Origin of the sequence: Paenibacillus sp. FSL P2-0136 (assembly GCF_037975325.1) — a bacterium.
In the GTDB taxonomy this organism is placed as follows: Bacteria; Bacillota; Bacilli; order Paenibacillales; family Paenibacillaceae; genus Paenibacillus_AQ; species Paenibacillus_AQ silagei.
On sequence record NZ_CP150244.1, the window covers coordinates 1267295 to 1324965 of the forward strand.

The window sequence follows — 57671 nt, forward strand, 5'->3', positions numbered from 1 at the left end:
TGGAGTTACCCGGCTGCTGTATACGCCGGAGTGGCAAGGGGTTCAGCATTTTTTGCAGGAGAGAATGGCCGGGCTCGGGCTTGAGGTCAGGATGGATCAGGTAGGGAATGTCTATGGCACACTGGCCGGTTCTCAGGTAAGCGACAAGGTTATCCTGACCGGCTCGCATATTGACACGGTGGTGAACGGCGGGCGGTATGACGGTGCTTATGGTGTAGCGGCAGCTGTAACTGCGCTGCACTATCTTCTGGAGACCTTCGGTCCGCCGCTGCGGACGCTTGCAGTGGTATCCTTCTGCGAGGAAGAGGGCAGCCGCTTTCCGCTGACGTTCTGGGGCTCGGGGAATGTGACCGGGCTGTATAGCGGGAAGGAATGTATAGACTGCACAGATGCGGATGGTATCACGCTGGGGGCAGCGATGGCGGCCTGTGGCCTGGCAGGGGATGAAGGGTTGGCTGCTGAAGCTGCGGCGGGTCTGGAGCAGAGTGGCGGAAGTAGGAGTGGCGGATGTGGGAGTGAGGGGTCAGAAGTTGAATCTATGGCAGGTCTGGAGGGAAGCTTCTGGCGTAATAATAGTCCTGTGCGCAGTGATATTGCCGCATATGTCGAGCTGCATATTGAACAGGGGATCATTCTGGAACGGACGTCCCGGAGAATCGGGGTCGTGCAGGCTATCGCCGGACAGCGGCGGTATCTTGTCAAGGTCGGCGGGACGGCCAATCATGCAGGGACTACGCCGATGGGGTTAAGACAGGATGCACTCGCCGGGAGTGCGGAGATGCTGCTGGCGCTGGAGCGCTCCGCTCTGGTGGAGGGTGATCCGCTGGTAGCCACAACGGGGCGGCTAGAGGTCTATCCGGGTACATCCAATGTGATTCCCGGCGAAGTGCAGTTCACGCTGGATATCCGGCATAGCGAAGCTGGGGTGCTGGAGCGCTTCTGCGCAGCGGTCCTGGCGGAGTTCGCAGAGCTTGGCCGCAGGCGCGGCCTTACGCTTGAGGTACAGATGCTGCTGGAGACAGCCCCTGCTCCTATGGACCAGGAGCTGCGAGCGGCTCTTGAAGAGATCTGTCTCCAGCAGGAGAAGCCTTATCTGAGCATGGTCAGCGGTGCGGGGCATGACGCCCAGCTGTTCGCCCCGCGCTGCCCGGCTGCGATGATCTTCGTGCCGAGCCGGGGCGGGATCAGCCATTCCCCTGGGGAGTATACCTCCCCGGAGGAACTCGCTGCTGGACTGGAAGTGCTGACAGCCATATTATATAGATTAGCTTACGAATAAGAGACACTGTTCACCGCAGCGACGACCAAGCTTCGAGTTGTAATTTTAATTTCGCTATAAATCGCGAGATCTGATCATTGGAAGTCTGGAGGGGAGAGAATCATGAAGCGGTACGAAGATTTGTCGCCGTCCTTGCGGTGCATTATGACCCCCGGCCCCGTGGAGGTTGATCCGCGTGTGCTGCGGGCGATGTCTTATCCGGTGCTGGGACAATTCGATCCTGAATTCACGGAGATCATGAACGAGACGATGGAGATGCTGCGTGAGCTGTTCGCCACCAAGAATCAGTGGGCGTATCCGGTAGACGGGACTTCGCGTTCCGGTATTGAAGCGGTGATGGTGAGCCTGATTGTGCCGGGGGACCGGGTGCTGGTTCCGGTCTTTGGCCGTTTCGGCCATTTGCTCCATGAGATTGCTGAACGCTGCGGGGCTGAGGTCCTCACGATAGAACAGACCTGGGGCCGCGTCTTTCCGCCGGAGGAGGTAATTGAGGCTATACGGCGCTTCAAGCCGGATGTGGTGGCGATGGTTCACGGTGAGACCTCTACAGGCCGTGTGCAGCCGCTGGACGGGATCGGGCAGGCCTGCCGGGAGCAGGATGCGCTGCTGATTGTGGACGCGGTGGCGACGATCGGCGGGGTGCCGGTAGAGACAGATGCCTGGATGCTGGATGCCGTAGTCGGCGGAACGCAGAAATGCCTGTCCATCCCTTCGGGCATGGCCCCGGTGACGTATAATGACCGGGCCGAGGCCAAGCTGCTCAGGCGCAAGCAGGTTGAGCGTGGGCTTAGAACTGACACTGCTGCTGTCAGCGAGCTGCCCGTAGTGCGCAGTAATTACCTCGACCTGAGTATGCTGCAGGATTACTGGAGTCCCCGGCGGCTCAATCACCATACGGAGATGACCTCTATGCTCTATGCTCTGCGTGAAGGCCTGCGGCTGGTCCTGGAGGAAGGGCTGGAAGCGCGGCATGCCCGGCACAGATTCAATGAGCAAGCCCTTACTGCCGGACTGTCAGCTATGGGGCTTGCGCTGTACGGGGAGGCGGAGAGCAAGCTGACGGTAGTCACCTGTGTGCTCATTCCGGCGGGGATAGACGGGGAAGCCGTCCGTTCCATGCTGCTGCAGCGTTTCGGTATTGAGATCGCCAGCTCCTTTGGACCGTTACAAGGCCAGATCTGGCGGATCGGTACCATGGGCTTCAGCTGCCGGGAGAATAATGTGCTGCGTCTGCTTGGTGCGCTGGAGGCGGTGCTTATCCGCCACGGGTATGCGGTACCTGCCGGACAGGGCGTTCAGGCGGCACTTGACGTATATGATTCAAAAGTAAGATAATCATACAATGCGATTTGTTTAAGTGACGGCTTGCGCCCCTTGAGGGGCGTCAGGGCCGTTTTTTCTAAAAGAAAAGAAAAAATATAGATTGAACTTGAAAAAAACAGACAGGGAAAAGTGGCGGAAGAGAATTTTGGAACTGTAGGAGCGATAGCGTCCGCCTTTGTCCCCGGATTTCTACCGCGATTAGCGGTTTGAATTAAAGAAATCTGGGGACAACAGCGGCCGGAGGGCCAAACATTCTCTGGAGTCACGGCCATCCCAGAACGGAAAACAATCAAGTACAATTTATATAATAACCGGAAGGGAGTACACATGATGACTTATACACGACAACCATTGGCCGACTGCGTGCCTGAGCTGGTAGCTACAGCCCGGGGAGATCAGAAGGCTACACTGGTAATTACAGGCGGCAAGCTGGTCAATGTATGCTCCGGGGAGATTCTGGACGGCATGTCCGTCGCTGTACAGGGCGGGCGCATTGCTTATGTCGGCAAGGATGTCTCTCATACGATTGGGGAGGGAACGCAGGTTATTGATGCGGCCGGCAGATACATTGCTCCCGGCTTGATTGACGGACACTGCCATATCGAGAGCACTCAATTGACGGTGACTGAATTCGCCCGCGCAGTGCTGCCGCTAGGGACGACCGGAGGCTTCTTCGACGCCCATGAGATTGCCAACGTATTCGGGCTTAAGGGAATTAAGCTGATGCTGGACGAGATGCGGGGAACACCGCTGGCTGCCTATATGCAGGTGGCTTCCTGTGTCCCTTCTGCGGGCGCAGAATTTGAGACAACCGGCGCGTCCATCGGACCGGAGGAAGTAGCGGAAGCCTACACCTGGGGCGAGGATGTGATCGCGCTCGGCGAAGTCATGAACTTCCCGGGTGTAGTCTACGGCGATGAGAAGATGATCGGAGAGATCCAGGCCACGCTGCGTGCGGGACGGTATGTTGACGGGCATTTCACCTGGCCGGCGAGTGACTGGAGACTTCCGGTCTATGCCGCAGCAGGGGTGACTGGGGATCATGAGTGTGTGACAGCGGAGGATGTGATCGAACGCGTACGTCTGGGGATGTATGCCAAAATGCGCCGCGGCTCTGCCTGGCATGATGTCGCCAAAACCATCACGGCGCATACCGAGCACGGGCTGGACCCGCGCCGGATGATGCTGGTGACAGATGACCGCAGCTCCGAATCGCTGCGCGATGAGGGGCATATGGATTTTGTCGTGCGCCATGCGATCTCCCAGGGGGTGAAGCCGGTCACGGCTTTTCAGATGGCAACGATCAACACAGCCGAGCGCTTCGGCGTAGCCCGCGATATCGGCTCCATCACGCCGGGCTCCTGCGCAGATATCATTCTGCTGGACGGTAATCTGGCCGATGTTCATGTGGTCATGACGATCGCTGCTGGCGTTGTTGTGGCTGAGAACGGCAGCATGACGGCTGAGCTGAGTCCTTACACCTACCCGGATGAAGTACTGGCCTCTGTGCATCTGCAGCAGCCTCCGGTTCCGGCAGACTTCGTGATCCACGCGCCCATTGAGGAAGGTGTTCTAGCTACGCGGGTCATCCAGGCCACCCAGAACCATGTGGAGACCGGCGAGCTGATCATGAGCCTGCCAGTGGCTGGATCGGAGCTAGTTGTGCAGGGCGGTCTGTGCAAAATCGCTGTTCTGGAGCGGCACAAGGGAACCGGCAACAAATCCGTAGGGGTTGTACAGGGCATTGGCTTCCGCGAGCCTGCGGCTATAGCGATGACTGTAGCTCACGACAGCCATAATGTGCTGGTCATCGGCAATGATGATGGACTGATGGCGCAGGCAGCAGCCGCCGTTGCGGAAGCGCAGGGCGGTGTTGCGGTGATTACCGCTGCCGGGACCACCTTGTTCCCGCTGGCGATTGCCGGACTGATGTCCGCAGAGCCATTTGAGATTGCCGCCGCGCAATCCGCTGCCATCAGCAAAGCGTTATATGATGCGGGATGTACGCTGAACTATGCTTTTATGACCCTGTCTCTGCTGGCCCTGGCGGTTATTCCCGCACTGCGGATCTCCGATAAAGGCCTGGTGCGGATCTCCCCCGAGGAGGGAATTCAGCTGGTACCGTTGTTCGTCAGCTAAGGCAGCGGGACATCCTGCCGGGGAAGATATACTAGTATTCTAATCTTGAGCCATTCAGTCTTTCACAGACTGGGTGGCTTTTTGTTGTTTAGGAAATTATGCGAAAAACAGGCATGACAAGACAGAGGCCTTGTCACCCCCAGGAATGAAAATAAGTCGGGTGCATCAGTCGCATCCAGACTTTTATTTTCGTATTAAACCGAATACAATCGGTGCTGCTGCGATGGCGTATGGCTCCATGCTCCACAGCCAATAACATTTATAGAGAAATCCTGCAAGAAGTGCAACAATACTGCCCCATAGAAGCGGCTGATGCTGAAATCCTGCAACAAATGCAACAAAGCCAGCGATAACTTGCTCTAAACACCGGAATTTGTGCAAATAATGCAACATTGCTACCGCAGCCAGTAACATCTGTAGAGAAATCCTGCAAAAAATGCAACAATGCTATCCATACAATCGGTCGGTGAGAGAAAACACTTAGAATTGGCAAGAGATAGGCGGAGCACCGCCAGGAAAGGAAGAGACAACATTGGATCCACGTATAGTTCACCTAAACTCGCCGGAGGTGGGCGAACGTAAGTAAAGAGCAGAAGTGCACTTGTATTAGGGTTTGATACTCCCACTCTTAAACAGCGGAGCGTGCTCCTAAGCGCCGCCGTAATTCATACTCCATATCCTGCACCGCTTTGTCCTTACTCTGTGGGCATAAAAAAGATAATAATTAACCGATTTTTTGCAGTGTGAAACAGAAAATTTTAAGTTTTTAATGAAAAAGCATTAACAATAGGGGCGGAAAAGACGATAATACTTTTAAATTAGTTAAAATTATTGTCGAATCATGAAAATTCAGCATATACAGATCGTCCAAACCTGAGGAACGGGGTGCATGAGAATGTTGAGATTAGAAACACAGGACATCTTGAATATCACCAGGAAGCAAATTGCCGGTATTTTTAAAATGGAGCCGGTTGAACTGAAATTTGTCAATGATTATCAGGGTGAGCAGTATCTGCTGACCAATGATAAGCTGCATCTCAGCAACCAGCATTATTGGGCTAAGGTTATGGATTGTGTGTTCGAGAACCATGTCAGACCTGTTCTGATGTGTGAGGTGCTCTACTTCCTGCGTAATGAGTTTCTGGAAAGTGACATCAAGCTTATGTTCTCTTATGATTTTGCGGTGGGCTCGGAGGGGGAAACGGCGGCTTCGGCTGAGATCAGTTTCAAGGATTCCCCGGATCTGCAGCCTGATGAAATTGCCGAATTGATTGATTTTGCCCTGACTTTGCAGGATAAGCAGTGGTTCGAGGAACTGACTGCCAAATATAAACAGCTCACGGTTCAATAGCCGTACTATTAAAATAAAACGCGCCCGGCTCACAGGATGATGGCATCCGTGAGACCGGGCGTTCTTGTTATCTTCATTTGGCGGAAGACAGCCAGCCCTGGGCCGAGCAGTCTACCCGTTCCGCAAGGAAGCTGATCCATTCTTCCGTATCGTTCAGGCAAGGGGCCACCTCCAGCATCTCAGCATTCCCGCCGCCCATGGCGAAAAGCTCCCGGCCTTCTACGGCCAGTTCATGCAGTGTTTCGAGGCAGTCTGTGACAAGTCCGGGTGAGAAAATCAGCGGCCGCCGGATTCCGCGTCCGTGAAGCTCCTTCAGCGTGTCCGCAGTCGACGGCCCTACCCAGGTCTCCGGCCCGAAACGGGACTGGAAGGAGAGCTGCCACCGTTCCGGGGTCCATCCCATCGCTTCTGCGAGCAGACGGCCTGTCTCCTGGCACTGCTGCGGGTAGGGGTCTCCGGTCTCGGCATAACGGCGGGGAATGCCATGGAAGGACAGGACATAATAATCCGGCTCTTCACTCATCGCGCGGATCTGCCGCTGCAATAAGGATTGCATTGCTGCTATGTAGCCGGGGGCATCATGGTAGGCTTCTACGAACCGCAGCGCCGGTACGAAACGCTTGGATACCTGCCCGTAGCGGCTATGCCGTCCCAGAGCGGCGAAGCTTGCAGCTTCATAGACGGAAGCTGTTGTTGTTGAGGAATACTGGGGAAATAACGGAAGAACTATGATACGGGTCACTCCCGAAGCTTCCAGCTTGCGGAAGGCTTCGGCCATGCCGGGTGTGCTGTAAGCAAGCCCCAGCTCGACTTGATAACTGCTGCCCAGCAGTGTCTGGAGCGCTGCCTGCTGAGCTCTGGAATGGACGAGCAGCGGTGATCCCTCTTCCATCCAGATCTCCTGATAGAGCTTCGCGGACCGGCGCGGACGGGTACGCAGAATAATGCCGCGCAGCAGCGGCTGCCAGAGCAGCGGATGATAATCAATGATTCTGCGGTCAGACAGAAACCGCTTCAGATAAGGACGGACCGCCTTGGCGCTCGGGGCGTCAGGGGTTCCGATCTGAGCAAGAATAACGCCTATACACGACTGATTCATCAGCAGCTGTTACTCCCTTCCATGAACATGACATCGTTTTAAAATATCATATTCAAGCCCAATCACACAATATAATATATCTCACCGTTATCATATGAAGGAGGATATGGGAGATTATGAGAGTTCGGAGGAGTATATATTTTGTGCTATTGCAAAAAAGTGATGTTTCTTATAGGGTATGTGATTTTCTACACAGAGAAAAGAGTTTCAATTTTGTTACCATCAAGCCAGAAATATTCACCAGCAGCTTGAAGTCCACTTATGTGAATTAATTCACTCCATTATGTGAATTGTTTCACCTTTTGAAAGATTGTATATATAGATGAATCTTTTCTTACACGGGCTGGGCCGAGCAGGAATGAAGGAAGGAGTGGGTGACGTTCAGGAAGAGTTGGCTGCTCTTCGTAATCAGAAGGAAATGATACGGAACAAGACGGTTTGAAAACGCTACATACTACTGGGGAATAATAAAGGAGAATACGCATTTGAAAAAATTAATTTCTTTGACTGTAAGCGCAGCCTTGCTGCTCGCGCCATTAGCCTACACGATTAACCTACCTGCCTTGAACCTGAAGGTGGATGCGGTTTCAGCAGCCTCGGAAGAAGCGCCGGCAGCGACTGCTAAACCAGCTCCGAAGGCAACAGCCAAACCGGCAGCCACTCCGAAGGCAACAGCCAAACCGGCGGCAACTCCGAAGGCAACAGCCAAACCGGCGGCAACCCCGAAGGCAACAGCCAAACCGGCGGCAACCCCGAAGGCAACAGCCAAACCGGCAGCCACTCCTAAGGCGACAGCTGCACCGGCAGCAACGGCTAAAGCAACCGCTAAGCCGGCAGCAACCACTGCACCGGAAGCATCTGCCAAGGCTTCAGCGAAGCCAGCGGCAACTGCTAAGCCGGCAGCAACAGCAGCTCCAGTTACTGTGCACAAGGCTGTATATCAGGACGGAGTATATGTTGCCTATGGCGATGCGTATTCCAAAGGCACAGAGGGTGCAAAGGTAACGATCAAAGACGGCAAGATCGCCGATATCGAGCTGCTCAGAACCAGCCCGAAGATCATCGACCGCAATGCCCGTGAGAATTACAGCGGCGTGTGGGCAGCCTATGGCCTGATGAAAGACAGACTGATGGGTAAAACCAGAGACGGCGCGGCTGCGGTTGACGCTGTATCCGGTGCAACCCGTACCAGTAACGGCTGGAAGCTGTCTGTAGACAGAGCTTTTGAGCGATCGCTTGCGCACCAAGCGGCTGATGCCACTTATTTTAACGGAGTCCATATGGGCGTAGACCCTGAGGCCAAATATGCAGTGTTTGCTACCTATGAAGCAAACAAGCTGACTGCGGTGAAATTGTATCCGCTGAGCGCTACCGGAGATTTCGTGGATGAGAAGACATATACGGCTGAACAGACCGCAGCGATTGCAGCAATCACTCCTGCACTGCTTGCCAAAGGTACTAGTGCGCAGCCGGTAGCCGGCTTCGAGGCAGAGACCAAAGCCGCAGTGAACGCCTTCTGGGATGCCGAACAGAATGCCAGCATCAACAACAAGGCTGCTTATGTTGACGGATTCTACTCTTCCTACGGTACAGCAAGAAGTGTGGGCGTGGAGAGAGCGGATGTTGTGATTCGTAACGGCAAGCTGGTAGATGTGAAGTTGTTCAGACTGGGCAGCAACCTGATCGACAGAGGGGCAACCGCTTATGCGGAAGTTGTGAAGGCGAATGCTCCGATGACCGCCAAACTGCTGGCTAACGGATCTTATATCGCTAACTATAATGAGAAGGTAGATGGAATCTCCGGCGCTACGGAGAGCAGCCATGGCTGGAACCAGGCCGTAGAGCGCGCTTTTGAGAAAGCCTTGAAGACTCCGGGTGAAGGTCAAACCTTCGATGGTAAATTTGCCGGTGTGGATAATCAGTCCAAGGTTATGCTGCTGGTTGATATCGATGCGGATCAGGTAACGGGCATCAAGCTGAGCCTGTTCGGCGCAGACGGTAAGCTGATTGCAGACGACAAGCGGACCGAAGAACAGAAGTCACTGGTCGACAAGCTGACCGCAGGACTGCTCGCAAGCGGCGTGCAGGCTCCAGATATCGCCGGACAGGAAGCTCTGTCGGCTGCAGCGAAGGCAGCACTGACGGATGCTTTGACCAATGCGTCCAAGGTACAAGGCACTTATAAAGACGGCACTTTCACCGCTTATGGTGATGCTTATGACAAAGGCACGAACAAAGCAGATGTTACACTGCGCAACGGCAAGATCGTAAATGTGGCCCTTTCCCGTGTAGGCATGAACATGGTGGATCTGGGTAAATCCGCTTATGCTGAGGTGCAAAAAGCTATTCCGGTGCTGACCGCCAGCTTCCTGGCTGCAGGCACAAGAGAAGGCGCTCAGGATGTGGATGCCGTATCCGGCGCTACCAGCAGCAGCAATGCGCTGAAGGCAGCCGTTGACAGAGCTTATGGTAAAGCGGAAATTACGGAAACGGATAAGGCCGCGTACTTCGACGGGATTTTCATCGGTGCCAGTGTGGATAAGACTGTAAATGTCATGGTTACTACTAAGTATAATGTGCCTGTAACTATGGCTGTGTACTACCTGGATGATAAAGGTAAAGTAAGATATAATCTGACGGATGATGAACTGCTGGTGAAATACGAGATCGAGAATACCTCGAACGGCAAAGGACTGCATAAGTACGGGTACCGTGCAGCAGCCTTCGGAGCGAATGATGCCCAGAAAGCCATCTCCGCCAAAGCGGTAGAAGCGATCAAAGCAGCGCTCGAATCTGCCGGAAAATAACAAAATCCATTCACTAAGGGTTGTCCTGGGTCATGCAAATGGCCGGGACAGCCCTTTTTGTAGGTGTGGACATAAATAGGAATGCCAATCGTATAGTAATTTAAAGGGATTTGGGAAGGGAGTGTCAAACCTCTAATATACACACTAATATACCCAGCAGGCCCAGGCCTGTAAGTCATAGGAGGCTTCACAATGACATTAATCAAACAGCTAGCCCCGCAGGATGAATTCACCGGCTTCTATCTGCTTAGAGAACTGGTGCTGAAACAGACGAACGGGACTCCTCCCAAGGATTACTTCGATATTGTACTAGGTGATGCCAGCGGCCAGATTTCGGCGAAATACTGGGACGTCAGCGTGACGGATAAGGAGACTTTTTTCCCGATGGCGCTGGTGAAGGTCCGGGGGATGGCTCATACGTATCGCGAGAAGCTTCAGGTCAAAATCACCAAGCTAAGACTGGTCAATGAATCCGACGGCGTATCGCTGACCGACTTCATCCGCTCGGCCCCGGTGCGTCCTGTGGACCTGGTCCATACGATTAAGAACGAGATGGCGAGTATTGCCGATCCGGAGATTGCAGCGATTGTGAACTTCTGTGTAGGGAAGGTTGAGGAGAAGCTGATGCATTATCCGGCGGCCAAGACCCATCATCATGCCTATTTCGCCGGGCTTGCTTATCACATGGTCCGTATGCTGGAAATTGGGGATTTCCTGTGTAAGCAGCGTCCGTTCCTGAATCCTGATCTGATGAGAGCGGGCATTATCCTCCATGATATCGCCAAGCCGGAAGAGATGATCTCGCAGTACGGCATTGTGTCGGATTACAGTGTGCACGGAAAGCTGATTGGACATATCTCGATGGCTTCAAGCTGGATTACAGAAGCGGCCATCCGCACCGGCATTGATCTGGAATCCGAGAAGGTCATGGCGCTTCAGCATCTCGTCTTATCCCATCATAATCTGGGCGAGTGGGGAAGCCCGGTCCAGCCGCAGACGGCTGAAGCGGTTGCCCTGCATCATATCGATGCGATGGATGCGAAGCTGCAGATGGTGGAGGACGCCCTTGATACCACTCCGGAGACGGAGGAATGGACGCCGTTCATCCGTGGACTGGAGAATAAGGCCGTCTACCGGCTGAAGATATAACGATTGAGACACTGGTATCGCTGAAAATAAAGCAATCCCCCCCTCCCGTAGTTGCGGTTTGGGGGGATTGCTTTATTTGGGATCTTCAGTCCGCCGCTGCGGCGGACTCCGCCTGTGCCTTCGTGACGCTGTCAGCTTCCAGGCCGTAGTGGCTGCACAGGGCCGGAAGGCCGCCCGGCAGCAACTCTCCGATAGCAGCGAATCTCCATTTGTCCTTGTAGCGGTAGAACTCGCCGATAACAACGGACATGCCTGGCATAATGTTCTGGACGAAGGGGAATACGGCCAGTCTGACTCCCGTCCGGGAATCAATCAGGGATACGGAAGCGTTCCAGATCGGGCCCGGATTCCGGTCACCGCTGAACTCCGCAACCGTAAAGGCCAGCGCAATCCGCGTGATGGCTGCAGGCAGGCTGGTCAGCTGAAGATACAGATGCCCCATGTGCGCAGCGGGCTTAGAGCAGAAGACGGAGCCGCTAGGGTCTTCCATATTCCCAGAGAAGATAAGCTCCCGCTCTTGCTCACAGCGTCCGCTCTCCCGGAGCAGGAAGGCAGCGGTCTCCGGCTGGCTGACTTCCAGGTGCGAAGCCGGAGCGTCCCACTCCACAGCGGCAAGGAGTCTGGAGGCGCTGAGCTTGTCGCCGATATCGACTCGCTGGCCGCGAACCAGCTCAGGGACCAGCAGAGCTGCAGGAGTAGGCTCCTTGACTGTAGCCGGGTGAGTCACAGAAGCTGTGACATCCTGAGCAGCTACAACGGGAGCCTCGCTATCCAGCAGGCCGGATGCTGCGGGCATCGGTGTTGTGCTGGCCTCCTTGCTGGTTGTCTTGGCAGCAGCCTTCTTCCCGGCGGCCGGCTTCTTCGCGGCCTTCTTGGGCGCTGCCTTGAACGGCGTATACCCGCCGTCATACATCGTCCCGGCCTTGTAGCCCTGGCTACTGGCTAACAGCAGCGGATCGAACTGCTGCCACTGCTCCATCAATTTCAGGAGAATCAGTGCAGAAGCTCTGGCATCCTCCAGGGCATCATGGTGCTTCAGCCGGATGCCGAAATGTGCCGAGATGACATTGAGCTTATGGGAGGGGAGGTCCTGGAGCATTTTTTTGCCGAGTAGGTAGGTACATAAATATTGAAAGCCTGGATAGCAGAGAGAGTAGTCGTCCAGGCAGTACCGCAGCACACTCATATCGAAGGCGGCATTATGCGCGATCACAATCTCCCCCTGCAGCAGCGGTTCCACCGTGGGCCACAGCTCAGCGAAAGTAGGCTGGCCTCTAACCATAGAGGGTGTAATTCCATGAATGGCAATATTCATCCCGTCGAACGGTTGCTGCGGGTCAATCAGCCAGTTGTGCTCTGCTGTAACGATACCATCACGGACCTGAACAAGCCCCAGGGCACAGGCGCTGGAGCGGCCGGAATTGGCAGTCTCAAAATCTATCGCAGTGAAATTCATCAGGTAAAGCCCCTATCTATCATCTATTACCTTTCATATTAAAGGAGCAAAGCTGGAAATACAATCTGTTCAGGTTGTGCAAGGCTGCCTCAATGGGGTATACCTTATCTATGAACTTCTGGAATAGACTGCTATGAAGAGGAGATGAAAGACTTGCAGCTGTCAAAAGGTCAAAAGGTCGATATCACCAAAGGAAGAGAAGCTCAAGAGATATCCATCCAGCTCCGCTGGAACACGCAGCATAGCGGAGTGGGCGTCGATGCGGCAGCCTTTCTATTATCAGATCAGAACCGGTGTGAACGGGATGAGGATTTTATATTTTACGGAAATCCGGTGTCGAGGGAGGGGGGAGTAGCTCATTCTGCGGAGGGGGAGAACGGGGCAGACCTGTCCATTTCGTTATCGAGAATACCTCAGCATTATGCCCGCATTGCGGTAACCTTGACGATCTATGAGGGAGAGCAGCGCAACCAGCGGATGAAGGATCTGTCCGGCTTACAGCTAACGCTGGCAGACCACAGGACTGGGCAAGAGCTGTACCGCTTCGAGTATGGGGTGGATCTGTCAGAGGAGACAGCTGTCGTAGCCGGGGAGCTGTACCGCCATCAGGGAGAGTGGAAGTTCAGTGCAATTGGCAGCGGGTATAATGGAGGACTTGCAGCCTTGTGCCGAAGCTACGGGCTTGAGGTGGAACAGGAGTCCGGGAACGAAGCCGCAGCGGCGGCTGAGGTATTGGAGCGAACACCTGAAGTGGTGGAGCAAACATCTGAGCTAGTGGAGCAGACACCTGAGGTGGTGAATAAGACCCCGAAGGTAATCCGTCAGCCCGAGGCGGAGCCTCCGGTGAATGTGTTGTCTTCGATTAATCTGCGCAAAAAGATCGTGGAGCTCACCCTGGTCAAAAAACAGCTCACCGGTGTAACCGCAAGAGTGGGTATCGTGCTGGACATCACCGGCTCCATGCGCAGCCTCTATGCCAGAGGGGTGGTGCAGGAGGTGGTAGAACGTATCCTTGCGGTTGCCAGCAAGTTCGATGATAACGGCTCCCTGGATGTGTGGGTCTATGATACGGAATTCAGCAGACTTCCGCCGGTTACCGAGCAGGAGCTTGGCAGCTATGTCTTTACTCATATTATGAACAACGATTCAATTCATAAGTTCGGGCGCAATAACGAACCGCCGGTAATGCAGGATGTCATCGGAAAATACATCAAGGAGGAGCCGGACACGACACCAGTGTTCATTATCTTCATCAATGACGGCGGCGTAGTGAAGCCGACCCGCAAGGTGATTATGGCCGCATCCGCCCTTCCGATCTTCTGGCAGTTTGTCGGCATCGGCGACTCTGACTTCGAGGTGCTGAAGCAGCTCGACACGATGAGCGGCAGACTGGTGGATAACGCCAGCTTCATCCATCTGGACCGGATTGAAGACGTATCCGATGAGGTGCTGTATGACCAGCTGTTGAATGAATTCCCGCAGTGGCTGAAGGCCGCGAAGGAGAAGAGTATTCTGTAGCAGCATTCGCAGGGAAGCGCAAAGTCTAGGCTCAGTAGCATTATTCGCAGGGAACTGTACTGTCCCTGCTCTATAGTAGCATTCGCAGAAAAACGTGCTGTCTCCGCTCTTTAGCGGCCCTCACATCGAGCTGTGTCTGCCTCCTTACTGTGGACGGATTGCACAGTGATGCCGGGAATGTTGTACTAATTGCAACTTGGATTCCTAGATACTTGTGTGTTAGGGGGGATTGTTGCACGAAATGCAGGATTTGTGCCGCCAAACCGTCCGGAGGTGGAGAAATCCTGCTTTTTATGCAACAATGTTGGACTTTGGCCGGAATGAGGAGGGGAATGTTGTACTTTGGGCAGGATTGTGCAAAATTTCCCGGCCAGGCGGAGCTTTAGGGCGTCACGCCGGAACGGTCCCCACCGCCCCGTCGGAACAGTCCCCATCGCCCGCAGTAACGGACCTCACGGCCCGCGGAAGGTGCTGAACGCCCGCCGTAACGGACCTCATAGCCCCGCCGCCCAACCGCCCCGCAGTAACGGACCTCACGGCCCACGGAAGGTGTTCAACGCCCGCCGGGAACGGACCTCATGGCCCCGTCGAAACGGAGTCCCACCGCCCCGCCGAAACGGAGCCCAACCTCCCCGCTCAGGCTGTGGAGGTTTTTTTGCTCTGCAGACCGGGCGGGGCTTGCAGCTCCAGGCGGTAGCCTTTGACCAGAGTATCCCCGTTCTTCAGATCTGTCTCATAAGCCCGCTTGAAGCCCAGTCTCTCATAGAGCTTGATCGCCGAGGCCATCATATCTGAAGTATGCAGGTTCAGGCTGGCTGCCCCCAGTGCAATGGACCTTCCTGCGGCTTCACGGATCAGAAGTCTGGCCACCCCGCGTCCCCGGACCGCCGGAGATACAGCCAGCAGACGGATGATCGGTGTATGGATACCCAGCTCCGGCCTGCCATAAGCAGCCTCTGAGGAGGTGAACAGCAGCACGCTCCCTACAATTTGTCCGTCCAGCTCCGCTACAATCCGGGAGACGGGTGCATCGCCATGAACCGAGCCGAGAATGGAATCCCGGTACTCCGCCCAGAACGGCCCGGGCAGCACGGCTGCATATTCGCTGTAAGCTTCGAGCAAGACCCTGGCAATGGCTTCACGATCGGAAGCTGCAGCTTCACGGATTACAATTTCTGCTGAGTGATTCATCTGGTGCCTCCTGTCCGGTAATGGTTTTTTGTTATTATAATCTATAAATCCGATGAGTATAAGAGGGATTTAATGATTTTGATTAATGGATAGAAAAGTTCTATCTGTAATTGTGATCAATGTAATGGTTATGGCCGTATGTTACACAATAAGTCTGTTGACAAAAAAAGGGCCGGTGACTAAGATATAAACAAATTCTATAGGAAAGTGCGGATCTAATTCATTGTTAAACGATTGGAATAGTAAAAATTATAAAATGCGGAGGGGGACTACGCTTGAACATCGAGAATATTGAAGCTTTTGTCTACATCAACCACTACGGCAGCTTCAACAAAGCGGCAGATGTGCTCTATATCTCGCAGCCGACAGTGACTGCCCGTATCCAGTCGCTGGAACGGGAGCTGGACTGCAAGGTATTCGACCGGCTGGGCAAGCAGATTAACCTGACGGATAAAGGCCGCCAGTTCCTCCCCTATGCGCAGCAAATTCTGCAGGTCTATCAGAACGGCAGGCATCAGATTCAATCCAAAGGCCAAATCCCAGGCGAGCTGAGAATCGGCAGCACAGTATCGGTCTCCAATTATCTGATGCCCCGTCTGCTGCTGCATTTGAAGCAGCGGTATCCCCACATCCGTATGAAGCTGACGACTGCTCCTACGGAAGTATTAATTGAGAAGCTGAAGGCGAAGGAGATCGATCTCGCTTTTATCCGCAAGGTAGTGAATCCGGCCATCCAGTCGTTCCCCTTCTGTGAAGACCCGATCTCGCTGTATGTGTATGCCGGTCATCCGCTGGCCCGCAAGGGCCGCGCTTCGATCCGGGAGATCTCTGACGAGACCCTCGTATTCTTCGAATGCGGCTCGCTGGACTGGATGCGTCTGCACCGGGTATTCGAGAGCATGGAGCGTCCGCCGGGCATTGTCTATCAGGTGGATAACCTGGAGACCGCCAAGAAGCTGGTGCTGAAGCAAGCGGGAATCTGCTTCCTTCCAGCCTTGAGTGTGCAGGAGGAGGTAGAGGCGGGAACGCTGGTAAGGGTGGATATCACGGAGACCGAAGGCATCTCCCTGCGGACCCACCTGATCTCGCTGAACGGGGAGAATGCGGAGTTCCTGGACACCCTGCTGGAGCTGGGGACGGGGACGTTGATTAAGCTGAATTGACTTCTTGAATAACCATATTAAGAAACTCTATTAGCGCATGGCAGCATGCAGTGATAAAGTTAATTGCATATAATCACCACTAAACAGATAGGGATTATCTAAATTGAAAAGGGGTTTGAGAGATGAACAAGACGATTTCGTTCGCATCCACACTTGTACTAACACTGCTGATCGCTGGCTGCGGCAATAATAACAGCGCTAATAGCGGCAAGGTAGCGGAGGCAGCATCTCCGAATAGTTCGGAGTCCACGGCTGCTGCCGCCGATCCGGCTAAGGTGACCAAGATCGTGATCGGCACAGGCACCGCTTTTCCCAACGTCTGCTTCATCGATGAGAACGGCAAGCTTACCGGGTTCGATGTAGAGCTGCTGAAGGAGATTGACAAGCGCCTGCCGGAGTATGAGTTTGAATTCCAGACGATGGATTTCAGCAATCTGCTGCTTAGCCTTGAGACGAAGAAGATTGACCTGGTAGCCCATGTTATGGAGAAGAACCCGGAACGGGAGCAAAAGTACGCTTTTAACAAGGAAGCTTATGCCCACTGGAGAAACCGCATCGTTGTAGCCAAAGGCAATACCTCGATCCAGACATTGGACGATCTGAAGGGGAAAAAGGTGCTGACCGGCGCCACCAGCGCGCAAGCGCAAATTCTTGAGAACTACAACAAGGAGCACAGTGCAGATCCGATCAAAATTGTCTATCAGAACGGTGCCGCCAACGATACGGTCAACCAGATTGATTCGGGCCGGGTGGATGCTACCCTTGCTGCGGATTTCGTATTGCCGATCATTGACCCGCAGAGCAAGCTGCAGGCGGTGGGTCCCGAGCTGTCCTCTGCTGATATTCTGTATGTGCTGCGCAAGGATGATGCCCCGTCGCAGAAGCTGTCGGAGGCCATTGACGGAGTGGTCAAGGAGCTGAAGACAGACGGCACACTTGGCAAAATAAGCACACAGTGGCTGGGGGCGGACGTTACCACCTCATCGGTTCAATAATGCGCAGGCCCGTACAGCGGAAAGGAGGTGCAGGATGGGTGCACCGTTTGATCTAGGTTTTGTCTTCTCGTTCCTGCCCAAGCTGCTGACTACGCTAAGTACCACGCTGCTGATCGTAGCCTGCTCGCTGCTGGCAGGAATGATTGTCGGATTTATCATTGCGCTTCCCCGCCTGTATAAGGTGCCGGTCCTGAAGACCTGCGCTGAGGTGTACATTTCTTTTTTTCGGGGGACGCCGATTCTCATTCAGTTATTCCTGTTCTATTACGGTCTGCCTGAGGTGCTGAAGCTGGTGAATCTGGATATGACGCGGACGCCGGTGCTGGTGTTCGTGATCCTGACCTACGGCCTGCATACCGGGGCCTTCATGTCGGAGATGATCCGCGCTTCAGTGACAGCAGTCGATAAGGGCCAGGTGGAAGCGGCTTATGCTACGGGGATGACCTCTTACCAGGCTTTTACCCGTATTGTGCTGCCGCAGGCGCTGGGAATTGCGGTTCCTGTCTTTTCGAACCTGCTCATAGCGCTGCTGAAGGATACTTCGCTGGCGTTCACGCTGGGAGTGATGGAGATGACGGGCAAGGCTCAGACCCTGGGCAGTGCGACCCAGCATTTCATTGAGACGTATATTGCACTTGCCCTTATCTATCTTGTGATCAGTTTTACGATTGAAAAGCTGCTGCTGGTTGCGGAGAAGCGTCTGCTCAGGCATGAAGCCCAGGACAGTCCGGCCAAGAAGCGGTTCACTCTTCAGCGAAAAGCGTCCTACCGCACAATTGTCGCGGATATGGGAGCGGGTAAAGGAGGCGGTGCGTAATGAAGCTGGATCCATCTTTTATCTGGACGGCGTTTCTGCAAATTCTGGGAGCCATTCCTACGACGCTGTATATTACGGTTGTGTCGGTGTTGGCAGGCTTCGTGATCGGTACGGTTGTGGCTCTGATCCGGATTTATAGAGTCCCCGGGCTGTATCCGCTGGCCGTAGGGTATGTCACGTTCATACGCGGCACCCCGATGCTGACGCATCTGCTGCTGATCTATTTCGGGCTGCCGATGATTATCGACGGCCTTGCTGCACAATTTGGCTGGAGCTTCCGCTCTGTATCGATACCGATGATCGGCTTCGCCTATATTTCCTTCTCCATTACGGCGGGTGCCTATATGTCCGAGGTGGTGCGCTCCGGTCTGCTCGCGGTGGATCGAGGTCAGCTCGAAGCGGCCCATTCCATCGGAATGAGCACGCCTCAGGCGCTGCGGCGGATTGTGTTCCCCCAGGCGCTGGCGGCGAGCCTGCCGAATCTGTCGAATTCTGTGATCGGGATGCTGCACGGGTCTACGCTGGCTTTTACCGTATCGGTGGTGGATATCAATGCCCAGGCGCAGATTGTCGCTTCGACCAACTGGAAGTTCTTCGAGGCTTACCTGGCGGCGGCGCTGATCTTCTGGGGACTGACGTTCCTCATTGAGCGGGCAACTGCCGTCATTGAGAGACGGATCAATCTGTATAACCGGGGGGGAGTCGCATGATTAAGCTGACACAGCTATCGAAGTCGTTCGGGCGCCATCAGGTGCTGAACCAGATTGATCTGGAGGTGTCCAAGGGCGAGGTGGTGGTCATTCTCGGTCCCAGCGGCTCCGGCAAAACCACGCTGCTGCGCTGTGTGAATGTTCTGGAGAAGCCCAGCGGAGGCGAAATTTCCATCGGGGACTTCAAGCTGGGCTTCCGGCACGCCCGCAAGAAGGATATCCACCAGCTCCGGCAAAAGACGGCGATGGTCTTCCAGCAGTACAATCTGTTCCGGCACAAAACCGCGCTAGAGAATGTGATGGAAGGCCTCCTAATCGTCAAGAAGCTGCCAAAGGAGGCGGCGAGAGAGAAGAGCATCGCGCTGCTGGAAAAGGTCGGGCTTGGCAGCAAGCTGGATGCCTATCCGAGCCAGCTCTCCGGCGGGCAGCAGCAGCGGGTCGGCATTGCCCGGGCGCTGGCGCTGGAGCCGGAAGTGATTCTGTTCGATGAACCGACCTCGGCACTGGACCCGGAGCTGGTGGGCGAAGTGCTTGCGGTGATCCGCAAGATCGCCAAGGAAGGCATCACGATGATTGTGGTGACGCATGAAATGGGGTTTGCCCGCGATGTGGCAAATCATGTGGTTTTCATGGACGGCGGTGTGATTGTCGAGGAGGGCACGCCCACGGAAGTATTCAACCACCCGCGTGAAGAACGAACGAAGCAGTTCCTGAAGCGGATTACGCCGGAGCTGAACTATTCCATCTAGGAGGCATATCTATGGCAATTACAATCAGCGTACTCGACCAAAGCCCAATCTATCCGGGGGAGACACCGGAAGAGGCTTTTGCACATACGATCAGGCTGGCGCAGCTATCGGAACGCCTCGGCTTCCGCCGCTTCTGGGTATCCGAGCATCATGATTCTGAGCAGGTAGCCGGATCTTCTCCTGAAGTGCTCATCTCGCACCTGCTGGCTAGGACGGAGCGTATCCGCATCGGCTCTGGCGGAATTATGCTTCAGCACTACAGCCCCTACAAGGTGGCTGAGAATTTCAACGTGCTGGCTTCGCTGGCTCCGGGACGGGTGGACTTAGGGGTAGGACGCGCTCCCGGCGGCCTGCCGCGCAGCACACAGGCATTGCAGCAGGGAGGCGGGGAAGCCGCTTCATTAACGGACAAGATTGTGGAGCTGGACAAATATGTCCATAACCGGCTGGAGGCGGAGCATCCGCTGCACGGGCTGAAGGCAGGCCCGCTCCCCGGCATCCCGCCGGAGCTGTATGTGCTTGGCGCCAGTGTCGCCAGCGCCGAGATCGCGGCCAGATTGGGACTGCCGTATGTGTTCTCCCTGTTCATCGGCGGCGATCAGGCTGTTGCTCTAGAGGCGGTGCGGGCATACCGCAGCGGCTTCAATCGAAGCGGCGGGCAGGAGCCGCAGGTGATTATTGCGCTGGCTGTTATCGTGGCTGATACGGAAGAGGAGGCCAAGGAATTGGCTGGAGCGCATAAGCTGATCCGCATCCGCTTCGCCAGCGGCAAGACCCTGACTCTGGCCAGCCGGGAGCAGGCCGAGGAGTTCACCCGCCAGAGTGAGGAAGCGTACACGCTGGAGGAGCGGGAGCCTGAGATTACCAAGGGGACGAAGGAGACCGTACGTGAGCAGCTGCTGGCGTTAGCTGAAGCTTCCGGCGTAGAGGAGTTCATCGTCACTACTAACGTGCAGCCCTTCGAGAAGCGGCAGCGTTCCTTCGAGTTGCTGAGTGAGGTGCTCTCCGGGGCTATTGCAGGGGCTTCATTATGACCAGTACAGCGGCAGAATCCGCTGCCCGTGAAGTGCATTCACTGGCGTTCAAGGAGCGGCTGGTTGAAATCAGGCGTCATCTGCACCAGCACCCGGAGCTGTCAGGGGAAGAGGTTGAGACTACCGCATACATCACATCGCTGCTGAAGCAGGCGGGGGTGAAGATTACAGATTCCGGGCTGAAGACCGGGGTCATTGCCGAAATCGGCGGTCAGCAGGGCGGTCCGGTGATTGCGCTGCGGGCTGACATAGATGCCTTGCCGATTCAGGAAGAGACCGGGCTGCCGTATGCCTCGCTGTATCCGGGCAGAATGCATGCCTGCGGACATGACTTCCATACGGCGGCGCTGCTTGGAGCTGTGTATCAGCTCAAGGAGCAGGAGAGCGCCTTGAGCGGAACGGTTCGCTTCCTGTTCCAGCCTGCCGAGGAGAAAGCGAAGGGGGCACAGCAGATTATCGCAGCCGGAGGGCTGGATCGGGTCCGTGCCGTGATCGGTATGCACAATAAGCCGGATCTGCCGGTAGGGACCCTTGGCATTAAGGCCGGTCCGCTGATGGCGGCCGCAGACGGCTTCGCGGTCAGTATCCGGGGCTTCGGTACCCATGCAGCCGTGCCGGAGGCCGGGATTGATCCTATTGTCGCCGCCTCGCATATTGTAACGGCGCTGCAATCCATCGTCAGCCGGAATGTGGGCAGTCTGGATAGCGCAGTAATCAGCGTCACGCAGATCCACAGCGGCAATTCGTGGAACATCATCCCGGACACGGCGGTGCTGGAAGGGACGATCCGTTCCTTCGATGAAGCGGTGCGCGGCAGGGTGCTGAAGCGCTTCGAAGAGGTGGTCACGGGTGTGGCCGCTGCGCTTGGTGCCGAAGCCAGTGTGCGCTGGATCGGCGGTCCGCCGCCGGTCATCAACGATGCGCTGCTGGCCCGGCTTGGAGAAGAGACGGCGGCGAAGCTGGGCTATACCTCTGTGCAGCCGGTGCCGTCACCGGCCGGGGAGGATTTCGCCTTCTATCAGCAGGCGGTTCCTGGATTGTTCGTCTTCACCGGCACCGCCGGAAGCCGGGAATGGCATCATCCCGCGTTCGATCTGGACGAAGCAGCGCTGCCTGTAGGTGCAGAATTCTTCAGCGATCTGGCGGTACGTGTACTTGAGCATCTGGCTGCGGAGAGGGGTGCAGATCATAGCGGAGCGTTCTGATTATGATGTCATTATTGTCGGCGCAGGCTCCATGGGCATGAGCGCAGGCTATCATCTGGCCCGGCGCGGGGTGAAGACACTGCTGATCGATGCCTTCGATCCGCCGCATACGGAAGGGAGCCATCACGGGGAGACCCGGCTGATCCGGCATGCCTATAGCGGCGATCCGGCCTATATTGACCTGGCGCTCCGTGCCCAGGTGCTATGGGAAGAGGCGGAGGCAGAGAGCGGCCTCAAGCTGCTGGCTCCGTCAGGTGTGCTCAATCTGGCAGACAGCAAGGTGTATTCCTTCGCCGGACGTCTGGAAGAGGCGCGGAAGCGGAAGGTCCGGGCTGAGCAGCTGGATGCCGAGGAAATCTGCCGCCGCTGGCCAGCCCTGAACCTCCCCGAATCCTTCGAGGCGATGTATGAGCCGGATGCCGGTTATCTCTACAGTGAGAGGTGCATTACCGCTTACCGGCAGCTTGCACTGGATCACGGTGCGGAGCTGCTGACGAATACTCCTGTGCTGAAGGTGACGGCCCGCGAAGGAAGTGTCACAGTCCAAACGAAGCAGGGGGATTACCACGGAGCCGCTGCTATACTTAGCGCCGGGGCCTGGTTCAGTTCATTGTCGCCCTTCGTCAACTTGCCGATTAAGGCGGTACGAAAGGTAGTAGGCTGGTTTGGGAGTACGCCGGACTTCGAGGCCGGGAGGTTCCCCGGCTTCACGCTGGGTGCTGAGGAAGGCGGGTTCTACGGTTTTCCCAGTATCGGCGGGGCGGGACTGAAGATCGGCCGCCATGACACAGGCGAAGAGTGGAAGCCCGGCGAACCGCTGCAGCCGTTCGGCAGCCTGGAGAGTGATGAAGGCGACCTCCGCCGGGTTCTCGAAGCATATATGCCTGGCGCAGCCGGGCGTCTGCTTAAGGGCTCCGTCTGTAAATATGAGCATACACCGGATGAGGATTTCATCATCGACCGCCATCCCGCTCACAACCATGTGCTGCTGGCCGGAGGCTTCTCGGGACATGGCTTCAAATTCTCCAGTGTGGTTGGAGAGATTCTCGCGGACATGGCTGTTCAGGGACATACCAGGCAGAATATAGCACCGTTTGCGTTGTCGCGATTTATATAGTAGTGTATCCGATTTGAAATCGTAGAGGGCGAGCGATGATACCTGGAGGACCAAGGAAGTGGAGCGATTCCCCTTCGGATGAGTCCTTCCCAGGCCGGAGTTGTTGTTCTTATGCGTTTCATGGGTGTTTGGCTAGGCTTAACACACCTCCATTCAGGGATAGTTGTAGAATGTACACGTAAAAACAGCGAAAAGACGTACGTGCATCGTATAAGTGTAGCCTGTACAACTAAATCTGCCCGAATGGGTGAATATCTGAAGCAAATGGATTCTTAATTGTACGAACTACAATTAAACAGATAATGGGTTGAAAATCAGACGTTTTAGATGTACAAAGTGCAATTAAGCATATCCCATCAGCGGGAAACAACGATAATCCAAACCTATATTGGAGGGAATCGCAATGAGTAGTGTGAGTGTGGAGCTAGCCAGCTACTTGAACACGCACGAGCAATTAGTGCAGGCAATCAGAGGCTTATCGGATGAGCAGCTGAGGTGGAAGGCGGAGCCGTCAAGCTGGAGCGTGACCGAGGTGCTGGCCCATTTGGCGGATCACAGCATTGTGGTCTCCTTCCGTATCCGTGATATTCTGGCGGATACGAAGGTACAGCTCCCGGCGTTCCATCAGGACGCATGGGTCAGTGGTCAGCATAGTAATCAGGGGCAAGCCGCTGACAGCCTGGAGCTGTTCCGCAGCCTGCTGCATTACAACAGTCTGCTGCTGGGAAGGCTGAGTCCCGCAGAATGGGAGAAAAGCGGAATTAACTTTAAGGGCGAAACGGTGCGTATCACCGATATTGTCCGCGGATTCACTGCACATGTAGAGCGGCATTTGGCCCAGATTGAACGAGTGAAGCGGGGAGCGCAGGCAAGTCAAGCTGCATCAGCCGCTCAAGCTTCGCAGCAAGCGGCTCTGTAAGAATATTTTCATAAGGAACCAAGCGGACTGAATACCAATTCGAGGAGGAATGAACATGACTACACCAAGACAATTGAAGCTGGGAGCACTGCTGCACGGGGTTGGAGGGAGCACCTCCATGTGGCGTCATCCCGATGCGCAGCCTGATGCCAGTGTGAACTTCGAGCTATACAAGGAATGGGTACGCAAAGCGGAGGAAGGCAAGCTGGACTTGATTTTCATTGCAGACGGTCTGTTCATCAATGAGAAGTCGATCCCTCATTTCCTGAACCGCTTCGAGCCGCTGACGATTCTCAGTGCGCTGGCGGCAGTCAGCAGCCGCATCGGTCTGGTAGGTACCTTATCTACCTCCTACAGTGAACCGTTCACGGTGGCCCGGCAATTCGGCTCACTGGATGTCATCAGCGGCGGACGGGCCGGATGGAATGTGGTGACCTCGCCGCTCGAAGGCTCTGCGCTCAATTACAGCAAGCAGGAGCATCCGGACCATGGCAAACGCTACCGTATTGCCGCCGAATATCTGGAGGTGGCACGCGGGCTGTGGGATTCCTGGGAGGACGACGCGTTTGTCCGCAATAAGGACACGGGCGTCTTCTTTGATCCGCAGAAAATGCATACGCTCGATCACCAGGGTGAATTCTTCTCGGTGAAGGGACCGCTCAATATCGCCCGCTCGAAGCAGGGGCAGCCGGTTATTTTCCAGGCAGGTTCCTCTGAAGTCGGCAAAGATTATGCCTCCAGCGTGGCGGATGCCATCTTCACGGGTCATGACTCGCTGGAGTCCGCGCAGGAATTCTATAAGGATGTGAAAAGCCGTGTTGCCTCCTTCGGGCGCAATCCCGATGAAGTGCTGATCTTCCCGGGAATAGCACCTATTCTTGGGGCTACCCCGGAGGAAGCGGAGCGCAAATACCAGGAGGTTGCCGGGCTGGTGACGATTGAAAATGCGCTGAACTATCTGGGCCGCTTCTTCGAGCATCATGATTTCTCGCAGTATCCGCTGGATGAGCCGTTCCCGGATGTCGGTGATCTGGGCCGAAACAGCTTCCAGAGCGGCACGGACAAAATCAAAAAGGATGCCAAGGAGCAGGGCCTGACTCTGCGGGAGGTTGCCCTGCAATCGGCAACGCCGCGCAGCAGCTTCATCGGTACGCCGGAGCAGGTGGCCGATCAGCTTCAGGCCTGGTTCGAGGCCGGAGCCGCTGACGGCTTCATGCTGGCAGCCGCCGTACCGAACGGGCTGGAAGAATTTGTGGATCAGGTGGTTCCGATTCTGCAGGAGCGCGGACTGTTCCGTACCGAATACGAAAGCGATACCCTGCGGGGCAATCTCGGACTTCCGGTTCCGGAGAACCGTTATACAAAGGTTTCTGAACCGGCTGGGCAAGTGTGACAGAAGCACAGTCAGGTGCAGAGAGTCAGACACCGGATCTTGAAGCCATGATGAAGTATGCCGGCGGGCTGGAGGCAGAGCTGATTGCGATCTGCGGTGAACTGCACAGGATTATTATTAAAGCAGCAATAGTACAGAAAAAGGTTGTTCCTTCTGCCATTATGGCGTTAGGAACAACCTTTTATTGTTCAGGAAGAACGGTTATGCGCCCCTGTTCAGGTAATTGCCCGAACGGTTTGTCTTTCCACAATGGAGTGGGCACAGATTAGACTCTCTGCAGGCTCCCCCGTTTCAATCATGCCGATCAGCTTCTCGGAAGCGAGCATTCCAATGTCATACAGCGGCTGGCGCACTGTAGTTAAGGGCGGATTGACCATCCGGGCTAACCTGAGATCATCGTATCCCATGATGGAGATATCTTCAGGGACATTCATTCCATGCTTCGTGGCGACCGAGAGGGCACCAATCGCCATTTCGTCACTGGCTGCGAAGACAGCAGTAATCTCAGGCGTTCTCCGTAATAGGGCTTCCATGGCTCTGCAGCCGCTTTCGAATGAAAAATCCCCATACACGAGATAACGGCTATCAAAGGCGATGCCCTGGGCTTCCAGCGCTTTGCGGTATCCTTCGACCCGTGGAGTTCCGGCGATGGGATCGCTCTTGGTGCCGCTGATCATGCCGATGCTGCGGTGGCCTTTGGTAATCAGATAATCGACAGCGTCATAGGCCGCCTGGTAATCATCGACCTTCACATAAGGTACATTGGCATAATCCGTCTGGGAAGAGACCAGCACCACTGGAACGTTCATGCTCTCCAGCATGTCATAATACTCTTGCTTGAGCACTTCACTGGAAAAAATAATTCCGTCCACCTGCTTCTCGCGCAGAAGCTGCAGATATTTCAGCGTACGTTTGCCGTCCTGATCGGTATTACAGACTATTACACTGTAATTGCGGTCATGGACGAATTCGCTGATTCCGTGGAGCAGATCGGAGGAGAAGGTGCTCGACACATCAGGAAATAATACGCCGATGGTCTGGGTGCGCTTGTTAATCAGTCCGCGGGCGATAGCGTTAGGCTGATATTTAAGCTCCTTGATGGTCTGGTCTACCTTTTGCTTCGTTTTATCTGAATATCCGCCTAAGTTATGCAGAACCCGAGAGACGGTGGCAATGGATACGTTCGCCTTTTGGGCAACATCTTTAATTGTGGGATTCATGGACTCTCCTGCCTGTCTTTTTACAGTAAACGCTTACTGAAAATATAAGTCCTGGCTTTTTTGTTGTCAACAGAAATCAAACACTCCGTAAAATAAACATTGACAAGGAAAAATAAACGGGATAACTTTTAGGGTAAGCGTTTACGTTAACGTATGAAATCACACTTAAAGAGTCGAAGTTTACACGTTTGAGTAAACGTTTACGTAAGGGTGGAAGCACTCACTAAGGTGACTCTTTCTTATGTTAAGTTATGTTAAGTTACAGAAAGGATCCATGATGACAAACAGAAAAAACTCGCTGGGTGTAAGACTGATTCAACTGTCTGCTGCGATAACGATTCCGCTCCTCTCCGTTCTTTTTGCAGGGGGATATTATGCCAAGGGAATTGTGCTCGAACAGGTATCCAGATCCTATCAGAATCTGGTCAACTCCAATCTTCAAATGATGGAGAGCAGTCTGGAGGACATTACGATTAATCTGGTCGATATTGTCGATCATGATGTGAATTTTCTTCAATTGAATCAGCCGGGGCTGACAGAGTCCGACTATTATTTTGCCCGTATGGGGATTATGCAGAGAAATCAGGCCTACCAGGCCTACTACCATAGCGTGGACATGTTCTATCTGTACTCCGGCGTTAATGATACTTTGACACTATCCAATGTACTGGGAACGACAGAGGAATATATGGACCAGATAAGGGATTGGATTACGACAAAGGTTCAAAATGAAGATAATCTGGAAACATTTCAGTACAAATGGACAATCGTTAACATTGCCGGAGATTACTATTTAAACCGGACCGTCAGCAATAATCTGGACAATACCGCTTGTATTGGCGCTCTGATCCGAATCGACTCCATGCGCTCACCGCTGGGCAATCTCAACCTGCAATCGGGCGGTGATGTGCTGATTGTGGATAATGAAGGGAATATCTTAACCCGTCCTTCGGCATCCATGGGCTACGACTTCAAGCTGCCGGGTGAGAAGATGAATCTGAATTCTTCCTTTTCGTTTACCCATGATGGGCTGAAGTGGTTTGTGGTGTCCAGCCAGTCCTCCGCACTGGGAATCAATCTGTCCGTGGTCATCCCTGCTTCCGAGCTGCTCCAGGGACTCAATACCTTCCAAACGATTATTAATGTGCTGCCCTTTATTATTTTGCTCATTTTACTGGTTTACTTATATTATTTCCGCCGTATGGTCATCCGCCCGATTCTGGATTTGCTCAGCGGCATCCACCGGATCCGCAACGGCGCCATGGAAACCAAGCTTCCCGATTCGAACCTGGTGGAGTTTCAGGCGCTGAATCAGGCATTTAATAACATGGTTGTGGAAATTCAAGATCTGAAAATTGATATCTACGAGGAACGGATTCATGCGCAAAAGGCAGAAATGAAGCATTTGCAAATGCAAATTAATCCGCACTTCTTTTTGAATACGCTCAATATTATTTTTCAGCTTGCCGATCTGAAGCGTTTCGAATTGGTCAAAAAGACAGTACGGCATCTGGTGCAGTATTTCCGCTTTATGCTTCAGGTCAAGGATAACCGCATTACTTTGGGCCAAGAGCTTGAACATCTCCGCAATTACCTGGAAATTCAAAAGATGCGCTACCAGCAGTCGTTTGAGTTCCAGATCACCGTAGCCGAAGCGCTTAGCCGCGCCTCCATACCGTCCTTGCTGGTACAGCCCTTTGTAGAAAATGCCATGCTTCATGGCATGAGCCTGAAGGCAGAAATCTTCCGGCTGGAGATTTCGGCGGGCCTCTCAGAAGAAGCGGCAGGTACCATGATCATTGAAATCTCTGATAACGGAAAGGGCAGCAGTGCAGAGAAGCTGCAGGAGCTGAATGCACCGGATTATACCCCGGACACAGATGAGGGACAAATCGGGATCTGGAATGTGAAGCAACGGCTGGCTATGATCTATCAGGGGCGAGCTGAAATTCACTTCAGCGGCAATCAGCCGTCCGGATTCCGTGTGCGGCTTAGCCTGCCTATTGAATATACAGAAGGAGAACGATGAGCAATGCGATTATTGATTGTAGATGATGAACAATTCGCTGTGGAGGGGCTACTCTACTGCTGCAACTGGAAGGCGTATGGGATTGAAGAGGTTTTGACGGCGGACAGGGCCGACAAGGCCAGGGAACTGCTGAAGGATCACAGAATAGAATTGCTGATTTGCGATATTGAGATGCCGGATGAAGACGGACTTTCACTGGTTGGCTGGGTGCGGGAGCACTCTCCCTGGACGGAATCGATATTTCTGACCTGCCATTCCGAATTCTCCTATGCCAAGAAAGCCGTTAACCTCGGGAGCTTTGATTACTTGCTGAAGCCTGTTGACACAGAGGAGCTGTTGTCAGCCGTATCGGGTATGATGGCGGCCATCCGCGAGAAGGAAGAGTATGAGTCCTACAACCAGATGTATCATAAGTATCTGAATCTGTGGCAACAGGAAAAGCCGAAGCGTGTAGAACGCTTCTGGCAGGATTTGTTGTCCCGCAGCATCCTGTCGTTCGGGGATTTCTTTGACCGGGAGCTGGCGGGTGCAGGGGTAGGGTTAAATCCTGACGATCAGGTGCTCCCGATTCTGATCAGTATTGAGGAGTGGTCCAAACCGCTCAGCCCGCGTGATCAGGAAATCATGGAGTATGCTGTGAAGAAAGCGGCGGAGGAATGTTTCACAGAAGAGCATCCGGGGGAGGCCATCACCGATAAGAGCGGGGTTTTGTTCATTCTGCTGTATGCCGGAGGTGTGGAGGGAGGACCTGCGGCTAAGAAGGTTAGCCTTCAGCAGCTCACGGCCACAGGTAAACGTTTTATCCAAGCTTGCCAGGAGTTGTTCTACAGCATCGTAACCTGCTATGTCGGTTCGTTCAAACCCCTCCAGGAGCTGCCGGGAATGTGTGAAAGTCTAAAGACCATGGAGCGTGATAATATCTCCCGGACCCAATCCGTGCTCTTATACTTACCGCAGGATCAGATGCTGTCCGCCAATTCTAATTCGGAGGATATCCTGCTGGGTGATCTGATCTCTTATATGCTGAACGGCAAACGTGAGTCCGCTGTGCAGTTCATTCATCATCTGACAGCGAAGCTGGAAGCCAATCCTTCTTTTCAGGGAAGACATCTGGACGCCCTGCATCAGGATACCCTGCAGATTATATATCACTTCCTGCAGGTCAGAGGAATCAATGCGGGAAGCATAGCTCTGTTTCCAGACTGGACAACCGCCCGGATACGGGGACTGTTTCAATACAGGCATTGGGCGGAAGGAATTGTATCGGCGGTCATGGAAGCGGAATTTGAGCGGCAGGAGAAGGGCGGTGTGATTGAGCGGTCCATCCGCTACATCCAGCAGAAGGTGGAGGAAGAGATTTCCAGGGCCAGTGTCGCTGATTATGTGGGCTTGAACCCGGCTTACCTCTCCAGGCTGTTCAAGAAAGAGACCGGCCAGAACCTGATTGATTTCCTGATTTCGGTGAAGATGGACCGCACACGCGAGCTTCTGGACACCACGGATATGCCGGTCAGCGCGATCGCGCAGCAGGTGGGCTACAGCAATTTTTCCCATTTCACCAAAATGTTCCGCAAGCAGTTCGACGTCAATCCCCAGGAATACCGCAATGTCACAAAACGAATAGATTAAGGTTATAAAAACGGCAGAGCAGCTGCAGGCAACTCCTTATAATGAAGCCATAACCCAATAAGAAGGTGTGGAACTATGGCTTCGGAAAAAGCACTAACGGCACAATCAGGCAGCTCGCGGCCTGGCTCAAAATGGAAAAGCATATGGAAGTACAGGGCCTTGGTCGTGCTGGCATTGCCCGGTGTGCTGCTGATGCTGATCAATAACTACCTGCCCATGTTCGGTATTTTCCTGGCCTTCAAGGACCTGAATTATACGGCAGGAATCTGGGGCAGCAAATGGATCGGACTGGACAACTTTAAGTTTCTGTTTGCTTCGAACGACGCTTGGCTGATCATCAGGAATACCTTGCTGTACAACCTTAGCTTCCTGATCATCAATACGATACTCGCAGTGATGCTGGCACTTCTCCTTAACGAGGTCAAAAATAAGCTTGCCTCCAAGTTCTTTCAGAGCACAGTGATCCTGCCCAATTTCATTTCCATGGTCATTGTCGGCTATATCGTGTATGGATTTCTGAATCCGGAGCTGGGATTCATCAATAAATTCATTCTGGAGCCCTTCGGAATCGATCCTAGAAACTGGTATGCGGAAGCAGAGCATTGGCCTTATATCCTGACCATTGTTAACACCTGGAAGGGTGTGGGTTACTCGGCCGTCGTCTATCTGGCAGCCATTGTCGGGATAGACTCTGAATATTATGAAGCGGCCGTCATTGACGGGGCCACACGCTGGAAGCAAATGACGAAAATTACGATTCCGCTGATCGCTCCGATCATCATCATCATGACCCTGCTGGCGATCGGCCGGATCTTCAACGCGGACTTCGGTCTGTTCTATCAGGCAACCATGGCCTCCGGTATGATCAAGGAGACAACGGATGTTATCGATACCTATGTATACAGGGCGTTAATGGTTACCGGGGATACGGGACTCGCCTCCTCGGCAGGGCTGCTGCAATCTGTAGTTGGCTTTACACTTGTCATTACCGTCAACCTGGCTGTCCGTAAATTCAGCAAAGAAAATGCTTTGTTCTAGAAGGAGAACACCATGCAGAAAAAACGAACCAATCCCTTTATCCTTATTGTCCTGTCATTGTTCAGTCTTGCCTGCCTGATCCCGTTCTGGCTTATCTTTATGATCTCGGTTGCTGATGAGGACTGGGTAACTGCGAATGGATACAGCTTCTGGCCCGGCAAATTTAGTCTTGTCGCTTATCAGTATTTATTTGAAGATGCCGGAAAAATATTGCGGGCTTACGGTGTCTCTGCTTCGGTAACACTGATTGGAGTTGTCGTCAGTCTGTTTGTGACTTCGGCCATGGCCTATGCATTGTCGCGAAAAGAGTTCCCTCTCAGAGGTGCCCTGAGCTTCTACATTCTGATCACGATGCTGTTCTCCGGCGGCTTGCTGCCCTGGTATCTGGTCTACACCCGGTTCCTGCATGTTCAGGATACGCTGATGGCGCTTATCATTCCGGGTCTGATCGGCGGCTTCAATGTGATCATCATGCGAACCTTCTTCACGAACAGCATCCCGCCTTCCCTGATTGATTCCTCTCAGATCGACGGGGCAGGTGAATTCCGGACATACTTCAGCATTATTCTGCCGCTGTCCCTGCCTGTAATGGCCACAATCGGGTTATTCACCACCGTATCCTACTGGAACGATTGGTTTACAAGCCTGGTCTTCATCCAGAATGAGAAGCTGTTCTCTCTGCAATATCTTTTGACCAAAACCCTAATGAACGCTTCGTTCCTGCAGACGATTGCCAATAAGGCTTACAGCTCAACCGCACAGGTCACAACGCCGCTTGAATCCATCCGGATGGCGATGGCGATGATTGCAATCGGACCGCTGGTGCTGGTATTCCCGTTCCTGCAGAAGTATTTCGTCAAAGGCCTTACCGTAGGCGCTGTGAAAGGCTGATCCCGGTATATGACCGGATTAGTATAAGCAAGTTCAGAATGATGAGGCAATAATAATACAGAAGTATTCCAGGGAGGTCTATTATTTATGAAGTGGTTGAAAAAGAGTTCTGTTGTATTGACATCGCTTGTGCTGACTTCAGCCCTAGTAACCGGCTGCGGCGGGAATAATGCTGCGAATTCACCGGGGGGCACAGTCCAGCCGGGAGGCACTGCCAGCTCCGAATTGAAGCCTTACGAAGTGGTCATGGTATTCCCCGATGCGCCGCAAAACGATAATCAGCGGGTACAGGATGCGATGAATGATTATCTGGCAAAGACCTATCCGGAAATGAACATGACGGTCAAGCTGAATCCCATCGACTGGGGCGCCTGGAGCGATAAAACGAACCTGATGATGGCCTCCGGTGACAAAATGGACCTGCTGTTCACAGCGGATTGGCTCGGATTCCAGCAACAGGTGACCAAAGGGGGCTTGCTGCCGCTGGATGATTTGCTCGCTAAATACGGCCCGGACATCGAAGCTGTGGAGAAGGATTATCACGGGCCGGCTAAGCGCGGCGGCAAGCTATACGGTATTCATACCCACCAGGAGCTGGGTGGTGCGCAAGGGGTCTACTTGAACAAAGAGCTTGTGGACAAATATAACTTTGATCTGACTGCACTGAAGTCCGGTAAAGTCGAGGAGCTGGAGCCGATGCTCCAGACCATCAAGGAGAACGAACCGGGGATTACACCTCTGGTAGCACCAAGCTTTCCTCTCGAAGCGTACTATTCCTCCACGAATTTGGATTCTATTGTGAGTATTGCAGCGATTAACACCGTGGGAACAACGGCAGATGATTATACCGTCATCAATTCCTACACGACTCCGCGGTATATGGAGCTTGCCAAGCTTACCAACAAGTGGTACAAGGCAGGATACATTAACAAGGATGCATTGACACCTGGTCTGGACGCCTGGAAGAAGATTCAAGCGGGTAAAGGCTTCGCCTTTGTCTCTGATATGGATATTATCGCGGATATGGAGATCGGCACAGCAGCCGTATCCCCGAATGGTTCGATTAAAGCAGGCCGTGAGATGCTGCAGGTTCCGCTTAATATTGACCGTTTGCAGACAGGCAAGATGACAGCAACCATGTATGCGATTGCAAAAAGCTCCGGTGATCCGGAACGTGCCATGATGCTACTTAACCTGTTCTATAAGGACAAGGAATTGCTGACTCTCTTCAACTTCGGGATTGAAGGCACCCACTATGTGCTCAAAGACGGACAAGTTGCGCTGCCGGAAGGCAAAACTACAGATAATGTCGGCTACTACCACGATATTATGTGGCAGCTCGGCAATCAAATGCTCAACTATACCCGTGTAGGCGAAGATCCGAATAAATACCAGAACTATGAGAAGTTCAACGAACAGGTGTCTTCTAATCCTTCACGGATCTTTGGATTTGTCTTCGATGCGGAGCCTGTAAAAAATGAATTGATCTCGATTGACAACGCCAACAAAGCCTTTGTTGACGGTCTGAAGTCCGGCCAGCTCGATCCGGAAGAGTCTCTTCCAAAAATGCTGGAAAAACAAAAAGCGGCTGGAGCAGACAAAGTCATCGCGGAGGCGCAAAAGCAGCTGGATGCCTGGTTGGCGGAAAACGGCAAGAAATAAGCGGAAGTGATCAAGCTCAATCTACAAGGATTGGAGAATTCATATGGACCATAGATTAGTGACACATATAGATATATATCCGGATCAGGCCCAGTACAAGACCGGCCAATCAGGCAGTATTATTATTGAAGTAGAGACCGGGGAGAAAGCGGTTCTGCAGCTGGTGGTCAGCTTCTACAAGCTGGAGCAGCAGGTTGCTGAAGCAAGACTTAGCATCCGTACGGAACCAGGCTTGAGACAAAGAGTACCCGTTCCCTTGTTCACTGAAACTACAGAGTGGGCGGGTTACGGGGTCAAGGCTACAGTTCTGTGCAATGAAGCTGTAGTGTCAACCGCCTATACCTCCTACGATATTGCCGATCATTGGGGCCGGGCGCCACGGTATGGATTTCTAAGCGATTTCCGGAGTGAAGAATCCGGAGACACCCGTGACGTTGACAGCATGAACAAATTCCACTTGAATGTCATACAGTTCTATGACTGGATGTACAGGCATGATGATCTGGTTCCGACAGAGGATGAATTTATTGATCCGATGGGCCGGACGATATCCTATAAGGTGGTTCGTGAAAAGATCGCAGCCGTACACGATAAAGGGATGGCTGCCATGGCCTATGGAGCGGTATATGCAAGTCTTAAGGACTTCTTGCAGGCACGTCCGGAATGGGGACTGTATAACCGCCAGGGAGATCCGTTTCAATTAATTGATCTGTTCTATATTATGGATATTACACCGGGCTCTCCTTGGACCGATCATATTGTTGAACAGTTCCGTCAGGCTGTACAGGCCGGATTCGACGGAATTCATATGGACCAATACGGCTTCCCCAAGAAAGCGGTGCGCTTGATCGCAGGAAAAGAAGAGCTGGTCGATTTGGCGGAATGTTATCCGGCTCTGATTAACCGGACGCAGGCGGCCGTGAAGGAAATCAAGGCAGAGGCCGGGGTTATTTTCAATAATGTGGGTAATTATCCTATACACAAGACGGCCCCGGCGGATCAGGAGGCGCTATATATTGAAGTGTGGCCGCCGGTAGTCCGGTTGCGTGAGCTTAAAGGACTGATCGATCATGCGCGCTCCCTGGACCCGCACAAGCCGGTGATTCTCTCCGCCTATCTGCCCTCCTTCTACCCGGAAGCCGGACATGACAAGGAATGGGCTGAGAATGGGGCGCTGCTGACGATGGCCTCCATATTCGCCAGCGGGGGATATCACCTCTTGCTGGGTGAGGATCATGGAATGCTGACGATGCCCTACTATCCCGATTATGCAGTGATGCGGCCTGAATTTGCCGTCGAGGTCAGACGCTACTATGATTTCATCGTGCGTTTTGGGGTGCTGATCCAGGATGCAGAGCTGGAAGATGTGTCTTATACCTATACCGCCGGGGTGAACACCGAGATTACCTTCGAAGGCAAGGTGCCATTTGCCCCGAACGGAGATATTGACTCGGTCTGGACGATCATTAAGCGCAAGCCGGGCTATCAGATTCTGCAGCTGATTAATCTTGCCGGGCTTGAAGATGATTATTGGGAGCATGGCAAGCAACAGCGGCCTGAAGCTCAAAATGATGTGGTGTGCACACTGCTGATCGAACAGCCGATTGAATGCATTTACACGGCCAGCCCGGATGATGAGGCCCAGGAAGTGATTGTCCTGGATTATGAGGTGGTTCCTCACGGGCAAGGACTTGCGGCCAGATTCACTTTGCCGTCCCTGCGCATCTGGTCCATGGTTGTAGTTAAATTTAGCTTACAGGAGTGATTGGCTTGAACAATACGAAATGGTGGCAGACCGCTGTAATATATCAGATATATCCCCGGAGCTTTCAAGACAGCGACGGGGATGGAATCGGCGACCTCCGGGGGATTATCAGCAGGCTGGACTATCTGGAGCAGCTTGGCATTACCGCCATCTGGCTTAGTCCGGTATACAAATCACCCAATGACGATAACGGCTATGATATCAGCGATTACCAGGATATTATGACCGAATTCGGAACGATGGATGACATGGATGAGTTAATAGAGCAGGCCAGGCAGCGCAATATCCGGATGATTATGGATCTGGTCGTCAACCATACCTCGGACGAGCACCCATGGTTCATTGAGGCCCGCAAAGGAAGGGATAATCCGTACCGTGACTATTATATCTGGCGTGATCCGGTCAACGGCCGGGTTCCCAACTCCCTGCGTTCAACCTTCAGCGGATCGGCCTGGGAGCTTGACGAAGCAAGCGGCCAGTACTTTCTGCACTTGTTCAGCCGCAGGCAGCCGGATCTGAACTGGGAGAACCCCAAGGTCCGTCAAGAGGTATGGGACATGATGAATTTCTGGCTGGATAAGGGCGTCGGCGGATTCCGTATGGACGTCATTGATCTGGTCGGCAAAATTCCCGATCAGGAGATCACAGGAAATGGTCCGAAGCTGCATGAATATCTGCAGGAGATGAACCGGGAGACCTTCGGAGCGCATGATGTTCTGACGGTGGGAGAGACCTGGGGGGCGACTCCGGAAGTTGCCAAGCTCTATTCCAACCCGGACCGCAAGGAGCTGTCGATGGTGTTCCAGTTCGAGCACATCGGTCTGGATCAGCAGGGCGGGGGAGAGAAGTGGGATCTGAAGCCTCTGGATGTAAGCGAATTGAAGCAGGTGCTGGCGAAATGGCAGACCGAGCTGGGAAACGAGGGCTGGAACAGCCTGTTCTGGAACAATCACGATTTGCCGAGAATTGTATCGCGCTGGGGCAACGATAAGCAGTACCGAGTGCAGAGCGCCAAGATGTTCGCCATTCTCCTGCACCTGATGAAAGGCACGCCATACATTTATCAGGGCGAGGAGCTCGGAATGACCAATTATCCGATTCAGGATATCAGCGAAGCGCAGGATATTGAGGCGATCAATATGTATCATGAACGGATCGGGCAAGGCTATGCCAGGGAAGCTATCATTCAGTCCATTAATGCCAAGGGAAGAGATAATGCCCGGACCCCGATGCAGTGGGATGCTACCTGTAACGCAGGATTTACAACCGGAGAGCCATGGCTGCCTGTACATCCGAATTATAAGGAAATTAATATGGAGGCGAATCTGAAGGACCCGGATTCGGTGTTCCATTGCTACCGTAAGCTGATTGAACTGCGGAAGAACAACCCGATTGTGGTATGGGGCGAGTTCGAACTGGTGACCGGCGTGCCGGATCAAGTATTCATGTACTTCCGCCGCTATGAAGGACAGACCTGGCTGGTAACGGCCAACTTCAGCGGGGAGCCCATCACGCTCGAATTGCCGGAGCTGGGTCACGCCGGATTCATCATCGGCAACTATTCCAGAGATGATGTGGATTTCAAGCAACTGCAATTACAGCCGTATGAAGCCTTTGCTGTCATACTTGCATAGACTAACCTGTCTAGTCCTATTTGGAACAAAGTTCATTGCATCAAAAGGATGCCTCCCTGGTCAAAAGGGTGGCATCCTTTTTGTTATTGCTGAGCTTACACCGTCAGCTTATTTCCGGTTGCGCAGGCGTTCAAGTTCGGCCTCCACTGCGCTGTTCAGCGGAGCGTCAGGTGCGGCGGCTGTTGCTGCCAGCCCGGATTGCTCGGCCAGCGCTTCCTGCATGGCGATCTTGTCTTCCATCCGTTCGAACCCGCGTGCTGCGGCACCGGCGTTCAGTACCTGGCCGCCGTATCCGGCCGGGGAGCATGATGCGCTAGCTTGTGCAGACTGCTTGATCTCCGCAGCTTTGCGGGCACGTTCAGCCAGCTCGGCTCTTTTGGCTTTGAGGCGCGTATGTTCTTCCTTAACACCGGCAAGCTGTACCTCCAGCGAGGCAAGTGCTGCCTGCGTCTCTTGAAGTCCGGCGGTGCATTCCTGTCCGCTCTCCGTGTAGCGGAGCTTAGCCATTACCGCCAGGCGGGCAGCAGGTTCATTGCCCTCGCTCATGAACTGGACTGCTTCCGCTTCACTGCGCTCTGCAAGCACCTTGTATTCGTAAATCCGGCGCTCCAGCACACTGGCTGCTGCCTTGAGTTCACGCTGTTTGCCTTCGGCATTAGCGATCTTGTCCTCCAGATCCCGCAGGTATTGACCGGTTAGCAGGATCGGATCTTCCAGTTTGTTCAGTCCTTCATGAATAGCGGCCTTAGTTAGTGTAGTGATTCTTTGGAATATGCTCATAATAATGATCTCCTTTATATGTGGGTTGGTTAAGGTATGACGCAAATATTTAATAGAAGGAATTAGTAGTTGAAGCCATCATCGAAGCCGCCGTAGGATTCCTGGGGAACAATTAGGCTGCCGATAATATACAGAAAGACTACAGTACCGAAGCTGAATATCGTAGCGATAGCAACAATCAATCTTACAAGGGTTGCATCAACTTTGAAATAGCGGGCCAGTCCTCCGCATAAACCGGTCAGTTTCTTGTCTGTTAAGGAACGGGTTAATTTTTTTGTCATAATGAATCTTCCTCTCTTATATGGTGATCGCCGGTTCCGGCGTGTTCACTGCGTTGTCTATGTATGTATTGTACGAATATTTCCGGCTTGGCAAAACGGCCTGCAGACTGTTCTTTGTTCCCGACCTTAGTCGGGGATGGGGACCGCAATAGGGCGGGGAGAGGCTGGGAAATAACGTTAGATGCGCGTAGCCGTGCGGATTTTACACAATGGGGTGCTGAGGTTTATCCGAAGTTAACACTGGAGGATTAGACTGAACTCTAACGTAGCCTAACTACCATACGGGAGGACTAGCCATGGGAATTCACAAGTATTTTCGCTCACTGAATGAGCTGGAGCGCATTATCCGCTGTCCGGGCAAATTCAAATTCGAGGAGCATAGCGTTGCGGCCCATTCCTGGAAGGTCGTGCAATACGCGAAGACGCTGGCGGATATTGAAGAGAAGCACGGCGCGGTGATCGACTGGAAGAAGCTGTACGAAATCACGAGCAGCCATGATTACGGAGAGATTTTTATCGGGGATATCAAAACGCCGGTGAAGCACTCCTCGCTCCAGCTAAGGTCGCTGATTCAGCAGGTGGAGGAGGGCATGATCGACAACTTCATCAAGGAGCATATCCCGGACGAATTCAAAAGCATCTTCTACCAGCAGCTGCGCGAGGGTAAGGATGAGTCGCTGGAGGGATTGATTCTGGAGGTTGCGGATAAGATGGATCAGGTGTATGAGGCCTTCGCCGAGCTGCAAAGAGGGAACACGGAGAAGGAATTCGTGGTGATGTACCGCAATGCGCTGATCAAGATCAAGCATATTGACCTTAAGTGTGTGGATTACTTCCTGGCAGAGATTCTGCCGGACATGGTGAATGAGGAGACGTTGTCTCCGATTGATATCAGGCAGATTACGGAAGAGGCGCTGGCCCTATAGAGGAGCTGTGGCTCTTTTTTCATATATACATATAGAAATACCTCAGGCCTGAAGGTGCTTGCTTGCGGAAGCCCGGGCATACCACACGGCCGATCCGTTAAAAGCAATATGCAGCGGAATCGTCAGCAGGAGCGACTCTGTCACCTGCGCGAACAGCCCGAAGAAGATCCCTCCGCTCAGCGCGAACAGCATAAACCGGATACTCTCGCGGTTCAGCCGGTAATACTGCAAATGGGAGACGGCGAACAGGAAGGCGGTAAGGAGAATAGCGCCGCTGACATCGATGATTCCCGTGGCATGGAGTTGCCCAAGACCCGGATGCTGCGCGAGAATGGGCAGAACCAGCCCCCGGAAGGCAATCTCTTCAAAGATCGGGAAGCACAGCACGAAGTTGACTGTATTATAAGTGCCCACTGGATTATAGCCGGAGGATCGGGAGATGATCAGGTTCACAAGCAGTATGATAAGGAACAGCGGAAGCACTCTCATCACCTGATGCGGCATACCAAACGTATAGCTGCCACTCCAGAGAACGCTGCCAGCAATCATGGCGGCTCCCCAATAATAGATTGTATACCGCACCTGTGTTTTAGCGATCAGCCCGAGAACCCGCTCGAAGATCCGGTAGGAAAAAGACAGCAGTACAGCAATAGCGCATAACTTCAGTAATAGCATGAATGTTAATCCTCCTGAGATGGTGAAAGTGTTATGATAAAGGAAAAATAGGCTGGTTCAGCGTTCTGTTCCTGATCGTGTGGGCTGTCGACTTCTTACAGGGCGGGTCCCACATACAGCTTCAAGCGGGTAGCCTCCGGGAGCGGAATAAAGCCATACTGGCGGATATTCTGATCTTTGCTGCTTTGAACGGCTTGCTTATGTATGTCCTTCATCCCATGGATAATCTGTTGCTGATCTCGCTGGCTGCTGCGGGACTGCTTGTTACATACTACTTGTCTTCAAAAGCGGACCGGAAGCGCTTACCCTTCCGGTCCTGGATCTTGCTGATCCACGTTTTGCTTGGCGTCAGCTTCTACCTGCTGTTCGGTATGCTGCTGATGAGCAAGCTGGTCGTCACCTATAACCTTAACATGACAAAACAGTTTGATATACTCTTTTTTGTCTATGGCCAGGACAGGCCGGTGGTGTATGGGGTGCTACTGATTATGGCTGTATTGTATTTCGTGATCGGGAAGCTGCTGATGCGGCCTCTATATAGCTGGTGCGCGGTGAATTACTGCCTGCCTGCGAGAATGAACATTAAGCTGGTTGGAGGAGAGCTTCTAAGCGGAGTGTATATTCTGCGGGACACTGATAGAAGATTCCTGACAGCGAGCGACAGCCTGAGCCCGGGACCGGAGGACAGAATCTAAACCGGGAACGGATAGAGGTTATGGAGCGGGTCTCTGAATGAAGTCGCGGGAGTAGCCGTTCGAGTATAATAGAAGAAACATAGAGTATAGACGGGACAGGAGGAGCAGGATGGGACAGACAAGGGAACAATTCAGCTGGGTAGGCAGTGAGGAGAGGTACTTGGATCATCCAATAACCTCTACACTGAACAGGATGGTTATTGGCCGGTACGGCGGAAACACTGCTGCAGGTGCTAATAAAAATGAAGACGGTGTCTATTTATCAAGCGAGCCGGGCGCGGACTGGGAGTTCGCGATGCTTCTGGATGCGCACAATACGGCGGAAAGCGCCGAACTGCTGGTCCGCACGATCAATGGTGAGGCAGGTGGAATCATCAGACTGCTGGCGCTGCCGGTTCAGCAGGCGTTCCGGGAACTGGAGTCTTTTTTGCTGGCGATTTTCCAGTCTGAGGCATTTCTCAGCCAGTGTAGGCAGGTAAAAGGGGAGACCGCATGCCTGATCTGTGTCCGGATGGAGAATTATCTCTGGTGGTTCTCGGTGGGGGATAATTCGCTCTATCTGCTGCATCCCGAGCTGGCGGCACGCGGGCAATATGCGCTTGGTCAGCGTAATTACTTCGAGTGGATCGGCTTCGTCAACACTTTTGCTCAGCCTGTGGCCTGTTACTCCTCCGGCATCCGCGAGCTGCGGCAGGGCCGCAACATCATCGTGATGACCACGGATGGTCTGCTGGAGGTGGGGGAAAGACTGCTGGAGGACCCGCGCAGGCTGTATGAAGCTTTTACGGGTAGAGAGGATCTGGAGGAATGTGTGGCGGATGTATTGACGAGTGTCCATGAACAGCTTGGGCGGGACAGCGCAACGGTGGTGGCCTGGAGTTATGATAATGGGCGGGCGGGTGCGATGCCGAGTGATTGAGGGTTATTTTCGTTTTGCAACACCTGGATGAGGCCGAGAAGAACCGTAGTAAAGACCAACTTAGATACAAAGCAGGTGATGAAGATGGATTTTACATTAGAAGATATCAAGGATATCTGCGGGGATACCTTTTATAAGCGGGGACGATCTTATTATAATTCGGGGCGGGTAAGCAAGCTGAGCTTTGATGCAGAAATCAACCGTTATAGAGCATGGGTAAAAGGAAGCAAAGCTTATCACGTTGAAATTTTCAATATTAATCTTACGGGAAAGGATACCGAAGCTTACTGTACTTGTCCCGCCTATGAGAACTATGACTGCTGTAAGCATGTGGCGGCGACACTCATGGCCATACACGCACTGCAGACCAAGAACCCTGCAGGTAGCGAAGTGAAGAAGCCGGGCTCCGCCTCCGTTACCCCCTCCAAAAGCAAAGATAAACGCAAATATAACCAGACGGATCTGTTGATTTCCTCACTTGCCGGGATGGAACCTGCTATGAATAGAGAGAAAGCTCCTCTGTTTGAGCATGAAGAACAATTGCAGTTTGAGTTCATCTTAAGCACGCTTTACCAGCAGCCCAGAGGATTTACGCTTGAAATGCGGGTGGGCTATAAACACCGGTATGTCGTGACGAAGCTGGGACAATTCCTTGAGCATCTGGAGCAGCGGAAGCCGCTGTATTTCACCAGCAAGTTCACGTTTGACGCAGCACAGCAGCAGATTAGCGCTGCCGACCGGGAATTCATGGAGGTCATGCTTCTACTGAAAAACTCTGAGAAATTACTCAAACCTAGCCCGAATAGCTATTATAGCCCCCCTGAGACTGACGGGAGAATGCTGAAGGTCACTCCGCTGGCCTGGGACAAGCTTAAGCCGCTGCTGTCAAAAGTGAATATTACCCTAAGAAGTGTGGGGCACCCGGAGGTTCCTGCTGTCCTTGCGGGCCAAGCCCCGCCGCTTGAATTCTCGATCGGCCAAGGAAAGAAGAAGGATTATGTTCTGACGGCTGCGAATATGGATAAACTTACCTTGCTTGAGGACTATTCTACTCTGATTATGAACGGGCTGATCTATGATGTGGACAGAGCAGCGCTCCGTACAATTGCACTGCTGCAGCAGCAGTTCACGGCCTCCAGCGACATTGCAGTGGCTCCCGGACAAATCGAAGCGGTCGTGCAGCAGGTGCTGCCAGCCTTAAGAAAGCTGGGGAAAGTGAGTGTGGAACAGGCAGTAAGCGAGCGAATTGTGGAGCCTGAACTGCAGGCAAAGCTGTATCTGGATTATGAAGACGGTACCTTAACGTTTCGGCTGGAATTTCATTATGAGGAGATTGTGATTAATCCGCTGGAAGAGAATAGCGTGGATGCAGCGCGCAAGCAGAAGATCCTGATCCGAAATATGCAGCGGGAAAATAAGATCGTTGATATTCTGGACAACTCTCCGCTCAGACAGGAACGGCAGCACTGGGTTTCGGTTAGTGAGCCGGTCATCTACGAGGCGTTATATGAGCTTGTGCCGGTTTTGGAAGAGGTTGCCGAGCTGTTTGTCACACCTGCTGTTCAGAGACTTGTGCTGGAGCGTAAAGCTTATCCCAAAGTGAAAGCGGAGCTGAGCGAAGGTCTGGATTGGTTGGATATCTCTTTTGAGCTGGAAGGCTTGAATGAGGAGGAGACTGTTCGGGTCATGCAGGCGATTGTGGAGAAAAGGAAGTATGTCCGCCTGCGCAGCGGGGCTTTTCTGCCCATTGCCGTAGACAGCTTCAGCGAATTCGGCACCGTTGCCGAACGGCTGAATCTTAGGCAAAGGGATCTTAAACACTCGGTAATCCGCCTGCCCTCCGTACAAGCTCTTCAGCTTCCAGAGCGGGGCCATGGCTTCAAGCATACAAAGTGGGGCAAGTCGCTCCGGGAATTCCTGGACCAGCTGCGGGAACCGGACAGTCTGGAATTCGAGCTGCCCGCTGAGCTGAAGCCGGTTCTCCGGGATTATCAGGCCAGAGGCTTCCAATGGATGAAGACGTTGTCGAAGTTCAGGTTCGGCGGAATTCTGGCGGATGACATGGGGCTGGGTAAAACAATCCAGAGTATTGCTTATATCTGCTCCGAGCTGGCTGAGATGCCGTCCAAGGTACAGGGGAGAGCTCCGGTGCTGATTCTGTGTCCGGCATCCTTAACCTATAACTGGAGCCATGAGTTCGCCCGGTTTGCACCAGCAGTCAACGTACTGGTGGCGGCAGGGCAGAAGGAGGAGCGCAGTGGACTGCTGGAGAGCAAGGCCATGGGAGAAGCAGATGTGATTATTACCTCTTACCCTCTTCTCCGCAGGGATATTGAGCTGTATTCCGGTACAACCTTTCATGCGCTAATTCTGGATGAAGCCCAGGCGATCAAAAATTCAGCTTCGCAGACGGCCCAAGCGGTTAAATCGCTTAAGGCTGCACGGAAATTCGCTCTGACGGGCACACCGATTGAGAATTCGGTGGATGAGCTGGAAGCTATTTTCAGCACAGTCTTCCCGGCGCTGTTCACCGGACGATTAACCTTCAAGGAGCTGCCCGCCGGACGGATCGCCAGCATCGTGTCCCCCTTTATTCTGCGGCGGCTCAAAAAAGAGGTTCTGGAGGAGCTGCCAGACCGCATTGATACTGTACAGCACACAGAGCTGCTGGACGAGCAGAAACAGGTATATCTCGCATACTTAGCGAGGCTCCGTGACGATACCGAACAGGATCTGCTTGCGGACGGATTTCACAAGAGCCGGATGAAGATTCTGGCGGGTATCACCCGCTTACGGCAGATCTGCTGCCATCCTTCGCTGTTCATCGAGAATTATACGGGCGGCTCCGGCAAGCTGGAGCAATTGCTGGAGATTGTGCAGGAATGCCGTGATTCCGGCCGCAGAATGCTGGTGTTCTCACAATTCTCCAGTATGTTAGAGCTGATCCGGCAACGCCTGGACGAAGCGGGAGTTCAGCCCTTGTATCTGGATGGCTCTACTCCGGGCAAGGAGCGGGTGGAGTTGTGCAGGCTTTTCAACGAAGGTGAAGGGGAAGTGTTCCTGATCTCGCTTAAGGCGGGTGGAACGGGGCTGAATCTGACTGGAGCGGATACGGTGATTCTATACGATCTGTGGTGGAATCCGGCAGTCGAGGAGCAAGCCATCGGTCGGGCACACCGGATGGGGCAACGGAATGTGGTCCAGGTGATCCGGTTGATCACCGAAGGTTCCATCGAGGAGAAGATGCTGGAGCTGCAGCAACGCAAGAAAGATCTCATCGAAGAAGTCATCGAAGCTGGCGAGAACAAGACGACCCGGCTGTCGGAAGAGGATATCCGCGAGCTGCTCCGGGTGTAGGAGGCCCGTACCTATTTTCCCCGTACATGCACTTCTAGGCACCTACCCACATACAATAAAAGGACCATGAACCCTTAGTTCTCCTTGCTGACCGGTTTCATTGTACATGTGCGGGAGGTGTCGCCAAGTTGCCTGGAATCATAAGCACGATTGCGCTGCTGATCAAAGAATTGACGCTGCTGGTATCTTACGTAAGGAACAACGCTTTTCCCCAGCCTCTATCGGAGCAGGATGAGAGCAAATACTTAGGCATGATGGCCGAAGGAGATGCCAAGGCACGGAACCTGCTGATTGAGCATAACCTGCGGCTGGTTGCCCATATAGTGAAGAAATTCGACAACACCGGCGAAGACATGGAGGACCTGATCTCCATCGGCACCATCGGCCTGATCAAGGCCATTGAGAGCTACCGCCCGAACAAGGGCACGAAGCTGGCTACTTTTGCCGCCCGTTGTATCGAGAATGAAATCCTGATGCACCTCCGCTCGTTGAAAAAAACCCGCAAGGACGTATCCCTCCACGATCCGATCGGAACGGATAAGGAAGGTAACGAGATCACGCTGATCGATATCCTCGGCTCGGAAGCGGACGATGTGATTAAAGAAGTGGATCTGAAGATTGAGAAGAGCAAGATTTATCGGAATCTGGATATCCTGGATGACCGGGAGAAGGAAGTTGTGGTAGGCCGCTTCGGACTGGACACTGGCGGGGAAGAGCGAACGCAGCGTGAGATTGCGAAGGAGCTGGGGATCTCGCGGAGTTATGTCTCAAGAATAGAAAAAAGAGCGCTAATGAAGCTCTACCATGAGTTCTATAAAGCAAAGAGGTGAGTTGAAAATTACATGGTTGTATCCGTTAATAATATTGCGTTTTATAAAGCGACTTGTCTACGGATGAGTTGCTTTTTTATTTTTTATTATGGAAAAAATTGAAGGAGCATCGAGATGACAACATATAAAGACGTGTATGATCTTCATATTCAACTACTACATATTTACGAAAAAAATGAGAAACACCAAGGTGCACATCAGAAACAGATAAACTACTTCAAGAGACAATTTTTCATGACTGAAGATGTAGTTCAAAAAATATTTGTTCTGAATCAGATTATTAAAATACATGAGAATCGAAGGGAGCAAATATTGAAATGGTGTTCTGAAAATTACTTCAATTAAGCTAACCTCTCTATTGCTTATTGTTACAATTTACAAAAAATCTTTATGAGCCGATGTTTCCTCCTACTCAGTTTAAAAGGTGAATTAAGTATCTTGTGGAGTTCTGGTGTACTGGTCACGGCGAAATAACGAAGCAAAAAACTAGAAAAGGGCTGGCCAGTGCCGTAAGATATTGCTCAAAGGATACTCGGAGGAGATCATATGAGCAGTGAATGGTACCAAGGCCAGTTCTTTGAGATGTTTGGAGATTTGACACGGATTCTCGGCAAGAAGAAGAAGTGTGGCATTGCTTAACCGATACGCTGTTCATTGTCATGAGCGGAATGATCTGCGGTTATGAGGAATGGGATCTGATTCATCAATGGGCGAAAGCGAAGGTGACACAGAAGTGGCTTCGGCGTTATATCGGGCTGTCGAATGGAATCCCCTCGTTATCCACGAAGAAGCGATGTATGGGACTGATCGAGCTGGAGGCGTTCGAAGCGCGATTTATCGCGTGGATGAAGGCGATGCATGCACTGGAGCTTGGATGTCGTGAGGGAGAGGACCGAAATCAAACACATGAAGCGACAGCGGTGCGAAATTTGGCTACGGTGAGACGAAAGGTCTTCAATACCCTTCAACAAGAGACCCGGATTCACCCGAAACTCAGCAAAGCGAAAAAACGGGTTGTAGCGGCAACGGATCCGAAGTATCGGGATGTGCTGATCGATTTGAATTTCAAAGATCGCTGAATCCTGGGAACGTGAGAAGAACACGGCAGAGTGACGAAGCTGCAGCAGGGGAAGGGACTGTCCATTTCCGAAATGGGATGGCTGCTAAAAATCGAGGAAAAGAAAGGCACGCAGCCGCGGGCTTATCCATACATGGCATAAAGCCTCCCACTGTACCCATTTTTTGAAAGACGTTCCAAGCAGCAATTGGATGTTTATGGTATCGTGAATTCGCCGATGTATTGGTTGGTACGGGTTTTCAAATAGATCAGAATGCATTATTATGAAGAGTTATGATAATTGGCGCACAGGACTTAAAATCCTGCGGTACGTGATACCGCACGGATCGCTCCCGTCCTCGGCATCCTTGATTTATAAGGGTTTTGGCCCTTTGGATTCATTTCCGTAAATCAGAAAAATAGCGAATCCTGTGTGCTTCAAACAGGCTGCCACAGCCACAAGATTCCCTGCTAGAGATCCTCTTTTGAGCTATCTGTTCTTCACGAACACCTTAGAAATGCTTAAAGGTGGTCATGAAAATCTAATATTAGACACAAAAACCCGAAAAATATTTTTTTCGACAAAATTTTGCATTTATTTTAAAATATATGTTGTATAGTGGATTTAAATAATTAGTATAAATTAATCTGAAGGCATTGTGGAAATTCAAGTATTTCGCACAAAAAAATATGCTTTCACTACGATTCTTTGTATATTAACGTTGATGACCTTTTGAGGTATTATGTAGTTCGTTAAAAAGTTAACTGTGAAAATTAAATTAAAATTCAAATAACCAACCAGGGAACAATCAATGGCCTCCAGCGGATATTGGTTTGTTCACTTCATTAACAACGCAAATTGAGAACATATGATGTAAAACTTTTGGGAATATTATATTCAATACATCATGTTCTAGCTCTTCTATAAGCACTTCCGGATTCGGTTTAAAGCTGTATTTCGAAAACACACACGAACCTTAGTCTTGAATGTTACTTCAGAAAGATAGGATCTGATTGGCATGATGATACGTGGATAGTCTAACAGACGGACCCTTCTTCTGGGTAGGTCTTAGTTTATATAGTAATTAATCATATCCAAAAGAGGAAGGTTTAAATGCTCATCACTTTCTTTTTATTAATTTCACTTTCAGTGCTTTTATTTTTGAATAGAAAGTTTAATCCTGCTTTACTTTGGGCCTCACTTTTAACGTTTGCAGGTGGTGCTGGAGCATTAGGCCGTGTGTTAGTTGATCAAATCGTTCCAGAATTGACATCACATGAGCTAATAATTGTTGCACAATTATTGTACATTCAATTGTCATTTCTGAACATACTTGGACTACCATATATATTTCTGCTTTTCTCTCTGACATACACACAAAAAAAAGTGCTTCACCCGATGATAAAATTGATTTTGATGCTACCAATTATAATTAGTATATTGACTGCGGAAACCAGTTTTCCTCATCTTAAATATAATTATATTGTTGTTACAGCCTGGGTTGCACCATATATTATATATGGCTATTTCATATTAATTAAAGATTATTATACATTAAAGAATTACACATCAAGAAAGAGTAATCTAATTACAATAATCTTATTGTTTCCAGTTCCTTTTCAACTGGTCTCAGTTTATATTCCTCGATGTTTTAATCATTATGAGAATTATAAATGGAATCAAGGAGCAGTTATAGCCATGTTTTTTCTTTTTTTGTTTTTTGTAATTAAATTTGAGGTATTAGAGATACGAACTCATTTCAAGATAGGAATTATTCGAGATTCGCCCACGACTAACGGAATATCTATACTTAATCATATGCTTAAAAACGAAATGAACAAATTTATGTATTTAACTAGCAGAACAAAACTACTTCTTTCTAATAATGATATTACTGCAGCGTATAATTATATTGGGAAAATTGAAGGTGCAGTGCAACATATTTCTGGAATGATTGAGGTGATTAAGGATAACGCTGTTCAGGAAATCCAAGTGGAGAAGTTAGATCTAGTAGAGCTCCTTCGAAAGACCGTAGAACAAAATCTACTACTAGAATCGGAGGTGGTCAGCACAAGATTTAACATTTGCAATCGTCCATCTATTAATGGAGATGCTGTTCAGCTACAAGAAGTTATCTCCAATATATTAAATAATGCCGTTGAAGCTATGGATGGATTGAATAAAGAGTTAGATATCTATGTTTATGTTAATAAGGGCCAAGCTGTTATAGAAATATCTGATAATGGTGTCGGAATACCAATGGAATATATTCATAAAGTTATAATTCCTTTCTTTTCTACAAAGAAGCTAAAAGGTAACCATGGATTAGGGTTAAGTTATTGTTCTAAAGTGATGGAAAAACACGGCGGAGAGATTCAATTGGAGAGTAAGGAGGGTTGCGGGACCAAGGTCAAATTGGTATTTTCCAAAAAATGTCTAGTAAGGAGAGGTGCTGATGAATATACATAAGATTCGGTTGCTTTTAGTAGAAGATGATCCTTTTTGGTGTGAAACCATGAAAAGCGATTTGGAAAATGAAGAAGAGATTGTTGTGTCTAAAGTAGTGTCTACTAAGGAGGAGGCTGTTTCTTGCTTCTGCAACAAAGAGGTGTACGATGTGGTTCTAATGGATTTGAATTTATTGGAAGAAAACGATGGTTTGAAAGCTACTTCGGAGATTTTATCAATCGATCCAAATGTGAAAATTATTATATTGACTTCTTTATATCAGGAAGATTTGATTATTTCTGCGTTTGAAAATGGCGTTATGAATTATTTAACGAAAAATAACTATCAAGATTTAGTTTATGCTATTCATGATGCGTTTACATATAAGGAACCTTCAATTCATAGAGATGCGGCAAAATATTTACGGAAAGAAATGATTCTTCGCAATTTATCGAAAGAAGAACGAAAGGTTTATGAATTGAAATGTTTGGGTTTCACAAAATTGCAGATATCAAATATTTTACATAAGTCAGAATGTACTGTGAAGAACCAAATAAAAATGATTAATAAAAAAATATTATATAAAAAAAGGGGAACTCACCTCTGGAATTAATTGTTAACTTAATAGTAGTGGCCTGTTGGAGTAAAGTAAGTTGTGTATCAAGATTTGGAGCCTAGTAGGCACAAAAAAGTAGGGTATCCTCGGGATTGCGAAACCACCAAGGAGGAACCCTACTCTATGACTATTGTACCCGAAAATCTAATGAATAATCTTTTTGGAAATCTTGTCACTGAGTTTGTGAAAAACAACCTGGAATCCATCATGAGAGCTGAGATTCAGCAGTTCATGAAAAACGAGCAAGCCGGTGAGCACAACAGCCACAATGGTTATTATACGCGGAGTCTACACACCACTAAGTACGGCCATTTGGAGGACCTGGAGGTGCCTCGGGATCGAAGAGGACATTTCTAAACCAAGATGGTAAACCGTATCAACGCCGAGATGGTTGGCTAGAAGCAGCGGTGATCCACATGTACAAAAGTGGCATGAGCACTAGGGACGTCGCCCGGTTCATTGAAAGCATGTTAGGCAGCCAATTATTCTGCAACGACCATGAGCAACATTACCGCCACGGTACTTGAGGACATTCAGAACTGGCAGTCTTGTCCACTCGCCAAACGCTATGCGGTCATACCTGGACGGACTATACGTGAAGCACAAACGCGGCACGGTTGGTGGCGAAGCCATTTATTTTGCCATGGGCATCGACGAAGAGGGATATCGTCAAATTTTGAGGTTCTACGTCGGCGGCCAAGAGAGTTCGAACGGCTGGTGGGAGGTCCTGAAAGACTTCTACGCCCGTAGAGCGCAGTGTGTATTCGACGGACTCCCGGGGCTGGATTCCGCCTTTAAAGAGATGTACCCCCAGGCGGATGTGCAGCACTGAGTTGTACACAAAGTGCGAGCTACATTCCCAAAAATCCGAGTCGAGCATAAGACCGACGTCATTGAAGCGCTTAAGACGGTGTAAACCGCACCGGATGAAGAGTTAGCCCGGGCTGCGTTCGATACGGTCAAAGTCAAGTGGTATAAGCTGTATCCGAAGGGAATGAAGGCCTGGGAGGAGAACAGTTGTCCACGCTACTAACGTTCTACAAGTACCCAGGGCAAATCCGCAAAGCGATCTACACGTCAAATTCCATTGAGCGAATGAATAACCTCTGTTATCCGCCTCTAATATTCCAAATGGGTAAATACGCCGCCTGTAAACTTGTCTCAATAGAGTGGGGACAGTAAAAAGGTCAAGCAGAATTATGTTGGTCCTACCGCATGAGACATCTACGGACTTTCATCTATCCTAATCCTTCTTCTTCTTAGTTTCCTCGTAATTTTCTGGCTGCTGTAAATTTGATCTTTTTCGTGAAAGTGATGTTCGATGAACTTGATGATTCTCTTCGCGGCGTTTCTCTCGGTTACTGGGATGTGGGATTTTCTCCATCTGTAGTAACTGCTTCGGAAAGCATATAATACACACGGCTATAATGTGGCATCTACCTCAGGTCTTGTTGGCATTCATATGCAAGGGGCAATGGCCATTCTTTCTGCTACCACATAATGACCAAAAGATGATGGCATGGGTCGTCCAAGAATAGCTGGAATAGTAGACTGGGACCGTGAACCCGTCAAGGCCGTGAAGCGTTTATTTAGCCTTGACGGGTGGATCCAACCTGTGCACCCCATTGCCCAGCAAAGCCTTGCTGGGCAATGGGGTGCAGGGGAGAGATCTCCTGCGTGTTACCCTCAGGGGGGCGGAAGGGAAAGTATTTCATATCCTCCTAAACCTTCCATTGAAAGTCGGCCGTCAATGTCCATAAGGTAGGGTGAAATAGCCAATAGCCAATCCTGTCTGTCAGGAGCTTTTTTAGCTGAAAAACAGAAAAAATTGGACAATTCGGCCTGTCAAAGTAATCATGTTAAATGGAATACCTATAGGCTTTGGACAAGATTACCATCAAAATGAGGACAACTTATTCCATCAACCTTTGGACTGGATAGATTGGTAGTAACAGCCATATTCACTGTTAACCTTAAAAGAATAATGACACTATTGAAGTATGAAGTAAAACCATAAAATAAAGGTGAATTCTCATTCATAGTTGAATGGAAATTCGCCTTTATCTATCTTTGGGCATTTCACAAAGTCAAAAGCTAACCTTTTTCAGCCCGGGAAACTACTGGTTTTTTTTACCGAAATTTCAGTATCGTTCTTGAAATGATTGTTTATCCGAAATGTCGAAAATTGATTTATTGTTGTTCTTGGAGATATTTCTGTCTGCTCTTTAAAATTCTTTGTTTTAACACTAACGTTTCGTCACGAGAACAACCTCTTTTTAACAAATTAGTTATTTTTTTAAAATTAATACAGGCGGTCAAATAACGGAAGATTGTCGTACCCATTTCAATCGAGATGTTTCGGGTCATCTTAAAAAATCCAAAATCACCTATCGGAATAGGAAGACCTGGAAAACCTCCAATGACTTGATTTTAATGAGTAAAAAAACGAATTGAAGCTCTCTACCAAAGTCCATCAAAGTCGGATATGTTGTTTATTTCTCATATTTTCCTCATACACCGCTGTGTGCTTTGCTGTCGTCTAGTTCATAATGGCATCGTGTTAGCATTCCTTGTTCAAGAGTGATACAGTGATGTGAATTTTTTTTGGAGTTCCATTTGCAATCTCTGCTATTTTTATTAGTTTTGTTTACACTTTGATACCTACCCCTGAATGTAGAAAATGTGTCCATAACAAGACTGATGATAGGTTACTGCCTTCCCTGCGTCTACATTATTTTGTTTTCTTGGTAGATGCAGTGATCCGACTCCTTAGCCCTCTATGCCTGGCTCTAGCCGAGAGAGCTCATTCCTGCTTACCCTTAACGCAGGAATGGGTGTAGTCTTCAGTATTTTTTAACAACGTCGACCTCTCCAGTTTACTATTTTCGAGGCCAATCAGGCCTATGATATGGTTTTCTACGTATAACGTCTGAGATTGATCTCATTTGTCCAAGACTCGTTATTGGCTTAAGCCGTTCCAAGCAGGATTTCCACCTACTTAACTTCACAACTTATGCTTGGTCGCACCGAAAGCTGAATTTAGAACTAGCCAAAAGAAGCAAGATATAGGCTTTTATTTCTCATTGAGAGAGTTGGAGTAAGCTTTTATACCGAGTATAAGGACTATAAAAAATAGCCCTCCTCCATAATTAGTATGATATGTATAATCATAATTAAGAGCAGTATCTAATAAGGAGTGAGGAAAATGGAATTGAATAAATTAGAGGATATCAGATTAAAAATTAAAGAGGTGATAGCGGATCAGCTTGATATCAGTATAGATAAATTAAAAGGAGAAATGACGATCGATGAGTTGGATATTGATTCGCTAACTTTTGCAGAGATGTTTGTTAATATTGAGAATGCACTTGAGATGGATCTCGATCTGGACAAAGTGTCAAGTGGACAGACTGGCCAAACAACGATTAAGGAACTTATCGATAAAGTTATCATAGAAGTGAGCATATTAAAATGAGAGTAGAGATTGGTTCTCCTGAAGAACTCTTAAAGCATTTCATAGAGGTTGAGAAGCAAGTGTACTCTGGTAATTCATTTTGGTCGCCTAAATCAATAGAAGAATATGCTTATTTATTCAGCCTTGAAGATCCGTATCTCAATAGAGGAGAACGGGAGTTGGTGGTATGCTTCAACTCAGAAGGCCAGCCAGTGGCACGTTGTGTTGTCCAATTTGATAACGAAAGTGCTAGAGCATTTGGGAAAAAGACTGGTTTTTTCTCTTTTTTTGAAGCATTGGATCAACCTGATGCAGCTAAGTTATTATTTCAAACCGGATTTCAATGGTTTCTTCAACGTGAAATAACGCATGTGGTCGGACCTATGAGTCCTAAAATTACAGATGCTAGAGGTTTATTATTGGAGGGTGAAGGAACTCCAACAATTGGGATGCCTTTTAATCCAGTGTACTATTCACGGTTGTTAGAAGGTTGTGGCTTTAAAAAAATGTCTGACATGTATGAGTTTGTTATCACACTTTCAACATCGTATAAAGTAATTGATTTGATAGCGAAAAAAGTTCAAAGAACTAATCAGGATTTGAGGGTGCGTTATCTGGAATCAGGACAAGTTGAAAAAGACATTCAATTGATCAGTGAGATGTACAATAAAGCTTGGAGAGAGAATTCTGGCTTTATACCAATCCAAAGTGAAGAGATGATGTATTCTACAAGACCCTTGCTTGATCAAATGCAGCCAGACTGGGTTGGTTTTTTAGAAGATAATGGAAAGGTAATGGGTTTTCGTTTTCTCGTACCTAATTACAATGACTTGCTGAAAGGCGAAAAGATAGAAAGTTATCGTGCTATATTTATAGGGATTTTACCTGAATATCGCAATCAAGGAATGGATTCGTTGATTTTCTCAGATATCATTCACAATTTTTGTCCGAAATATGGTGTGAAAAAAATCCATATTGCTTGGGTAGTAGAGTCAAATAAAAAATGGATAAAAGAATTGAAACGTTTAGGTGGAAAGAACACCGAAATTAAATCCTACCGAATTTTTGAAAGAAGCTTATAAAATCATAAAGGAGAATTTAATGACTAATGATGTCTCGTCTAACAATGTATTTGAGGAACTTGTGAAATCTTTTTTGGATAGAGAAGTAATTCCTTTTTGTGACGAATGGGAAAAAAACAAAAATGTTCCTACTGATATCCTGTTTAAATTAAGCGAATCAGGAATTCTCCAGCAATGTGATCCTTGTACGCTGCTGGGAAAGAAGAACAAACTTATATTAGCAAATGCAATGGGTAAAACCCGTTCAATGGGAATTACATGCATGGTTTTGAATCATTTGAATATTCCGATGAGGCTCTTAAGCGAATACGCCTCTCCCTTTCTTAAGGATAAGTATTTAATACCGGCTCTGAGAGGTGAGATGCTTGGAGCTGTTGGAATAACTGAAAAAAAAAGTGGCTCTGATTTGACAGCTATTGAAGATACTGTTGTCGAATTCTTCGAAGATTCTATGGTTTTAAACGGACAAAAAACATTTATTCTCAATGTTCCAGGCGCAGACTTTGTCCTTGTGTTGTGCAAAGAAATTGGTTCGACAAACCAGTTGTCTTTTACATGGGTGCTGGTACCTTCAAAGTGTGAAGGAATTAGGATGGAGAGAATTCAAACAACGCCTCTTCATACTGTATCTATTGGTAATATTATTTTTGAGAATTGCCTGCTGCCATTAGACCATATCGTTGGGAAAAGAGACAGAGGCGTGCTGTACTTAAACAATCCTTTGGCAGAGGAACGTTTAATCGGTTCTGTAGCTATCCTTTCTCTAATGGAAGAAATTATTCAGAGTACACTTGATTTTGTTTCCCATCGGAAGTTTACTCATGGGGTGTTACGTGACATGCAAGTCGTCCGTCATAGAATGGCGGAGATGGTGGCTGATTATGAAGTGGTTTCTGCATACTGTGAAGAAGTCAAGCAAAATTGGCTGTGTAACCGAAAAGAGGCTACGCAGCAGGTTGCGATGCTTCGGCTTCTTATTAGTGATACTGCTCAAACTGTCGTGGACGCTTGTTTGCAACTTAATGGTGGAAGGGGATACCTAGAGACCAACTGGTTGAGCAGAGCCTATCGGGATCTGCTTGCTGCCTCTTCTTTCGCGGGTACCCAAGAAATTCTTAAAGAACAAATATCTGTACATATTATGAAATAACGAGGAGGTTCAAATGGGTTCAGAAACATCAATCATAAGCAAAGAAACGTTTCGTTTAAATGTACAGGATTTTATTCAACAGCATGTTTTGCCCCATTTCGAAAAATGGGAGAATGACAAGACGATCTCCGTTGAATTCTTCAAAAAAGCTTCTGAATATGGCCTTATCGGGATCAATGTTCCTCAGAGTGCTTATGGTAGTGGTCTTGACTTCTCTTATACAAAGATAATGGCTGACGAGTTTATGCGAGCGAGAGCTATCGGCCCAGGTTCTAGTTTGATTATCCAATCCAATACAGTTTGTCCCCTGCTCTACAATTATGGATCCGATTATATCCGACATACTTTTCTAAAGCCCTTAATTGAAGGCAATGCCATAGCATCCTTTGCGGCAACCGATCCAAGTGGGGGTTCAGATTTAATCCATTCAATTGAAACAAGCGCTGTGAAGGTAGGAGATGAATGGGTCATCTCTGGAGAGAAAATGTTCATAACCAACTCGACAATAGCTGATTACCTAGTTGTATTAGCAAGGACGACGCCGACCCATAATCCTTTAAGTATGACGATGTTTCTAGTACCAACAGATTCGGAAGGGGTCATTATTGAGGAGATGGAGAAATCCGGACAGCTTTCATCTCCAATTGGACGAATTTATTTAAATCAATGCAGAGTTCCTGAAAGTCACATCATTGGAAAAGTAGGTAGAGGCTTTCTAATTGCTAGTGAGTCTCTTGTTTATGAAAGAATATTAATCGGAGCAGGTTCAATCACCTTTGCACAAGCTTGTCTTGAAAAGACAATTGAATTTTTAAAAGATCGTACCTATAAAGATATGTCTATTACGAGCTACCAATCAATCAGACATGAGCTAAGTACACTCTACGCTAGACTCAAGAGTTATGAGTCTTTCGTTAATTCGGTTATCCAAAGCATTGTAGAGGGGAAATTAGATAAAGGAAAAGCCTGTATTTCCAAATTTGCACTTTGTGATTTTGCACAGAAAGTCATCAAAAGGTGTTGTCAACTACACGGGAGTACGGGATTGTATGAGGATTCTTGGATTTCAAAAGCAGCAATGGATAGTCGGGTTTTCAGCATATACGCAGGCAGTACTGAAATGCTCAAGGAACTATACAGCCTAAAATACCTGAGCAAATTTCAAGTTTAAGCGAGGCGGTACGCCTATGATGATCCAATGAAGACTAAGGTTTTGCTTACAGGAGCAACGGGATTTGTCGGTCGACACTTTTTGCAAGAAATTGTGCGAGCTGGATATCCGGTTCGGTGTCTAGTTCGTTCTGAAATGCATTCTTTTATCGACGGCGTGGAATACTACCAAGGTGATCTTCTATGTTTCGAGGATTGCAAAGAGGCGTTAGAAGGAATTGAAATTGTTTATCATATTGCTGGCTTAGGACTAAGCCGTATGCAAGAAAACTCAATATTCAATGTTGAATCCACAAGAACTTTATTTAAAGCATGTGAGGCTGAAGGCAGGCTCATAAAATTTATCTTTCTAAGTTCATTTAAGGCTGGGCTTCCGGATCGTCGGTATACTTTGTCGCCTTGGTTTGAAGCCTATAGTCCGGACAGGTACGGTAAAAGTAAGTGGGAATCGGAACAAATTTTTAAGGAATCCAGTCATCCAAATGTTAAAGTCGCTGTTATACGTAGTCCTATGATATATGGTCCAGGTGATAAAAATCTTATTGCTTTCTTTTGGTTAGCACAAAAGGGAGTTATGCCAGTGATTACAGGAGTAATGCCGGTTTCCGATATGGTATACGTTACCGATCTCGCGCAGTTACTTATTGAATTGTTGGGAACCCCTTTTGTAGAAGAGACAGAAATTATTACTATTGCAAACCCGAATCCCATCACAATCAATGATTTACTTACAGATATAGCTGATGTTTCAGAAAGTGTGAAATGGAGACCACATATTCCTAAAAAGGTTTTTTTCTATATCTTAATGTTTATTTCTAAATCATTAAATTTAATTTCGCGAACAAGTATCCTTCCGGTCGAAAGAGTCTACGACTTGTGTCATTACAGTTGGACCTGCACTGCGAAAGATGCGGAAGTGAATCGCAGTATAGAGTGCAAGACGAGTTT

48 protein-coding genes and 1 pseudogene (2 of these 49 running past the window's edge) are annotated in these 57671 nt (G+C 50.4%); 41 read left to right on the top strand and 8 right to left on the bottom strand.

Annotated elements, in window-relative coordinates; genetic code table 11:
- From NYE26_RS05415 to NYE26_RS05425, 3 genes are all read left to right on the top strand, one after another.
- Positions 1 to 1279, top strand: the 3' portion of a protein-coding gene (locus tag NYE26_RS05415; RefSeq protein WP_339254420.1) for a Zn-dependent hydrolase. It extends 116 nt beyond the left edge of the window; the window shows 1279 of its 1395 coding nt (coding positions 117-1395); its start codon lies off the left edge, out of view; its stop codon occupies positions 1277 to 1279.
- A 102-nt stretch (positions 1280 to 1381) separates the two neighbouring features.
- Positions 1382 to 2614 (top strand): alanine--glyoxylate aminotransferase family protein, encoded by a 1233-nt coding sequence (locus NYE26_RS05420; RefSeq protein ID WP_036727722.1) that lies wholly within the window; start codon positions 1382 to 1384, stop codon positions 2612 to 2614.
- 318 nt (positions 2615 to 2932) lie between these two features.
- Positions 2933 to 4741, top strand: coding sequence for an adenine deaminase C-terminal domain-containing protein (locus NYE26_RS05425; RefSeq protein ID WP_339257333.1), 1809 nt, complete (start codon positions 2933 to 2935; stop codon positions 4739 to 4741).
- Between the two features lie 183 nt (positions 4742 to 4924).
- Here NYE26_RS05425 and NYE26_RS05430 read toward each other — a convergent pair whose 3' ends face one another.
- A complete protein-coding gene (locus NYE26_RS05430; RefSeq protein WP_339254423.1) occupies positions 4925 to 5155 on the bottom strand; it encodes a hypothetical protein in 231 nt (76 codons plus the stop codon).
- 508 nt (positions 5156 to 5663) lie between these two features.
- Here NYE26_RS05430 and NYE26_RS05435 point away from each other — a divergent pair.
- Entirely contained in the window at positions 5664 to 6092 is a 429-nt protein-coding gene (locus NYE26_RS05435; RefSeq protein ID WP_339254425.1) for an IDEAL domain-containing protein, read from the top strand.
- A gap of 73 nt (positions 6093 to 6165) precedes the next feature.
- On the opposite strand, the gene hemH is transcribed toward NYE26_RS05435, so the two are convergent.
- On the bottom strand, positions 6166 to 7191 hold the full coding sequence (gene hemH, locus NYE26_RS05440) for a ferrochelatase (RefSeq protein WP_339254427.1): 1026 nt from the start codon (positions 7189 to 7191) through the stop codon (positions 6166 to 6168).
- 485 nt (positions 7192 to 7676) lie between these two features.
- On the opposite strand from hemH, the gene NYE26_RS05445 reads away from it, so the two are divergent.
- Both NYE26_RS05445 and NYE26_RS05450 read left to right on the top strand, forming a co-directional pair.
- A complete protein-coding gene (locus NYE26_RS05445) occupies positions 7677 to 9998 on the top strand; it encodes an FMN-binding protein (RefSeq protein WP_339254429.1) in 2322 nt (773 codons plus the stop codon).
- A gap of 192 nt (positions 9999 to 10190) precedes the next feature.
- Entirely contained in the window at positions 10191 to 11147 is a 957-nt protein-coding gene (locus tag NYE26_RS05450) for an HD domain-containing protein (protein WP_076076858.1), read from the top strand.
- Positions 11148 to 11232: 85 nt separating this feature from the next.
- Here NYE26_RS05450 and NYE26_RS05455 read toward each other — a convergent pair whose 3' ends face one another.
- The gene (locus NYE26_RS05455) at positions 11233 to 12603 is read right to left on the bottom strand and encodes a TerD family protein (protein WP_339254432.1); all 1371 of its coding nucleotides are present in this window, start codon (positions 12601 to 12603) and stop codon (positions 11233 to 11235) included.
- Between the two features lie 144 nt (positions 12604 to 12747).
- On the opposite strand from NYE26_RS05455, the pseudogene NYE26_RS05460 reads away from it, so the two are divergent.
- Both NYE26_RS05460 and NYE26_RS05465 read left to right on the top strand, forming a co-directional pair.
- Positions 12748 to 13269, top strand: a pseudogene (locus NYE26_RS05460) (TerD family protein); the annotation flags it as partial.
- Positions 13270 to 13455: 186 nt separating this feature from the next.
- Positions 13456 to 14121: a VWA domain-containing protein gene (locus NYE26_RS05465; RefSeq protein WP_339257335.1), complete on the top strand. Its 666-nt coding sequence runs from the start codon at positions 13456 to 13458 to the stop codon at positions 14119 to 14121.
- Between the two features lie 636 nt (positions 14122 to 14757).
- Here the strand turns inward: NYE26_RS05465 and NYE26_RS05470 are convergent.
- The gene (locus tag NYE26_RS05470; RefSeq protein ID WP_339254434.1) at positions 14758 to 15312 is read right to left on the bottom strand and encodes a GNAT family N-acetyltransferase; all 555 of its coding nucleotides are present in this window, start codon (positions 15310 to 15312) and stop codon (positions 14758 to 14760) included.
- Positions 15313 to 15587: 275 nt separating this feature from the next.
- Here NYE26_RS05470 and NYE26_RS05475 point away from each other — a divergent pair, with 275 nt between their 5' ends.
- From NYE26_RS05475 to NYE26_RS05520, 10 genes are all read left to right on the top strand, one after another.
- Complete coding sequence (locus NYE26_RS05475; RefSeq protein ID WP_339254436.1) at positions 15588 to 16475, top strand: LysR family transcriptional regulator; 888 nt, start codon at positions 15588 to 15590, stop codon at positions 16473 to 16475.
- 122 nt (positions 16476 to 16597) lie between these two features.
- The gene (locus NYE26_RS05480; RefSeq protein WP_339254438.1) at positions 16598 to 17470 is read left to right on the top strand and encodes a transporter substrate-binding domain-containing protein; all 873 of its coding nucleotides are present in this window, start codon (positions 16598 to 16600) and stop codon (positions 17468 to 17470) included.
- 34 nt (positions 17471 to 17504) lie between these two features.
- Positions 17505 to 18287, top strand: a complete 783-nt coding sequence (locus NYE26_RS05485; RefSeq protein WP_339254440.1) for an amino acid ABC transporter permease — start codon at positions 17505 to 17507, stop codon at positions 18285 to 18287.
- A complete protein-coding gene (locus tag NYE26_RS05490; RefSeq protein ID WP_209874845.1) occupies positions 18287 to 18997 on the top strand; it encodes an amino acid ABC transporter permease in 711 nt (236 codons plus the stop codon). Before NYE26_RS05485 ends, NYE26_RS05490 begins: the two co-directional genes overlap by 1 nt.
- Positions 18994 to 19746: an amino acid ABC transporter ATP-binding protein gene (locus NYE26_RS05495; protein ID WP_339254445.1), complete on the top strand. Its 753-nt coding sequence runs from the start codon at positions 18994 to 18996 to the stop codon at positions 19744 to 19746. Before NYE26_RS05490 ends, NYE26_RS05495 begins: the two co-directional genes overlap by 4 nt.
- An 11-nt stretch (positions 19747 to 19757) precedes the next feature.
- A complete protein-coding gene (locus tag NYE26_RS05500; RefSeq protein ID WP_339254447.1) occupies positions 19758 to 20780 on the top strand; it encodes an LLM class flavin-dependent oxidoreductase in 1023 nt (340 codons plus the stop codon).
- Positions 20777 to 21985, top strand: a complete 1209-nt coding sequence (locus NYE26_RS05505) for an amidohydrolase (RefSeq protein ID WP_339254449.1) — start codon at positions 20777 to 20779, stop codon at positions 21983 to 21985. Before NYE26_RS05500 ends, NYE26_RS05505 begins: the two co-directional genes overlap by 4 nt.
- The gene (gene solA, locus NYE26_RS05510; protein WP_339257337.1) at positions 21969 to 23102 is read left to right on the top strand and encodes an N-methyl-L-tryptophan oxidase; all 1134 of its coding nucleotides are present in this window, start codon (positions 21969 to 21971) and stop codon (positions 23100 to 23102) included. The genes NYE26_RS05505 and solA overlap by 17 nt, the downstream gene beginning before the upstream one ends.
- Before the next feature lie 403 nt (positions 23103 to 23505).
- Complete coding sequence (locus tag NYE26_RS05515) at positions 23506 to 24021, top strand: DinB family protein (RefSeq protein WP_339254451.1); 516 nt, start codon at positions 23506 to 23508, stop codon at positions 24019 to 24021.
- Between the two features lie 55 nt (positions 24022 to 24076).
- The gene (locus tag NYE26_RS05520; RefSeq protein ID WP_339254453.1) at positions 24077 to 25414 is read left to right on the top strand and encodes an LLM class flavin-dependent oxidoreductase; all 1338 of its coding nucleotides are present in this window, start codon (positions 24077 to 24079) and stop codon (positions 25412 to 25414) included.
- A 215-nt stretch (positions 25415 to 25629) separates the two neighbouring features.
- On the opposite strand, the gene NYE26_RS05525 is transcribed toward NYE26_RS05520, so the two are convergent.
- Entirely contained in the window at positions 25630 to 26634 is a 1005-nt protein-coding gene (locus tag NYE26_RS05525) for a substrate-binding domain-containing protein (protein ID WP_339254455.1), read from the bottom strand.
- 274 nt (positions 26635 to 26908) lie between these two features.
- Between NYE26_RS05525 and NYE26_RS05530 the strand changes: the two genes are divergently transcribed.
- The 7 genes from NYE26_RS05530 (at position 26909) to NYE26_RS05560 (ending at position 37282) form a co-directional block, all read left to right on the top strand.
- Complete coding sequence (locus tag NYE26_RS05530) at positions 26909 to 28663, top strand: histidine kinase (RefSeq protein WP_339254457.1); 1755 nt, start codon at positions 26909 to 26911, stop codon at positions 28661 to 28663.
- A 3-nt stretch (positions 28664 to 28666) separates the two neighbouring features.
- Positions 28667 to 30292 (top strand): helix-turn-helix domain-containing protein, encoded by a 1626-nt coding sequence (locus tag NYE26_RS05535; protein WP_339254459.1) that lies wholly within the window; start codon positions 28667 to 28669, stop codon positions 30290 to 30292.
- Between the two features lie 75 nt (positions 30293 to 30367).
- Positions 30368 to 31330 carry an ABC transporter permease subunit gene (locus NYE26_RS05540; protein ID WP_339254461.1) on the top strand — a complete coding sequence of 321 codons (963 nt, stop codon included), beginning with the start codon at positions 30368 to 30370 and terminating at the stop codon, positions 31328 to 31330.
- A gap of 12 nt (positions 31331 to 31342) precedes the next feature.
- Complete coding sequence (locus NYE26_RS05545; protein ID WP_339254463.1) at positions 31343 to 32221, top strand: carbohydrate ABC transporter permease; 879 nt, start codon at positions 31343 to 31345, stop codon at positions 32219 to 32221.
- A gap of 87 nt (positions 32222 to 32308) precedes the next feature.
- Positions 32309 to 33883, top strand: coding sequence for an ABC transporter substrate-binding protein (locus tag NYE26_RS05550; protein ID WP_339254465.1), 1575 nt, complete (start codon positions 32309 to 32311; stop codon positions 33881 to 33883).
- 43 nt (positions 33884 to 33926) lie between these two features.
- Positions 33927 to 35648: a glycoside hydrolase family 66 protein gene (locus tag NYE26_RS05555; RefSeq protein WP_339254467.1), complete on the top strand. Its 1722-nt coding sequence runs from the start codon at positions 33927 to 33929 to the stop codon at positions 35646 to 35648.
- A gap of 5 nt (positions 35649 to 35653) precedes the next feature.
- The gene (locus NYE26_RS05560) at positions 35654 to 37282 is read left to right on the top strand and encodes an alpha-glucosidase (protein WP_339254469.1); all 1629 of its coding nucleotides are present in this window, start codon (positions 35654 to 35656) and stop codon (positions 37280 to 37282) included.
- 108 nt (positions 37283 to 37390) lie between these two features.
- Here NYE26_RS05560 and NYE26_RS05565 read toward each other — a convergent pair whose 3' ends face one another.
- Together NYE26_RS05565 and NYE26_RS05570 are read right to left on the bottom strand one after the other, a co-directional pair.
- The gene (locus tag NYE26_RS05565) at positions 37391 to 38062 is read right to left on the bottom strand and encodes a PspA/IM30 family protein (protein WP_339254471.1); all 672 of its coding nucleotides are present in this window, start codon (positions 38060 to 38062) and stop codon (positions 37391 to 37393) included.
- A 62-nt stretch (positions 38063 to 38124) separates the two neighbouring features.
- On the bottom strand, positions 38125 to 38343 hold the full coding sequence (locus NYE26_RS05570; protein WP_076076791.1) for a PspC domain-containing protein: 219 nt from the start codon (positions 38341 to 38343) through the stop codon (positions 38125 to 38127).
- A gap of 296 nt (positions 38344 to 38639) precedes the next feature.
- Here NYE26_RS05570 and NYE26_RS05575 point away from each other — a divergent pair, with 296 nt between their 5' ends.
- Positions 38640 to 39269: a YfbR-like 5'-deoxynucleotidase gene (locus NYE26_RS05575; protein WP_036691104.1), complete on the top strand. Its 630-nt coding sequence runs from the start codon at positions 38640 to 38642 to the stop codon at positions 39267 to 39269.
- Positions 39270 to 39311: 42 nt separating this feature from the next.
- Here NYE26_RS05575 and NYE26_RS05580 read toward each other — a convergent pair whose 3' ends face one another.
- Positions 39312 to 39944 carry a CPBP family intramembrane glutamic endopeptidase gene (locus NYE26_RS05580; RefSeq protein WP_339254475.1) on the bottom strand — a complete coding sequence of 211 codons (633 nt, stop codon included), beginning with the start codon at positions 39942 to 39944 and terminating at the stop codon, positions 39312 to 39314.
- A 218-nt stretch (positions 39945 to 40162) separates the two neighbouring features.
- On the opposite strand from NYE26_RS05580, the gene NYE26_RS05585 reads away from it, so the two are divergent.
- The 15 genes from NYE26_RS05585 to NYE26_RS05655 form a co-directional block, all read left to right on the top strand.
- Entirely contained in the window at positions 40163 to 40639 is a 477-nt protein-coding gene (locus NYE26_RS05585; protein ID WP_339254477.1) for a hypothetical protein, read from the top strand.
- Positions 40640 to 40748: 109 nt separating this feature from the next.
- The gene (locus NYE26_RS05590) at positions 40749 to 41558 is read left to right on the top strand and encodes a protein phosphatase 2C domain-containing protein (RefSeq protein WP_339254479.1); all 810 of its coding nucleotides are present in this window, start codon (positions 40749 to 40751) and stop codon (positions 41556 to 41558) included.
- An 84-nt stretch (positions 41559 to 41642) separates the two neighbouring features.
- Positions 41643 to 44915, top strand: coding sequence for a DEAD/DEAH box helicase (locus NYE26_RS05595; protein ID WP_339254481.1), 3273 nt, complete (start codon positions 41643 to 41645; stop codon positions 44913 to 44915).
- 128 nt (positions 44916 to 45043) lie between these two features.
- Positions 45044 to 45745 (top strand): RNA polymerase sporulation sigma factor SigK, encoded by a 702-nt coding sequence (gene sigK, locus NYE26_RS05600; protein WP_339254483.1) that lies wholly within the window; start codon positions 45044 to 45046, stop codon positions 45743 to 45745.
- A 623-nt stretch (positions 45746 to 46368) separates the two neighbouring features.
- Positions 46369 to 46824, top strand: a complete 456-nt coding sequence (locus tag NYE26_RS05605; protein ID WP_339254485.1) for a transposase family protein — start codon at positions 46369 to 46371, stop codon at positions 46822 to 46824.
- A gap of 1092 nt (positions 46825 to 47916) precedes the next feature.
- Positions 47917 to 49272: an ATP-binding protein gene (locus tag NYE26_RS05610; RefSeq protein WP_339254487.1), complete on the top strand. Its 1356-nt coding sequence runs from the start codon at positions 47917 to 47919 to the stop codon at positions 49270 to 49272.
- A complete protein-coding gene (locus tag NYE26_RS05615) occupies positions 49259 to 49864 on the top strand; it encodes a response regulator transcription factor (RefSeq protein ID WP_339254489.1) in 606 nt (201 codons plus the stop codon). Before NYE26_RS05610 ends, NYE26_RS05615 begins: the two co-directional genes overlap by 14 nt.
- A gap of 126 nt (positions 49865 to 49990) precedes the next feature.
- The gene (locus NYE26_RS05620) at positions 49991 to 50224 is read left to right on the top strand and encodes a transposase (RefSeq protein WP_339254491.1); all 234 of its coding nucleotides are present in this window, start codon (positions 49991 to 49993) and stop codon (positions 50222 to 50224) included.
- Between the two features lie 59 nt (positions 50225 to 50283).
- Positions 50284 to 50394 (top strand): hypothetical protein, encoded by a 111-nt coding sequence (locus tag NYE26_RS05625; RefSeq protein WP_339254493.1) that lies wholly within the window; start codon positions 50284 to 50286, stop codon positions 50392 to 50394.
- Between the two features lie 41 nt (positions 50395 to 50435).
- On the top strand, positions 50436 to 50699 hold the full coding sequence (locus tag NYE26_RS05630) for a transposase (protein ID WP_339254495.1): 264 nt from the start codon (positions 50436 to 50438) through the stop codon (positions 50697 to 50699).
- A 2373-nt stretch (positions 50700 to 53072) separates the two neighbouring features.
- Entirely contained in the window at positions 53073 to 53342 is a 270-nt protein-coding gene (locus NYE26_RS05635; protein WP_339254497.1) for an acyl carrier protein, read from the top strand.
- Positions 53339 to 54403: a hypothetical protein gene (locus tag NYE26_RS05640; RefSeq protein WP_339254499.1), complete on the top strand. Its 1065-nt coding sequence runs from the start codon at positions 53339 to 53341 to the stop codon at positions 54401 to 54403. Before NYE26_RS05635 ends, NYE26_RS05640 begins: the two co-directional genes overlap by 4 nt.
- Positions 54351 to 55553 carry an acyl-CoA dehydrogenase family protein gene (locus tag NYE26_RS05645; protein ID WP_339254501.1) on the top strand — a complete coding sequence of 401 codons (1203 nt, stop codon included), beginning with the start codon at positions 54351 to 54353 and terminating at the stop codon, positions 55551 to 55553. The genes NYE26_RS05640 and NYE26_RS05645 overlap by 53 nt, the downstream gene beginning before the upstream one ends.
- A 13-nt stretch (positions 55554 to 55566) precedes the next feature.
- The gene (locus tag NYE26_RS05650) at positions 55567 to 56724 is read left to right on the top strand and encodes an acyl-CoA dehydrogenase family protein (RefSeq protein WP_339254503.1); all 1158 of its coding nucleotides are present in this window, start codon (positions 55567 to 55569) and stop codon (positions 56722 to 56724) included.
- Positions 56725 to 56751: 27 nt separating this feature from the next.
- Positions 56752 to 57671, top strand: partial view of an NAD(P)-dependent oxidoreductase gene (locus NYE26_RS05655; protein WP_339254505.1) — the 5' portion only. The gene runs 58 nt beyond the window's last position; 920 of the gene's 978 nt are visible here — the first part of the coding sequence; the start codon lies at positions 56752 to 56754; its stop codon lies off the right edge, out of view.

Excerpts from the sequence above, each read along its gene's own strand:
- NYE26_RS05500 (WP_339254447.1), top strand. The coding sequence starts at position 19,758 with ATGGCAATTACAATCAGCGTACTCGACCAAAGCCCAATCTATCCGGGG.
- NYE26_RS05515 (WP_339254451.1), top strand. The coding sequence starts at position 23,506 with ATGAGTAGTGTGAGTGTGGAGCTAGCCAGCTACTTGAACACGCACGAG.
- NYE26_RS05580 (WP_339254475.1), bottom strand. The coding sequence starts at position 39,944 with ATGCTATTACTGAAGTTATGCGCTATTGCTGTACTGCTGTCTTTTTCC.
- NYE26_RS05575 (WP_036691104.1), top strand. The coding sequence starts at position 38,640 with ATGGGAATTCACAAGTATTTTCGCTCACTGAATGAGCTGGAGCGCATT.
- NYE26_RS05640 (WP_339254499.1), top strand. The coding sequence starts at position 53,339 with ATGAGAGTAGAGATTGGTTCTCCTGAAGAACTCTTAAAGCATTTCATA.
- NYE26_RS05595 (WP_339254481.1), top strand. The coding sequence starts at position 41,643 with ATGGATTTTACATTAGAAGATATCAAGGATATCTGCGGGGATACCTTT.
- NYE26_RS05480 (WP_339254438.1), top strand. The coding sequence starts at position 16,598 with ATGAACAAGACGATTTCGTTCGCATCCACACTTGTACTAACACTGCTG.
- NYE26_RS05450 (WP_076076858.1), top strand. The coding sequence starts at position 10,191 with ATGACATTAATCAAACAGCTAGCCCCGCAGGATGAATTCACCGGCTTC.
- NYE26_RS05550 (WP_339254465.1), top strand. The coding sequence starts at position 32,309 with ATGAAGTGGTTGAAAAAGAGTTCTGTTGTATTGACATCGCTTGTGCTG.
- NYE26_RS05540 (WP_339254461.1), top strand. The coding sequence starts at position 30,368 with ATGGCTTCGGAAAAAGCACTAACGGCACAATCAGGCAGCTCGCGGCCT.
- NYE26_RS05525 (WP_339254455.1), bottom strand. The coding sequence starts at position 26,634 with ATGAATCCCACAATTAAAGATGTTGCCCAAAAGGCGAACGTATCCATT.
- NYE26_RS05530 (WP_339254457.1), top strand. The coding sequence starts at position 26,909 with ATGATGACAAACAGAAAAAACTCGCTGGGTGTAAGACTGATTCAACTG.
- NYE26_RS05620 (WP_339254491.1), top strand. The coding sequence starts at position 49,991 with ATGACTATTGTACCCGAAAATCTAATGAATAATCTTTTTGGAAATCTT.
- NYE26_RS05590 (WP_339254479.1), top strand. The coding sequence starts at position 40,749 with ATGGGACAGACAAGGGAACAATTCAGCTGGGTAGGCAGTGAGGAGAGG.
- NYE26_RS05570 (WP_076076791.1), bottom strand. The coding sequence starts at position 38,343 with ATGACAAAAAAATTAACCCGTTCCTTAACAGACAAGAAACTGACCGGT.
- NYE26_RS05520 (WP_339254453.1), top strand. The coding sequence starts at position 24,077 with ATGACTACACCAAGACAATTGAAGCTGGGAGCACTGCTGCACGGGGTT.
- NYE26_RS05535 (WP_339254459.1), top strand. The coding sequence starts at position 28,667 with ATGCGATTATTGATTGTAGATGATGAACAATTCGCTGTGGAGGGGCTA.
- NYE26_RS05505 (WP_339254449.1), top strand. The coding sequence starts at position 20,777 with ATGACCAGTACAGCGGCAGAATCCGCTGCCCGTGAAGTGCATTCACTG.
- NYE26_RS05650 (WP_339254503.1), top strand. The coding sequence starts at position 55,567 with ATGGGTTCAGAAACATCAATCATAAGCAAAGAAACGTTTCGTTTAAAT.
- NYE26_RS05585 (WP_339254477.1), top strand. The coding sequence starts at position 40,163 with ATGGATAATCTGTTGCTGATCTCGCTGGCTGCTGCGGGACTGCTTGTT.
- NYE26_RS05490 (WP_209874845.1), top strand. The coding sequence starts at position 18,287 with ATGAAGCTGGATCCATCTTTTATCTGGACGGCGTTTCTGCAAATTCTG.
- NYE26_RS05610 (WP_339254487.1), top strand. The coding sequence starts at position 47,917 with ATGCTCATCACTTTCTTTTTATTAATTTCACTTTCAGTGCTTTTATTT.
- NYE26_RS05555 (WP_339254467.1), top strand. The coding sequence starts at position 33,927 with ATGGACCATAGATTAGTGACACATATAGATATATATCCGGATCAGGCC.
- hemH (WP_339254427.1), bottom strand. The coding sequence starts at position 7,191 with ATGAATCAGTCGTGTATAGGCGTTATTCTTGCTCAGATCGGAACCCCT.
- NYE26_RS05455 (WP_339254432.1), bottom strand. The coding sequence starts at position 12,603 with ATGAATTTCACTGCGATAGATTTTGAGACTGCCAATTCCGGCCGCTCC.
- NYE26_RS05630 (WP_339254495.1), top strand. The coding sequence starts at position 50,436 with ATGCGGTCATACCTGGACGGACTATACGTGAAGCACAAACGCGGCACG.
- NYE26_RS05420 (WP_036727722.1), top strand. The coding sequence starts at position 1,382 with ATGAAGCGGTACGAAGATTTGTCGCCGTCCTTGCGGTGCATTATGACC.
- NYE26_RS05495 (WP_339254445.1), top strand. The coding sequence starts at position 18,994 with ATGATTAAGCTGACACAGCTATCGAAGTCGTTCGGGCGCCATCAGGTG.
- NYE26_RS05635 (WP_339254497.1), top strand. The coding sequence starts at position 53,073 with ATGGAATTGAATAAATTAGAGGATATCAGATTAAAAATTAAAGAGGTG.
- NYE26_RS05470 (WP_339254434.1), bottom strand. The coding sequence starts at position 15,312 with ATGAATCACTCAGCAGAAATTGTAATCCGTGAAGCTGCAGCTTCCGAT.
- NYE26_RS05485 (WP_339254440.1), top strand. The coding sequence starts at position 17,505 with ATGGGTGCACCGTTTGATCTAGGTTTTGTCTTCTCGTTCCTGCCCAAG.
- NYE26_RS05565 (WP_339254471.1), bottom strand. The coding sequence starts at position 38,062 with ATGAGCATATTCCAAAGAATCACTACACTAACTAAGGCCGCTATTCAT.
- NYE26_RS05425 (WP_339257333.1), top strand. The coding sequence starts at position 2,933 with ATGACTTATACACGACAACCATTGGCCGACTGCGTGCCTGAGCTGGTA.
- NYE26_RS05615 (WP_339254489.1), top strand. The coding sequence starts at position 49,259 with ATGAATATACATAAGATTCGGTTGCTTTTAGTAGAAGATGATCCTTTT.
- NYE26_RS05625 (WP_339254493.1), top strand. The coding sequence starts at position 50,284 with ATGTACAAAAGTGGCATGAGCACTAGGGACGTCGCCCGGTTCATTGAA.
- NYE26_RS05430 (WP_339254423.1), bottom strand. The coding sequence starts at position 5,155 with ATGTTACTGGCTGCGGTAGCAATGTTGCATTATTTGCACAAATTCCGG.
- NYE26_RS05545 (WP_339254463.1), top strand. The coding sequence starts at position 31,343 with ATGCAGAAAAAACGAACCAATCCCTTTATCCTTATTGTCCTGTCATTG.